This window comes from Paenibacillus sp. J22FR21, from assembly GCF_056269135.1.
In genome coordinates, this window is record NZ_JBWDNJ010000006.1 from 57,672 (window position 1) to 115,342 (window position 57,671).

42 protein-coding genes (2 of these 42 cut by a window edge) are annotated in these 57,671 nt (G+C 50.7%); 1 reads left to right on the top strand and 41 read right to left on the bottom strand.

All coding sequences use genetic code 11. The features are described from left to right. From flgM to AC0YNS_RS21405, 27 genes are all read right to left on the bottom strand, one after another. Window positions 1-52, bottom strand: the beginning of a protein-coding gene (gene flgM, locus AC0YNS_RS21275; protein ID WP_475783316.1) for a flagellar biosynthesis anti-sigma factor FlgM. Its footprint begins 215 nt before the window's first position; the window shows 52 of its 267 coding nt (coding positions 1-52); its start codon is at window positions 50-52; its stop codon lies off the left edge, out of view. 100 nt (window positions 53-152) lie between these two features. After that, the gene (locus AC0YNS_RS21280) at window positions 153-575 is read right to left on the bottom strand and encodes a flagellar protein (RefSeq protein ID WP_475782981.1); all 423 of its coding nucleotides are present in this window, start codon (window positions 573-575) and stop codon (window positions 153-155) included. Between the two features lie 103 nt (window positions 576-678). Further along, window positions 679-1,161 carry a ComF family protein gene (locus AC0YNS_RS21285; protein WP_475782982.1) on the bottom strand — a complete coding sequence of 161 codons (483 nt, stop codon included), beginning with the start codon at window positions 1,159-1,161 and terminating at the stop codon, window positions 679-681. Next, window positions 1,122-1,382: a hypothetical protein gene (locus AC0YNS_RS21290; RefSeq protein ID WP_475782983.1), complete on the bottom strand. Its 261-nt coding sequence runs from the start codon at window positions 1,380-1,382 to the stop codon at window positions 1,122-1,124. The genes AC0YNS_RS21285 and AC0YNS_RS21290 overlap by 40 nt, the downstream gene beginning before the upstream one ends. Window positions 1,383-1,571: 189 nt before the next feature. Continuing rightward, a complete protein-coding gene (locus AC0YNS_RS21295) occupies window positions 1,572-2,816 on the bottom strand; it encodes a helicase-related protein (RefSeq protein WP_475782984.1) in 1,245 nt (414 codons plus the stop codon). Beyond that, entirely contained in the window at window positions 2,750-3,826 is a 1,077-nt protein-coding gene (locus AC0YNS_RS21300) for a hypothetical protein (RefSeq protein ID WP_475782985.1), read from the bottom strand. The genes AC0YNS_RS21295 and AC0YNS_RS21300 overlap by 67 nt, the downstream gene beginning before the upstream one ends. Window positions 3,827-4,057: 231 nt before the next feature. After that, a complete protein-coding gene (locus AC0YNS_RS21305; protein WP_475782986.1) occupies window positions 4,058-4,813 on the bottom strand; it encodes a hypothetical protein in 756 nt (251 codons plus the stop codon). Between the two features lie 543 nt (window positions 4,814-5,356). Beyond that, entirely contained in the window at window positions 5,357-6,064 is a 708-nt protein-coding gene (locus AC0YNS_RS21310; RefSeq protein WP_475782987.1) for a LiaI-LiaF-like domain-containing protein, read from the bottom strand. After that, on the bottom strand, window positions 6,061-7,248 hold the full coding sequence (locus AC0YNS_RS21315) for a hypothetical protein (RefSeq protein ID WP_475782988.1): 1,188 nt from the start codon (window positions 7,246-7,248) through the stop codon (window positions 6,061-6,063). The genes AC0YNS_RS21310 and AC0YNS_RS21315 overlap by 4 nt, the downstream gene beginning before the upstream one ends. Before the next feature lie 26 nt (window positions 7,249-7,274). Next, window positions 7,275-7,760 (bottom strand): hypothetical protein, encoded by a 486-nt coding sequence (locus AC0YNS_RS21320; protein ID WP_475782989.1) that lies wholly within the window; start codon window positions 7,758-7,760, stop codon window positions 7,275-7,277. Next, window positions 7,757-8,371: an RNA polymerase sigma factor gene (locus AC0YNS_RS21325; protein WP_475782990.1), complete on the bottom strand. Its 615-nt coding sequence runs from the start codon at window positions 8,369-8,371 to the stop codon at window positions 7,757-7,759. Before AC0YNS_RS21325 ends, AC0YNS_RS21320 begins: the two co-directional genes overlap by 4 nt. Before the next feature lie 131 nt (window positions 8,372-8,502). Then, on the bottom strand, window positions 8,503-9,231 hold the full coding sequence (locus tag AC0YNS_RS21330) for a response regulator (protein WP_090982456.1): 729 nt from the start codon (window positions 9,229-9,231) through the stop codon (window positions 8,503-8,505). Window positions 9,232-9,233: 2 nt separating this feature from the next. Beyond that, window positions 9,234-10,400 carry a sensor histidine kinase gene (locus AC0YNS_RS21335; protein ID WP_475782991.1) on the bottom strand — a complete coding sequence of 389 codons (1,167 nt, stop codon included), beginning with the start codon at window positions 10,398-10,400 and terminating at the stop codon, window positions 9,234-9,236. A 71-nt stretch (window positions 10,401-10,471) separates the two neighbouring features. Next, window positions 10,472-13,201 (bottom strand): stalk domain-containing protein, encoded by a 2,730-nt coding sequence (locus AC0YNS_RS21340; protein ID WP_475782992.1) that lies wholly within the window; start codon window positions 13,199-13,201, stop codon window positions 10,472-10,474. A 154-nt stretch (window positions 13,202-13,355) separates the two neighbouring features. Continuing rightward, window positions 13,356-17,780 (bottom strand): Ig-like domain-containing protein, encoded by a 4,425-nt coding sequence (locus tag AC0YNS_RS21345; protein ID WP_475782993.1) that lies wholly within the window; start codon window positions 17,778-17,780, stop codon window positions 13,356-13,358. A gap of 133 nt (window positions 17,781-17,913) precedes the next feature. Then, window positions 17,914-19,119 carry a methionine adenosyltransferase gene (gene metK, locus AC0YNS_RS21350; RefSeq protein ID WP_475782994.1) on the bottom strand — a complete coding sequence of 402 codons (1,206 nt, stop codon included), beginning with the start codon at window positions 19,117-19,119 and terminating at the stop codon, window positions 17,914-17,916. A gap of 236 nt (window positions 19,120-19,355) precedes the next feature. Beyond that, on the bottom strand, window positions 19,356-19,628 hold the full coding sequence (locus AC0YNS_RS21355; RefSeq protein WP_091225003.1) for an alpha/beta-type small acid-soluble spore protein: 273 nt from the start codon (window positions 19,626-19,628) through the stop codon (window positions 19,356-19,358). An 89-nt stretch (window positions 19,629-19,717) separates the two neighbouring features. Continuing rightward, the gene (locus AC0YNS_RS21360; RefSeq protein ID WP_475782995.1) at window positions 19,718-20,272 is read right to left on the bottom strand and encodes a hypothetical protein; all 555 of its coding nucleotides are present in this window, start codon (window positions 20,270-20,272) and stop codon (window positions 19,718-19,720) included. A gap of 24 nt (window positions 20,273-20,296) precedes the next feature. Next, on the bottom strand, window positions 20,297-22,792 hold the full coding sequence (locus tag AC0YNS_RS21365; protein WP_475782996.1) for a hypothetical protein: 2,496 nt from the start codon (window positions 22,790-22,792) through the stop codon (window positions 20,297-20,299). Between the two features lie 124 nt (window positions 22,793-22,916). Continuing rightward, entirely contained in the window at window positions 22,917-25,793 is a 2,877-nt protein-coding gene (locus AC0YNS_RS21370) for an S-layer homology domain-containing protein (protein WP_475782997.1), read from the bottom strand. A 517-nt stretch (window positions 25,794-26,310) separates the two neighbouring features. Beyond that, window positions 26,311-30,480 (bottom strand): S-layer homology domain-containing protein, encoded by a 4,170-nt coding sequence (locus AC0YNS_RS21375; RefSeq protein ID WP_475782998.1) that lies wholly within the window; start codon window positions 30,478-30,480, stop codon window positions 26,311-26,313. A gap of 174 nt (window positions 30,481-30,654) precedes the next feature. Beyond that, window positions 30,655-31,788 carry a glycosyltransferase family 4 protein gene (locus AC0YNS_RS21380; protein WP_475782999.1) on the bottom strand — a complete coding sequence of 378 codons (1,134 nt, stop codon included), beginning with the start codon at window positions 31,786-31,788 and terminating at the stop codon, window positions 30,655-30,657. 231 nt (window positions 31,789-32,019) lie between these two features. Continuing rightward, entirely contained in the window at window positions 32,020-33,195 is a 1,176-nt protein-coding gene (gene csaB, locus AC0YNS_RS21385; protein ID WP_475783000.1) for a polysaccharide pyruvyl transferase CsaB, read from the bottom strand. Beyond that, a complete protein-coding gene (locus AC0YNS_RS21390; RefSeq protein ID WP_475783001.1) occupies window positions 33,144-35,267 on the bottom strand; it encodes a DUF5693 family protein in 2,124 nt (707 codons plus the stop codon). The genes csaB and AC0YNS_RS21390 overlap by 52 nt, the downstream gene beginning before the upstream one ends. A 102-nt stretch (window positions 35,268-35,369) precedes the next feature. Beyond that, window positions 35,370-37,076, bottom strand: a complete 1,707-nt coding sequence (locus AC0YNS_RS21395) for a phospho-sugar mutase (RefSeq protein ID WP_475783002.1) — start codon at window positions 37,074-37,076, stop codon at window positions 35,370-35,372. 80 nt (window positions 37,077-37,156) lie between these two features. Beyond that, window positions 37,157-37,588, bottom strand: a complete 432-nt coding sequence (fabZ, locus tag AC0YNS_RS21400; RefSeq protein ID WP_090982305.1) for a 3-hydroxyacyl-ACP dehydratase FabZ — start codon at window positions 37,586-37,588, stop codon at window positions 37,157-37,159. 158 nt (window positions 37,589-37,746) lie between these two features. After that, on the bottom strand, window positions 37,747-38,328 hold the full coding sequence (locus AC0YNS_RS21405) for a CDP-alcohol phosphatidyltransferase family protein (RefSeq protein ID WP_475783003.1): 582 nt from the start codon (window positions 38,326-38,328) through the stop codon (window positions 37,747-37,749). Between the two features lie 267 nt (window positions 38,329-38,595). Between AC0YNS_RS21405 and AC0YNS_RS21410 the strand changes: the two genes are divergently transcribed. Next, window positions 38,596-40,767 (top strand): Ig-like domain-containing protein, encoded by a 2,172-nt coding sequence (locus AC0YNS_RS21410; protein WP_475783004.1) that lies wholly within the window; start codon window positions 38,596-38,598, stop codon window positions 40,765-40,767. 137 nt (window positions 40,768-40,904) lie between these two features. On the opposite strand, the gene AC0YNS_RS21415 is transcribed toward AC0YNS_RS21410, so the two are convergent. From AC0YNS_RS21415 to nuoK, 14 genes are all read right to left on the bottom strand, one after another. Then, window positions 40,905-41,261: a DNA-directed RNA polymerase subunit beta gene (locus AC0YNS_RS21415; protein ID WP_475783005.1), complete on the bottom strand. Its 357-nt coding sequence runs from the start codon at window positions 41,259-41,261 to the stop codon at window positions 40,905-40,907. An 11-nt stretch (window positions 41,262-41,272) separates the two neighbouring features. Next, window positions 41,273-42,094 (bottom strand): flagellar hook-basal body protein, encoded by an 822-nt coding sequence (locus AC0YNS_RS21420; protein ID WP_475783006.1) that lies wholly within the window; start codon window positions 42,092-42,094, stop codon window positions 41,273-41,275. Between the two features lie 47 nt (window positions 42,095-42,141). Continuing rightward, window positions 42,142-43,005, bottom strand: a complete 864-nt coding sequence (locus tag AC0YNS_RS21425; RefSeq protein ID WP_475783007.1) for a flagellar hook-basal body protein — start codon at window positions 43,003-43,005, stop codon at window positions 42,142-42,144. A 250-nt stretch (window positions 43,006-43,255) separates the two neighbouring features. Beyond that, on the bottom strand, window positions 43,256-44,263 hold the full coding sequence (gene mreB / locus AC0YNS_RS21430; RefSeq protein ID WP_090982294.1) for a rod shape-determining protein MreB: 1,008 nt from the start codon (window positions 44,261-44,263) through the stop codon (window positions 43,256-43,258). A gap of 166 nt (window positions 44,264-44,429) precedes the next feature. After that, entirely contained in the window at window positions 44,430-44,717 is a 288-nt protein-coding gene (gene spoIIID / locus AC0YNS_RS21435) for a sporulation transcriptional regulator SpoIIID (RefSeq protein ID WP_090575384.1), read from the bottom strand. A 207-nt stretch (window positions 44,718-44,924) separates the two neighbouring features. Next, a complete protein-coding gene (locus tag AC0YNS_RS21440) occupies window positions 44,925-45,674 on the bottom strand; it encodes a peptidoglycan DD-metalloendopeptidase family protein (protein WP_475783008.1) in 750 nt (249 codons plus the stop codon). Window positions 45,675-45,777: 103 nt separating this feature from the next. Then, window positions 45,778-46,950, bottom strand: coding sequence for a stage II sporulation protein D (gene spoIID / locus AC0YNS_RS21445; RefSeq protein ID WP_475783009.1), 1,173 nt, complete (start codon window positions 46,948-46,950; stop codon window positions 45,778-45,780). A gap of 284 nt (window positions 46,951-47,234) precedes the next feature. Beyond that, a complete protein-coding gene (gene murA / locus AC0YNS_RS21450) occupies window positions 47,235-48,638 on the bottom strand; it encodes a UDP-N-acetylglucosamine 1-carboxyvinyltransferase (protein ID WP_090982285.1) in 1,404 nt (467 codons plus the stop codon). A 223-nt stretch (window positions 48,639-48,861) separates the two neighbouring features. Then, window positions 48,862-49,107, bottom strand: a complete 246-nt coding sequence (locus AC0YNS_RS21455) for a DUF1146 domain-containing protein (protein ID WP_475783010.1) — start codon at window positions 49,105-49,107, stop codon at window positions 48,862-48,864. 24 nt (window positions 49,108-49,131) lie between these two features. Further along, a complete protein-coding gene (locus AC0YNS_RS21460; RefSeq protein ID WP_475783011.1) occupies window positions 49,132-52,164 on the bottom strand; it encodes a S8 family peptidase in 3,033 nt (1,010 codons plus the stop codon). Between the two features lie 385 nt (window positions 52,165-52,549). Continuing rightward, window positions 52,550-54,118 carry an NADH-quinone oxidoreductase subunit N gene (locus AC0YNS_RS21465; protein ID WP_475783012.1) on the bottom strand — a complete coding sequence of 523 codons (1,569 nt, stop codon included), beginning with the start codon at window positions 54,116-54,118 and terminating at the stop codon, window positions 52,550-52,552. 3 nt (window positions 54,119-54,121) lie between these two features. Then, window positions 54,122-55,753: a complex I subunit 4 family protein gene (locus AC0YNS_RS21470; RefSeq protein WP_475783013.1), complete on the bottom strand. Its 1,632-nt coding sequence runs from the start codon at window positions 55,751-55,753 to the stop codon at window positions 54,122-54,124. After that, a complete protein-coding gene (nuoL, locus tag AC0YNS_RS21475) occupies window positions 55,753-57,621 on the bottom strand; it encodes an NADH-quinone oxidoreductase subunit L (protein WP_475783014.1) in 1,869 nt (622 codons plus the stop codon). Before nuoL ends, AC0YNS_RS21470 begins: the two co-directional genes overlap by 1 nt. Window positions 57,622-57,625: 4 nt before the next feature. Continuing rightward, on the bottom strand, window positions 57,626-57,671 hold the 3' end of the coding sequence (nuoK, locus tag AC0YNS_RS21480; RefSeq protein WP_090982274.1) for an NADH-quinone oxidoreductase subunit NuoK. The gene runs 257 nt beyond the window's last position; the window shows 46 of its 303 coding nt (coding positions 258-303); its start codon lies off the right edge, out of view; it ends in the stop codon at window positions 57,626-57,628.

The window sequence follows — 57,671 nt, forward strand, 5'->3', positions numbered from 1 at the left end:
GCTTCTGGTACGGATTTACTGCATTGATCCGGTGCGATTGATTTATCTTCATCATAATCCCTCCAACAATTAAAAAAGCCGATAACTCTGTATAAGAGTATTATCGGCAAATGGGTGTAAATATTTAGAGATTTTAAAACTAGGTAAAATTATCAGTCTCCGCCACGCTCTAAGTTGCGATAGGCTGAGGCTGCTGAGGTTGGCGCCTTCGTGGGCTCTTCTTCGGATCGGCTGGCAATTTCTTGTTTGGCTTTGCTGACTTCTTTCAGCAGCTTCGCCCTACAGCTGTCACATTTGTTATTATCTCGGATGAGTACGCCGCACATTTCACACGGATACATCAAATTCGGAGCACCTACCAGCGAAATTCTACCCTCTCGAATAAATTTCGTGATTTGTTTTATAGATACATTCGTCGCGTCTGAAAGTTCGTTGATGTTCGTGCCCTTATTCTTGCGCAGATAATCTGAGCAAACCGAATATTCGTTATCAATCTGTTTGATGCAATTTGGACACACATCGCGGAAGTTCTTAGCATACAGTTTCCCGCAGCGAGGACAATTCCCAAGATCCATCTTTCACTGCTCCCTTCAAGTCTAGCCACTTGTGACTTCATATTAACTCAAAAACAGACAAAATTCATCAATTATTTGGTAGATCAACATATAGATGAATCAGCTAGGAACGAGCAAGTGTGAGAATAAATATTTGAGTATTCAAATGAGGTGCGAGCTGCTCTATTCCCTTCGTTAGCGCCTGTGCGCAGGAGTTCGCCGTACTTCCGGTGGTGTAGATATCATCTACTAACAGCAGATTAATTCTAGGCTGGTCGGTAGAGTTTAGACTTAGTGTCGCAAGCATCTTAGAAGTGGCATCTAGGTCGGCGGCAAAAAGCTGTTTGGTATCTCGCAGTCTTGCATTTCTTGTTTTGAAGCTTTGCTTGTCACTGTGCCTGGTGCGCCGCAAGATATCACATACCGTTAGCTGCTCATGTTCTGCAAGGTACGAGGCAAGACGTTCAGCTTGATTAAAGCCCCGCTCCTGCAGCCGTTCGCTGCTTACCGGGACCGGGATCATGGCATCGAACCGGAATGGTATTGCGTTGCCGCTGGACTGATGCGTTAGCATGCCGTGATATGCGGGGAGTAACATTTTTCCCAAAAGGGGGGCCAGCCCTTCATGACCGCGATACTTGTAGAGGGCCAGCCATTGCCGAATGACAGAATCGTAATGGACCGCTGAGCGATTGCAAACGAAAGCTGTTTCTTGACGACGGCTGCAATCCGGACATCGTTCCGGCCTGCCGCAAACGGCACAGTAAAGTCGCTTAATCCAAGGAATTTGTCCAAAACAATGCCGGCACAGCTCTGGGAATTCGGCATGTCTCGGCGACCGACCGTCTAGCTTCCCGCAAATGACGCAAGCCGGGGATTTAGGCAAGAGCATGGTTGTGGTTGTTTGGGATGTATGGCTGACAAGCTGTTGAAGCTTACGCCAGACGGATGAAAGAAGAGTTGGGAGTATGAGTTGTCACGCCTTTCCGGGATGGACTGCGTAGGGCAGCTGGCTGGTTATAAAAGATAACCGCTTCGGCGGGCGATTCGATTCATGCCCTTGATCTGTCGAATGGCGGATTGCTGTGCGCGCGTTCGGGACGAGCCGTAGAAATACACCCGTCCGGCAGGATCATCCTTGGATCGGCCGGCTCTGCCCGCCATCTGAATGAGAGACGCATCATCGAAGAGCTTCCCGTCCGCATCGAGGATAAACACATCGCTCTTGGGAACGGTAACTCCCCTCTCGAGAATCGTCGTTGTGACGAGCAGACGGATGCTTCGATTCCGGAATCGGGTTACTTTGTCCGCACGATGCGGATCCTTGGAGGAAGTACCCTCCACGACAATTGCGGGAAAAGCGAGCCGGAGCCGCTCAACCAGAGGTTCTACATCCCGAATTTGCTGGGCAAATACGAAGAGCTGCGCACCTCGGTTGATGGACTGCCCGAGCGTCTTAAGGAGATGGCGTGGCAGGTGGCGCTTGTCTAGGATTTTGCGCACGGTTGGGATTTGACATTGAATCGGCACCGGAAGCGGATGACGGTGGAAGCGAACCGGTACGCGCACATGCTCAAGTCGGCCAAGCTTCGCTGCCCTTCTGAGCTCTGCCGGAGGCGTAGCGGATAGAAGGATATTTACGCCATCAGGCTTACATACATTATCCGCAGCGTAGTGCAGCATAGCGTCATTGTGATAAGGAAAAGCATCGATCTCATCAATGACAACAAGATCAAACCCTTGGCGGAAACGGAACAATTGATGCGTTGTAGCCAGTGTGATCTCACCTTGCTCCCACCGCTGCTCACTGCCTCCGTATAGCGTCACTACCGTTGCCTCCGGAAATGCTTTGCGGATACGCGGGTCCAGCTCCAGCACGACGTCTCTTCGCGGTGTCGCTATGAGTGCACGACCGCTGCGCTGCAGACAAGCCTCGATGAGCGGAAAGATCATCTCCGTTTTACCCGCTCCGGTGACTGCCCACAGCAGGAATCTGCGCGGGGAAGTTTGGTGGGATGGGCGGGATGGGCTAGCCGCCATGAAGCTGAGGGCAGCCTCGGCGGCGGCCGTTTGTGCGGGGCTGAGGCCCCAGGTGGGGGCGATAGCGGTGGTGGTGGCGGCGCTTGGCGCGGGTGGGGCGTAGGACGCGATAGGTGCCGCGTTGGCGCTTGGCGCAAGTGAGGCGTCAGTAGTGATCATGCTCGCTGCCGCGCTGCTCGGTATGCCGTGGATGAGCAGGCCGCATTCGCGGCTGCGGCCCATCGTGAGGCATGCCTCGCAGTACGCGCATGCGCGGCCGCACGCGGCGCATGCGGTTCGGCGCATGCGGTTCGGCGCATGCGCGCCGTGCCGCTGCCGCACCGCTGGCAGCGAAGCCGCGGGCGCGGCTTGGCGCCGAGCGCCTCCCGCCACCGCAGCAGCCGTGGCTGCGGCTGCGGGGCGACTGCGCCGCCTAGGCGCAGCAGGCCGAGCAGCGCGGCCAACTGGAGCGCGGGAGCTGCCGCGCTCCAAGGCACCGCCGCTGCGCCGGCCGGCCCGGCCGCGCCCGCGGCCCCAAGCAGGGCGAGCGCTTCGCTGCTGAGCAGCGCTCGTCCCTGCAAGAGCGCAGCGGCGCGACCAGCCCGCGCCGCCAGCCCCTGATCCGCTTCCCCGCACAGCTCGGAGGCGCGAACCACAGCATGGGCATCCACGCTCCTTCTGGCCGGCAGGCCCATCCGAGCATCATAGGCCCATGCCTCATGAACAAGGCGCGTCAGCACCTCGCGCATCACCTTCTGTCCAGCTCCGCCAGGCCAACGTTCCACTACCCTTGCCGCCAAACCAAGCGGCAATTCTTCAGACCAAACAACAACTGTATACCAGCTCTCGTTCTTGTCTTTTCCATTCGCTTTAGCTCTCGCATTCGTACTAGTATTCGCTTTAGCATTCGCTTTAGCATTCGCATTCGCTTTAGCTTTAGCTTTAGCTTTATCTTTATCTTTAGCTTTATCTTTATCTTTATCTTTAGCTTTATCTTTAGCTTTAGCACTCGCAGTTGCATTTACAATCGCACTAGCACTCGCATTTGCATCCGCATTTCCATTCGCTTTATCTTCAGCACTAGCACTCACACTAGCATTCGCATTCGCATCCCCATCCCCACCACCCAACACCCGCTCCGCCTCCTCCCGATACCCAGCCACAAGCCAATAAGCCATATCCACCTCAGGCGCTATCGACCACATCGCCCTAGTCCTACTCTCGCCCCCAACCACATACAACGTCACTTTCATGATGCCAGCCTCCCTTTATTCGATTAATCCTTTTTGCCGTACCTACCAAGCCCCACAGCACAACAAAAAAGCACACCCCAATCCGCCTCAAGGCAGATCATACGGGTGTGCTTCACTCGTCTATATTCAGTTGAATAGATTATACATTGTGCTTCGCTATCATCGCAATTCACTTTTTCCCGGCACATCAGATTTGGGTAATCATCTGCACCGTATCACTCACTCGTACACTTAGAACGGGAGCTTCGACAGATCCGCGGGATCTCTTAAGTCAATCAGCACCGCATGGTCCTTCACGGAGACAACGCCTTCTGCTTGAAGCATCCAGAGCAGGTTTGTCGGCTCTAGCTTGCTTTGCTTCTTGATCCGGCTATCTGTACGCCGACGTCCTGATATCCGCAGCTTCGTGCGAAAGCGATGCCATTTCGCAAGACTCTCTTCATTTTTCGCACTGCTATTTTTCTCAATCTCCGCACTCAAACTCTTCTCGCTCTTGGCACTCGAAATCTGCTCGCTCTTGGCACTCAAACTTTTCTCGTTCTTCGCACTCGAATGTTTATCACTATGCCCGGTCAATTGCTTCTCGCTCTTCGCACTCGAGTGTTTCCCATCTTTCACGCTCGATACTTCAGGAGCTTTGACCGATGCGGGTCGGCTCAGCGTCTCCGGCAAGCGGCCGTGCTCATCTGGCGAGGCAGAGGAGTGAAAATGGACATTCATACCGTGCTTGGCAAAACACCGAGCAATACTCATCGTTTCATCCTCTGAGCCGCGGTCCACGACAGTCACTTTCACTTCTGTGCCAGTAAAATGAGAAAAACGCCGAAGCGAGCGCATATACCATTCCATCTGCAGTTGTTCATTACCGGCGATCAGTACGTAATGCTTGATATGACGTTCCCGTCTCCAGGTAAGTGCGGATACGGCATGTACGGCAGCCGCAGCCAAGGCGTAACAACCGAAGATCCATAACAAGACTGGAATCAAGGCAGCCACCTCCTTTTTTGTGACATCATATGCCGTAAACCGCCCATGGGTGACGGACATTCACGGACAAGTCGCAAAAAAGGGGCATGCGTCCCTGCAAGGTCACTGAAGAACTTAGGTTTTCTAGCGATCTTAGCGATTCGTTTTTTGCAGTATTGCTCTCTGGTTGCCAAAGCGATAAGCTGCGAGGTATCACCTATTACGCGGTTCGAAGATGACGTGTACGGAGTACAACACGTTCGCCGTTTTCTAGTCTCAAATGACGTATGACGTGTACGGAGTACAACTCATCCGTTTCTTTCTAGAGAATATAGCTGGTTATCCATATTTCAAATGTATTTTATACACGTTAACTACCTATTTTCTCCGAAGGCTCCGGTTTTTCGTGTAGTTTATACAACTCAAAGAGTACGCCCATAAACCTCTGGCTCTGGTCTGTGCCATTCATCAGTTGGACCTTTCAGTGGCATGCGTCCTTGCGCCTGCCCCATCACTCTTCCGCACTTCGCCCTCCCACACTTCCATCCATCCGCCCTCTTACTCCTACTCCATCCCCCAGCCCACCGGCAGCTTCCGATCCCCGCCCATAAACCGCTGCAGTCCATGCTCAATCCGGACTGTCTTATCGCTCGGAAGCACCACCGTCAATTGGCATGACGGCGTCGAAGCCATCAAGGACCTCCGCGCTTCCGGTTGCTTAAGCGTGACGTACAATGTTTCACCAACCGAGTGAGTCTCCAGCAACTCAACGGAGGCAGGAGCCTTGTCCCCGCTTCCCACTTCATACCGGCAGGCGCCAAAAGCTTGCACCTGATTAGATCTGCTAGTATCGGCGTCAATCATGAGCGAGCCGTTCCAATAGTGCTCATCCTGCACGACGATCCTCTTCACGGCAGGCCCGATCTTCTCCGATACCTGCTCCGCTTGCACACGAACTTCTTTAGCGCCGATCGAGCCGCGAATCTCATCCATTAAGCCTGTAGCATTTACCGTCGTGAACAGCAGACAGCTGGCGCCGAGAACGGCAACCACAATGATGCTGAACAAATCATAACGAAGCACAGGCTGTTCAGTCTTGCTGCGCCATAAGTATATGATAATTTCCAGACCTATCAGCACCAGAAGCAACGGCCACCAAATCATCCCCTGATCCAGCCAGCTCATCCCACCGAATTGAACAGCAACCAGCACCACACCCATCGCGATGAGCGCTGTCCCCATCGACCACGTACCGACTCGCCATTGCCTCATTCCGGTTTCACCGCCTTCTGTTTGCTGCCCGATAGCAGCTTAACGCCGGCTCCAATAAGCAGCAGTGCCGTCAATCCGGTTTTGAAATAGTAACGAATGTTCGACGTTAGCTGCCAGTCTCCCCATACGCGCTGTACATATTCAAGCAGCAGTCGATCGGCCGAATAGTATAGACCGAGTGCAACTAAAGCGATTCCGAGCCATTTCTGCCTGTGAATAAGCCAATCCACAATCGGTACATCCTCCAGCTGTCCGTCTCCATTATTTAGGCGTGACTGCTGCTGCAGCGCATCGAAGAAAGAGAAACACCACAATAACGGCACCATGAAGAGGAATAACGACAGCTGAAGCACATCAAGCAGATAGATGGAGAGCAGGAACCCGGCCATAAGCTGCAGCCCACGCTTCTGCAAACCGAGATACATATGCCCTGCCCCCGGCAAAATCGACAATACCGTCGACAACCACCGGCTGCGCTTGCCACCTTGACGGTGATCCTCCCAATCATCCAGAATGGAACGATCCTGCAGCGTCTCGCCGGCTTGCTTCAAGCCTACATGACGAATGGCATCAAACATGCCGAACAGCCAAATAATCGGAAGCACCAACAGGAAGGTTAAGAACCCCGGTTGATCCGCAAGCACCGCCACGAAGATAATCATCGCCAGCAATCCGAAGAAACCAATCATTAGATTCAATCCCCGCTGCATCAACCCCAGCTGTAGATGCCCCAGCCCCGGAATAAACGACAACAGAATCGTTTGAAACCGCTCGCTCGACGGACCGTTCGACTCTTGGTGCGAAGCGCCTGACGCCGTGTATGGCCCTCCACCCGACGAGGTATATGTCATTCCGCTTGTCATCGTCTCCATCGGCATCAACTGCGGACCATACGCTAAGTGTCCCGGTACCGGCGCCGGAAGATGAATCTCCCTTGCTCCGCTGTGCCGAATCAAATAAATAATCAGATCCAGTATGCTGATCGCCCAGATCAAGAAAGCCAGAAACAAAAACAGAACCATAAAGCCTTCCTCATTGACGCTTGACCCCGCGATGGACGCGAACAGGAAACAGAAAATGACCCCCAACAAATAGATGAGCCCGCGCCCGAAACGCCCCACCTTCATATGCCCAATTCCCGGCAGAAAGCCCAAAAACAGCGTCGCTACTGGACTTTTAACCATACCATCATCTCGCCTTCTGCTAAATATTATTTATTCGGCTTCTCGACCATTGCCTCGATAACCGCCGCGGTCCGCTCCATGATAGAGACAGATACCGATTCCTTCTTGCTGATTTGATGCTCTTCCCACTGCTGCGGCTGCTCCGCTATGCGCTGAAACACACCTGTAGACATGAGGACCAGCATAACGCATACCGCGATTAAATAATGAATCATCGTTTGTTTGCGGCTGCTTCGTTTGACCGGACTCCGGCGCACGATGTCCACCTTCGGAGGAGGAGGAGTTGTTTGGACTTGCTCCACCGCGGCAATGGCCGCCATAATGCGCCCCGTAACAGCTTCCGCCGCCTCGTTATCCAGCGACTCGACCTCATCTACGCTGTTCAGCAGCTCCATATATAACTCCAGGCAGCTGCTGCAATCCGCCAGATGCTCCTCGGCTTCCAGCCGTTCCTCTACACGAAGCGTATCCTCTGCATACCTCCGCCAGTAAGCCTCATCCTGATGCATCATTCCAAATCCTCCTCCTTCCAATGCTTGCGCATCCATTGTCTAGCTCTATACAGCTTAGACTCCACGCTTTTCTCCTGCAGCTGCTCGTGTTCGGCGATCTCTTTGTACGGTCTATCTTCCAAGAAGTAAGATCGTACTACACGCCGATACCCTTCCGGGAGCGTGCTTACCATCGCGCGAACACGACGCTTGCGATCGCGCTTCAATGCTTCAAGTTCCGCAGGCGGTGCATGCCCCGCCGCAGCCTCCACCATTACACCCGCTCCATGTTGAGCAGGTGAGGCATTCCCCTTCGGCCTGCTCCCAGCCGCAACTTCCCCTTGTGATATAGCCTCTTGGCCGGCGCGCTGCAGCAGCGCCTCTTTGCGGGTGTTGCGTCTGCGGCAATCTATCGCGAGATTAACGGCTGTTCGTGATGCCCATGCCTTGAACCCGTCACCTCGATAATCCGGGAGGGAGAGATAGATCCGTACGAAGGTCTCCTGCAGCGTATCCTCCGCATCGCGCCGATCACGCACTACACTCCAGATCAGCCTGTACAGTTCATCTCGATACTTGGCAACCAGCTCAGCGTATGCCTCGCGATCCCCGTCTTGAATTTGAACAATCAACGCTTCGTCTCGAATCTCTCTCCCTCCCCTCTCTCTTAGTTAGACGATTTCAACTTCGCCTACCCCTGCACCTTCTCAACAAAAAAAAAGCTCCTGCATCAAGCAGAAGCTTCTTCGTTCTTATGTATGCGTTACAGCGTAACCCAGCCGTATTTAATTGCGCTGATTACTGCTTGGGTCCGATCATCCACTTCCATCTTCTGCAAAATGCTGCTGACATGGTTTTTGACCGTTTTCTCACTAATAAACAGGAACTCGCCAATCATCTTGTTGCTCTTGCCTTCCGCCATCAGACGAAGCACTTCAGCCTCGCGACGCGTCAGCGGGTTGTTCTCGCTTGGAATGAACTTCACGCCGGCTTCATGTGTTGCAGCCGCACCGGAAGTCGCACCGATTTCATCGAGGTAAGTCATGCGGCGAAGCTGGTTAATCAGCTTGCCCGTTACCTTCGGATGTATGTAGGCGTATCCGTTAACGACGGAACGAATCGCGTTCGCAAGTGCTTCCGCTTCCATATCCTTCAGCAGATAACCGCACGCACCTTTGCGGAGTGTTTCAAATACATAGCTTTCATCATCATGAATCGATAGAATAATAACTTTAACCTCCGGGAAAATATCGCGCAGACGCTCTGTCGCAACGACCCCGTTCTCGATCGGCATATTAATATCCATTAGGACGACTTCCGGTTTATTCTGGTTGCAGAATTCCAACACTTGAATGCCGTCATTGCATTCCCCGATTACTTCCAAATCATCTTCCATATTGAGAATCCGTTTAAGACCTTCACGGAATAACTGATGATCGTCAGCGATCAAAACTTTTATTTTACGTTTAACGCTTACATTTCTTGCATCCATCGTCATTTTACTCCTTCCTTCTGTTCCCCGTTAATAGGGATATGAATAGTTACTTTCGTGCCGTGGTCGATCGTGGATTCGATCTCCATCCTTCCGTCCAGCAGCTCCACACGTTCACGCATCCCGATCAGTCCGAAATGGACGCTGTTCTTGGCACGAGATTCGATTTGATCCACATGGAAGCCGACTCCGTTATCTTTGACGACAATTTTAACCATTTGAGCTTGGTAAGTTATCTCTAGGATGACAAAGGTAGGATTGGCATGCTTGAAGGCATTGCTGAACGCTTCTTGAACCATCCGGTAAATCCCGGCTTCCATCGCGGATGGCAGCCGGATTTCTTTACCGATCGTTTCGAACATCGTCCGAATTTTGCTTTTCTCTTCATAATCCTGAATATATTTACGCAGTGTAGGTACAAGTCCCAAATCATCCAAGGCCATAGGTCTTAGGTTGAAAATGATTTTGCGAATTTCCTCGATACCGGAACGCACCTGACTCTTTAAATCTATTAATTCTTCCTGAACGATTTGAAATTCCTGCTTCACAAGCATTCTTTCCGCAATTTCCGTCCTAAGCACTATATTCGCCAAAGATTGAGCCGGTCCGTCATGAATCTCTCTGGCGATCCGTTTACGCTCTTCTTCTTGGGCCAATATAATCTTCAGGCCGATTTGCTGCCTGTTCTTCGCCGACTCGAGAATGCGAGTCACTTGGTTCAAATCCCCCGAGAGATATTCCAGTACGACATTGATTTGCGAAGCAATCGACTCTGCACGCTCAATTGATTTCTCAACATTGCGCACTCGTTTCTGCAAATCATCCCTGCGGGCTTTCAAATACGTCTCTTTCTCACGGAACACCATGAGCTCTAGCTGCAGCTGTGTCGCTTTCTCATAGGCCGACTTGATATCCTCTTCTTTATAGCGGACAAAGTCCCGGCTTACTTCCGTCAAACGGATACGCGCTCTGCGGTAATCCAGCTCCAGCTTATCTACCTTATCGATAATAGCCGCAGCTTCAGCAAGTACTTGGTTCAGTTCCTGACCGAGCGAGAACATTTCCTTGCGCGCTGACTCGCAAATTTCAAAAATCTGATATTTGCTGTCCTCCATCACGGTGACTGCGTTCTTGATCACGCGATCGATGTCGTTTATGCGATAATCCAAGATGTCTCGGCCCACTTTCTGCATGTTATACTAAAACTATCATATCACATAACCGTTAGTAGGCGACCATCTCATTCAACGGTAATCGTACCCAATTTACCGTCCCAATTTACGTGTAGGCCCAATTGCTCAGACACAAGTCGTATCGGGACTAAGGTACGACCACTCCTCGTAATCGGAGCCACTTCAGACTGTTTCCGGACACCCGTTAGCAGGAAATCACTTCTTCCTACCCACATTTCAAGCAGCTTATCGCCGCGAAGTACGGAAACGCGTTTAAGCGCAGCTTCCCAACCGATTTGTGCGCCCATCGCCTCAGTTACGAAGCGAAGCGGCAAATACGTCGTACCGTCTAGCAGAAGAGGTGCTACGTCCATCTTATAAGGCTGACTGTCGACCTTGGCTGATTTAGAACCAACCTTTAACTCGATCTTCACATGTTTGGGTTCCGGAATCACCGCCGGATATTGGAACGCCATGTTATCCCAGGCCAGTGCACCTGTGAGCGCACGCTCATCCTGACCATCCTCAAGGGAAGCTACGTAGAGACGTTTGAGCGTGATCGGATACGCCATTTGGTCAGCAGGCAAATTCACTTTAATCTGCTTCCAGCCGATCCAGTCTACCTGCTTGGCAAGCGTCACCAAGTGGGCTGCGCCTTTGCTATCCACAAATTCAGCTCGCACCCAGTTCAAGCTTCCATCGCCCATGACATCTACCGTCATCGCCGAAGGATTGCCTTCTACTTTGCGTCCGGTGCCATTAAGAACGGCATAGGCCGCCTTAGTTCCGCTGCCCCCGGTAAAATCATACTGCAATTGCAGGACATTCGTTGCATTGTCGCCGGTAAGTCCCGAGACCACCGTAGAGGTCCCCACTACACCATTCGTACCTTGGAACGAAATTGGGTAGGTCTTCCCTTCAAAATCATCGAATTTTTTGTCGGTTCCTGCAACGAGCGCCGTCATCGCGGAGAAACCGTCATAACGGGCGATCAAATAGCCTACCGATGCCGACGGGTTTACCGTTCCGATGGTTAACGTATTCCCGCTCCATGCGCCGGTAAAGCCGCGCAGCTCCCACTTCAGAGAGGATGCCGGTACAGTCAGCTGACGACCATCGTTCAAGGTTACATGTACCGGTACAGTCAGCGATTTACCACTCTCAAGTACGAGTGAGCTTGCATCTACAGTCATGGACGCGATCGATTCGCCGCCGACGACTTCAAGGTCCAGCTTATCGCTAATCTCGCCGGATTTGACGCTAATGGACGTCTTGCCTACTTTAGTCGCTGTAAACGTGCTGCCATTGAAGGTTCCCAGTGCATCGCTGGTCTTCCATACCGGAGTCAGTGAGCCTGGTTCTACCGGATTGTAGTAGTTGTCATAGGCTTTCATGGAGTAGGACGCTTGCTGCCCGAGGAACAGTACGCTGCTGCCGCTCGCTTTAATCCCTTTCAACTGACCTTTCGGAGCCAATGAGAATACGCCAAGGCCATTAGCCACCTGACGCTGCGTATCGCCATACTCCGTCGGGAATGCCAGCTGCGTGCTTGTATCGCCGAGCGGACGCGCGATCATTGTGGTGGAACCGCCGCCGTCGAGGTTAACGCCGCGCCATACCGATAGCTGCACCATCAGCTGCTGCAGCTCAGGCAATGTCACGCCTTGACTGCTGCCGCTGTCTTCGACCGTAATGAGCATGACCTTCGTGCCGTCTTTGGAATAACCGACCGCCGTGCGCGCACGGTCCGTGTTTGGACTGATGCTGCTTGGATTTCTCGTATAGGTAGCCGCTGCGCCATTATCGACCAGAATGGTGTGACCGCCAATAAGCATTTGCAAGGAGTTCGGGTCAATCTTCTGTCCCGTAGACTGGGCAATCAGATTATAGGACGCGTTTACCGGTTGTCCGACTTGAAGATGCTCTCGCGCATACTGAGCTGCTTTGCCATGAGTCCGAAGAATATAGCCGTCTGCAGGAATGGTGTTGCCCGGAATCATACCATTATCAACGAATTGCGTGACGATCCCATTCTGAACAAGCACTTCTGTCGGTGTTGTTGAGCTGTCCGTCACATCCGGACGTGACTGCGTCCATGCACTCGTATAGATGTACATCGCATTGGCATGACTGAATGCATTGTCCGGCTCCGTGCGGTAGGCCGCCTTATTAATGCCGGATAGCGTGAAAGTCGAACCATCGCCTGCGGTTACGCTTCCTTCGAATCCATAGGAATCAATAATAGGTTTCCGATCTGCGGTCACGGCAAAAGCATACATGCCTGTCAGCTTCGACGGACTGACAGTCAGTAATCCTCCGTTCACTTGCGCGCCGATCGGGTTCCCTTTGCCATTAGCCGTGTTGAAATAATCGCCGTTAATACCGGCAACCGCTCCGGTCTTATTCACCATATTGCCGACGGAGCTCACGCTGGATACCGAGCCCGGTTTGCCGTTCATGACATCTAGTTTCACGTAGGGATTGGTCAGATCGATTTCAACGACATGTACGCGGGACAGTACTGCACCTTCCCCTGGCTTGCTTGTCCATGTATAGTCGACGCGCTTGGCGCCGGAAGTAATCATTTCTTCTGACATACGAACCAGCTGTTGCTGTTGCTGCTGTGTCACTTGTGTTGTAGTGGTTTGGGGTACGGCCTCTGTCTCGCTTGCTGCAGCGGCCGTTGATGGCCATGCTATTGTGGAAATCGGCTGAACGAGCAGCGCTGCTCCCAGCGTCAGTGTGATCAGTTGTTTACCGGCCTGCGAGGTCTTCTTCGTCTCTTCTAGTCTGCGCATTACTCTTGCAACTCTCCCATCACATAAATGTCCTATGATGGTTAGACTATAAAACTAGTAGAAAAGTTACGAGTGATAGAAGACTCCTATCAACATCATTCGACCGACAAAAAAAAGCTATCCGTGTCGATTCGACAGGATAGCCCTATTTCTCTTAAATATCGATAAATTCCAAGTAGCTTAGCAGCCGTTTCAGCATGACTGCAGCCTCTGCTCTTGTCGCTTTATTTTTGGCACCAAAGGTACTGGTCGTCAATCCGCTAATGATGTTGGAGTCGACAGCTTTAGCTACGTCGGTTTGCGCCCATGTCCCGATTTTGCCGCGGTCGGTGTACTTCTTAAGCAGGTTCGTCGTCGTTTGCTTCGGTACGATGGAGACGCCTGCCGCGCTTGCTGCACGCACCATCATGGATGCCATCTCTTCGCGCGTAATCGGATTGTTAGGCTTGAATGAGCCATCTGCCATCCCTTTCACGATTCCGGCCGCACTCGCCGCCCCAATGTAGGCAGCAAGCGCCGTAGAAGTATTCACGTCTTTGAATTTGCCGGCAGCTGTACGGTCACCGGCTAGGCCGAGCCCTTTGGCTATGAACATAGCAAATTCTCCGCGCGTGATGGCCTTCTTCGGAGCGAAGGTCGTAAGCGTATTGCCCTCGACAATATATTTCTTCGCTAGCAGTAGAATGTCCGTACGTGCCCAGTGATTAGTCAAATCGGTATACCCAGCAGCACCTTGCACGACCGCATACACACTGTTCCCTTTCCGTTTGAACGAAATGACAGACTGCCCATTCGCGTGCGTCACTCGAGTCGGTACATAGGAAAGCTTGTTTGTTTGCGGTTCCAGCCATGCAACCGATACGGCTTTGCCATCTAATACGGCGTTGCTAGTAATAGACCTTGTCACATAGTTATTCAACGATTCCACGTTCTTCGTCATGCCGTTGCTGGAAACCGACATTTCGAAGCTGATGGGATTGATGAGGATTTGCGCATTAGATCCGTTCAACTGAGAGGTAAGCGTCGATCCCAGCGTTCCGGCATTTGTGTCGATCGACACATTCAACTGCCCGACTGCGCTTGCCGCATTCATCATTTGGCCAAGCTGTGCGTAATTGAACGCGCTGAGCGGGAATTCATAAGTCACATTCTTATACACAATCGCGAAGGTTGCATTGGATGTCGCTTTCTTCGTATCTTCCAATGTTCCAAGCGGAAGCGCGACTATTGCCGCTTTCTCAGAGTCCGGCACCGTGAAGACCACACGTGGCAGCGTGCCCCCGGCTTTCCGAACCGCGTTGTACGCTTGTGCCACCTTCTCGGAAGACAGGATAAACTTGTTCACTGCATTGCCTGCCGGAGAAACGGCCGAAGCCGTCGTCGCGCTGGCCACTTTGATCTCCAAGCCTCCGCCTGCCGCAGACTTGAAGTCGCCGCTCGTCGAATCATCCCATGTTGTCTGATTCGCCACATTCGAATCCGTGAACGATGCAGCTATCGCACCGGTTGTGGATCGAATAGAAGTACCGGCACTGCTGTAGCTCGCCTTGACCACATCTCCGACACTTATCGGCGTGTACAGGGAGAGTACAACAGCCGAACCTTTAATGGCCGCTGAAGAAACCGGACGAGACACATTATTCACCTTTATGCTGAATTGCGACGTTGAAGGCAGGTAGGAGGTATTCAAGGCATTGGAGAAGGTAATGGTTACTTCGCTGCCTTTGGCCACGATCCCATTGAGACCAAGCGTTGTCGTTCCGCCAGCATTCGCCTGCATCCCGCTGAACGCCTGTGCCGGAATTCCTCCAAGGTCCGTAATCGCCGGTGTCCCGCCTAAGTAAGTGATCAATATGACATCACTGGTAATCGTGGAAATGGGTAGACTCAGGATGACTTGTGTCCCATTCACCGTCACATAGGAGACTGCTCTTACTGTTCCGTTCACCGTTACATAGAACGATGAGGTGTAAGGAATCAGCGCACCGTTAAGTCCTTCGTCATAGTTTAACGTGATGGTATAGCCTGATGAAGTTATGGATTGCAACAACGGTGCTTTCGCATCCTGTCCGTTCTGAATATAGAAGCTGCTGAACGACGCAAGCGCATTGTTCGATAAGTCGCGAAGCGGATAGGATCCTGCGGAATAAGACAAGGTGACCGACTGTCCTATAGAAGCGGAATTCCCACTGAAATTCAGGAAGACCGTATTTCCGCTGCCGCTGATTTGCGTCACCGTGCGGTATGCACCATCAATCAGAACCGTAAATTGCGAATACGCATTCTGATTTAAGGCTGCCAATTCTTCACTCATGGTCAATATGATCAAGTTGCCTGCAATTGTCCCACTCACTTGGCGAGGTGCTACGGAGTCCGGCACATTCGAAACCGCCAAATTCGAGAAATTGGCTGCTGCCGTTCCCGTTAAATCTTTAATCGGCTTGGAACCGGCTGAGTAAGATACTCTTATCACTTGGCCATAAGAAGCAGCACTCTGCAGCGTGAGCGTCACGACTTGCCCGCTTACTTGTACAGCCGTCACCGCCCGTCCCGCACCATTCACGGTCACATAGAAATTAGCGGGAACCGGTATCGAATCTGTGGCGGTACTTAAATTCTCGTTGTAGGTGATCGCAATCTTAGTGCTTCCTACCAGATCAGCCCTAGTCACAGATGGAGCGCCTGCCGCTCCTGAAGAGGTTTTGAACGTCCACTGATATTGATTAAGAATCCCGTCGAATGGATTACCGGCCAAATCGGTTACGACGCCTGCTGCCATCTCGACATAATAGTCTGTATTAGGGTTCATCGCGCCGCTAAGCGTAATGAATAGATTCCGATTGTTATTCGGATCAATCGCATACGTTGTTGCGATCGCAGAACTGCCTGAGCCGGCAGTAATAGGTCTGATTACGATTGCAGGCGAATCGGCACCAAGCAGAATCGGTTCGCTGAACAAGGCTTCCAGCTTCATGCCAAGCACCGGAACATCAATTGCCGTATTAGCAGGCGTTTGCGTCACGATTGTAGGCGCCACGCTATCTTGGGTAACCGTGAAGCGCCAAGCACTTGAGCCTGATAAGCCTGAATAATAGTTCCCTTTCGCATCTGAGAACGCTTGTCCGCCAATTTCAACATAGTAGCTTTGATTGTTCACGTAGGTTTTACTCGTATCCGTCACGATGATCTTAGTAGAACCTCCACCGCTAACCTTGGACGAAGTAACCGGTATCGATGCGAACACGGCACCGGAAGGATAGGTGCGCACGGTGATGTTTCCTGTGCCCGGATAGACCGGCTCACTGAAGTTCATCTCCAGATTGATTGATGTTGATGATTGCGCGTTAAGAGGTTTCCGTTCTGCAAGCAAGGCAGGTGGCGTTGTATCGTTGCCCGGATCCGTGTAGAAATTCCATGAAGTCGCATCCTGCATCCCTTGATATTGCTTAGATGAATCTGAAGCATCCACAAATGCTCCTGCATCAATCAGGATATAGAACCCTGTATTCGCCGCAAGGTCAGCAGGTGGATTGATGATGACAGTTGACCCGGCTCCGCTGGCAACGACCGATACCGCTGAAGAAGTAACACTAATCGGTTGTTGTACCGTGCTGTTATCTGAAATCTTGTTGATACTGATCGTGCCGGTATTCACCCTAACCGGGCCTGGGAAGGAAAGCGTAAAATTCGAAGCTACGCTTACGGCAAAAGCATTATCTGCCGGCGATAGAACCGCAGTCCCGATCGGTGGGGCATTGGTTGTAAATCTCCAGCTCGAAGCGGTTATTCCGCTGAAGTTGTTTCCTGCAGCATCTTGAAAAGCCCCACTCGGTACAATGACCTCATAGGTGCTATTCCCCTGCAAGCTGTTCGGCAAACTTACGACAATAGATTTGCCTGCACTGCCGCTCCCTGTTACATTGATCGAATTGACGCTAATGGATTGCGTATCAGCAGGCTGATTAACATTGGTAACAGTAATATTACCGCTAGCTGCATACACTGGCTCACTAAATACCATCGTCAATGAGGTACCTACCCCAGCCGTTGTCCCATTCGCCGGTGTCAGTGGACTAGGAGTTGTCGACAGGGTCGGCGATGTTGTGTCGATTGCCGATACCGTTGTGAAGACCCAGCCTACTGCGCTGGTTAGGCCTGCGAAGTTCGTATTCGCATCGTTCGCGAAAGCCCCTGCATCTATCGTGACGTAGTAGCTCGTATTAAGCGCGAAATTCGTGCTTGGCGATATCGTAACGATGTTCCGGCTCGTTCCGCTGCCGATAGAAACCTTGCTGTCGGACGCAACCGTATAGGACTCGAACAACTGATTATCAAGCTGCCTGCGAATTTGAATCGTCGCGGAGCCGGTTCCTTTCTTCACGTTTTCGTCGAATGCTAATATCAAATTGGTATTCACCGGTACATTTGCGCTTTGGACCGATGGAGAGAAGCTGGAAATAACCGGACCGCTGGCGGCGGCCGATACGTGCGCGGGTTTACTTGCAAATCCGCCGATGATGAAGAATTGCACCACCATCAATACTGTGAAGATTGAAATCCATCTGCGATTTCGGACCACTATTACCCACTCCCTAATTAAGACACATGTACTATATTTTTCGGTTCGGAGAGGTCTGAAATGAAGATAAAGTTAAGCGTTGCACAAAAAAAACCGCTCCTTGTGGGGAGCGGTTCGATTATGGAGTCAAATACTAGCGCAGAGCGTCTGCTTTCAGCAAATCTGCTTTGTCAACGCGTTCCCACGGTGCATCGATGTCTGTACGACCGAAGTGGCCATAAGCTGCTGTTTTACCGTAGATTGGACGACGAAGGTCAAGCATCTTGATGATGCCTGCAGGACGAAGATCGAAGTTGTTCTTGATGACTTCAACAAGAACTTCCTCATCGACTTTACCTGTGCCATACGTGTCAACATTGATCGAAACCGGGTTTGCTACGCCGATTGCGTAAGCAAGCTGAATTTCGCATTTGTCTGCAAGACCTGCTGCAACGATGTTCTTCGCTACATAACGCGCTGCATAAGCTGCGGAACGGTCAACTTTTGTAGGATCCTTACCGGAGAAAGCACCGCCGCCGTGACGAGCGTAACCGCCGTACGTGTCCACGATGATTTTACGACCTGTAAGACCAGCATCACCTTGAGGACCGCCAATTACGAAACGACCTGTTGGGTTGATAAAGTATTTCGTTTCTTCGTCGACCAATTCTGCAGGAACGACAGGAGCGATAACATGCTTACGGATATCAGCTTGGATTTGCTCCAAAGTCACTTCTTCCGCATGTTGTGTCGAAACAACAATCGCATCTACACGTACCGGCTTGCCGTCTACGTATTCGATCGTTACTTGCGTCTTACCATCCGGACGGAGGTAATCCAGCGTACCGTTCTTACGTACTTCCGCCAATTGACGCGAAATGCGGTGAGCAAGCGCGATTGGAAGCGGCATAAGTTCAGGTGTTTCGTTCGATGCAAAACCAAACATCAATCCTTGGTCGCCTGCACCGATATCTGGGTTTTCTTGATGAACGTTCTCTACGCCTTCACGCGTCTCAAGCGCAGCGTTAACGCCTTGCGCGATGTCAGCGGATTGCTCATTAAGCGATGTAAGAACCGCACAAGTGCTGTAATCGAAGCCGAATTTCGCACGCGTGTAGCCGATATCCTTAATAGTACGGCGAACGATTGCAGGAATATCGACATAATCCGCTTTACTGCTGATTTCGCCGATAACAAGCACCAAACCGGTTGCTACCGAAACTTCGCACGCTACGCGCGCGTACGGGTCAACCTCAAGAAAAGCATCCAATACCGCATCTGAAATTTGATCACATATCTTATCGGGATGGCCTTCAGTAACGGATTCCGATGTGAACAAATGACGTCCTTTAAGTGACATCTAATCTCAACCTCCTACAGCTTTCAAAATTCTAAGTATGATGAATAACATGCACAAAATGCTGGGACTCTATAAGAAAATGAATACCCGATAATGGGTTCTATATAATGCCCAACGTTTCGATTTCAAAAAATGAACCTTTTCCGATGTGAAAATCGGAAAAGGTCTCATGAATACTCTCTAAAACAGTATGATACCGAAACTGTCGCTTTGTGTCAATGGCAATAGCCGTCTAACTACGATAGACCTTTGAGGACCTGCTCTGCACGTTGGACGAGCAGCCTTGTCATATTCCCGCCGACAGAACCCGCATCTCTTGTCGCAAGCTGCGACCAATTGACATGACCACCTGAACTGCCTGTTCCGCCAAGCTCTGTTGCGAATTCCGTATCACCGGCGCCGGCAGCAGATCCGCCTGACATAAGTCCAAGCTCGGCTGCAATTTCATACTTCATTTGATTGAGCGCCTGTGCACATTCCGGAACAACTTTGCGATTACTTCTCGACATGATAAGCACCTCCTGATGGGATGCTTATAGCTTGTTCCGGAATGCCCCGTTCAAAGCGGATAACTTCTTGTCAGATCGGGTAAAAATAACTATTGCTGCACTTGCATCTCATAAGCACCACGAACAAGTACGGTTAATCCGGTCTTCTGCCCAACCTGTGCCGTCACGCCACGACCACCACGCGGGAACAGAATAAAGTGATTATTAGGAACAGCTTTACCATTCGTAATATCTTTACCATCCGTCAGATCAGAGATACCGTTGGCGTCTGAGCTGTAGGCCATTGCTTTGCCTGCACGAACGATAAATTCCGTACCATCCTTGGCAACAAGTCGCTTGCCAACAGGAACCGTGACGACTTCTACTTTAGATGAACCACCGCTCTGTGCCATTTCTTCGCGGAATGCATCGAACATCTCCTGAAGCTTCTTGTCGTCCATCCCGCCGTTCTGCTTAGCCAACTCCGCCTTCACAAGCTCAGCTACTTGTTTATCAATGTAGCTTTTCGTTACGACGGGGTCGTTGACGGAACCTGGGGTATCGCTTGTGCTGTCACCATTTACTTGGTTGGTCACCAGACTGAAAATAACTAATCCAACACCAATAATGGAACAAAAAACTGCAAACTTCGCGCTTCTCTTCAAGTCTCACTTCACCTCATAGCTTTATTACCCGTTTGTCATCGCCTGATTCAACACTTTTGTCGCAAGCAGTTTCTTCTGACCTTGGAACTGATCATAGACATTCACGGTAAATTCTCGATAAATAATACCCCACAGCTTCTCATCTTCGAACGAAACAGATTCTTTAACGTCTTCCCCGATTTTCAGTGCCCCGTTGCCTTTTTCCAATTCGAACACATGCTCATACTTGTTATCTCTATCGACAAGTTCGACAACTAATTGATGCGTTCCTGCCATTTTCTCGTAATCAACGGTTTTCGCAAGATCGTATTCAAAGTCGATATTAAGTTTGTGTGCATCTTGCAGGGACGGCGAGAGCTTCGTCAGCGACAATTTATAAGGATTAATGATCATATTCTCGAATGTCGATTGAACCGTTGTTGTCTCAGCCGGCATTTCGTATTGAACGGCATTTACATATCCATCCGCTACTCCATCAGGGACAGTGAGTTGGCCAGCCGTAATACCTTGACCAATGATGAGCTGAACATCGGTTAGATCATAATTCTCAGGGAAGCTTGCGTACGCCATGACAAGATTTAGTTTATTCGGCGTTATCTTATCTTTAATATTTTGGAAGTTAGCCGGAACAAAGTTGCCATCTTTCGTCTTGAAATAGGCTTGTAAATTCGCCAAATTCGCAAAACGCTGCTCTAAACTCGAATAGTCAAACTCGGCGTACAAGAGTTTAGTATCCTCATCTTTATTGAAGTACGTATGCATTTGAGTAACTTGAAGGCTGGCTTTCCTGCCGATTCCCGAAATATTAAGCGGAGCAGTTGATTTGATTACCGGAATCTTCAATTGAGTGTTCTTCAGTTGGAAGGTTCCAATTGGCGTTGAGCCAGCATCGCCTTCACTTTTCACTTCAGACAACGAGACTGTAACATCACTAGCTGCGAAGGTATATGGCACCTTCGTGCTTACTATATATGTGGTATAGGAGTTTCCGCCAATAGCAACGATCTGTTCCGTCTTGATGAGCTGGATATCTTTATCATCGACCTTATAGTCGCCAAGTTGAATAGATGCTTTCAAATTAGGCAACGATTTCACATCAAACTGTGTATTCTTCACAGTAACAAGTGCATTAATCATATCCTGTTCGCCCCAAGGCAATCGTTCAGCACGCAGCAAGGAGAATTCAAACATTCCCTGTTGGGTAACGTATTTTATTGGTGCTGTGCTAATATTCTGACCGCTTGATTTAGGCGGTACTTGGAATAGACCAACCACATAACCTTTCTTATTCTCTTCACTTGTTTTCTTAACGATGAGCTTAAGTGAATCCGTCTTAACTCCAGCAGGCAGTGTGAATTGCATATATTGTTCTTTCTCGATTCCCGGGGAAAGCTCTACAGCAGCTGCAGCTTGTGATTGTTTCGCGGGATACATCGCGCCTGTGCTGGTTAAAATATAATAGCTGTACGTCGGTAAGCTAACGGATGATTTGCCAGCGTTATTGTAGTTTAAGTACAACGATAAAGATTGTGTCTGTGCATCTTGATTGTAGAACGCATCTCTGATCTTCGTATTAACCGCATTGCCTTCAATGGAAAGCTTACCTGATTTGCCGGGCTTTACATAGACCTGTTCAAGCGAAAGCGGCTTAACGGTATATGTAGCGATTGGCGTTTCAGTCTTTGTTTCTTCATCCGAAGAAGTAACGATTAATTGCATGTTAGGATCGATCTTCGTAATGGGCAATGTGCCATATAACTGAATTTCTTTAGTCGCACCTGGTGCCAGCTGCTGATCGCTACCTGCATCGGCACTTAGCTTGCTCAAGGTTCCGCCCGAACGCTTTATGTAATAGTTAAGAGTATTCAATGGAATGGTTTGCGAACTGTAGTTAGTGACTCGGTAGACGAGAGCTCCCTCAAGCTGACCGCTAATGACAGCGAACTGAGATTTAGCAAGAATACTGCTCATCTTCTTGTTGCCAACCTTGACGACTTTACCGGTTGCTGCTGGAACGATGGGATTAAATGTGGATGGAACCGTCACTTGGCCAATCGTCCGTGTATAGTTCGCTTGACTGAAATCCCATTTGATGAGTTTAAACGAGAAGTCGGATAAATTCAGATTCGGGTTCACTTTAGCCGTAAAATGATAATCCGTCGTCGTTTTCGCTACGACCTTAGTCTTTTTTGCATCTTGTTCATTCATTTTAATGGAGTACTTGGTACCCTTCTTGGTCCACAACTCGACCCAGAAGTCGGAGAAATCCAACTCTTTATTAGAATTGTTATATACAGATACGGTGAAATAAGCAGTCTTCTCGTTATCGCCGTACAAGAATTGCAGGTCCGTTACTTGCGCAGTACTTCCACCGCCCAGGCTAAATGCTTTAATTTTATTTACGACAGCTGAAGTAGTTGTTGCAGCAAATGCTTGATGGGGCTGCGTGAGACTCGACACCGGCAGTACAACTGTTGAAGCAAGAAGCAAGGAAAGTCCCGCACGTTGAATTAATCGCATCGTCTATTCATCATCCTTTTTTAGATTCTACAGTTATAGACGAATATTACGTCGAAAAGTTTCTGAATATAAGAAAAAACAGGACCGATTGCTCGGTCCTGTTTCTCAGAGAGTTAAGTCTCTATTAAGCTTTAACGATTACTTTGAAGGAAATCGTTTTGCCGCCAACTACTGTAGTCACTTGGAACGTGTTACCTGCAGTAACAGCTGTGATCAGCTTGCCATCAGTTACGTTTGTGATGTAGTTTTTGTAAGCAGGCTCAGTTGCACCAGTCAGCTCAACGCCGTATTGGTCAACAGATTTAACAACTGCATTAACTAGTGTGTTAACAAGTGCTTCGGAGTTAACCGATGCTACGCTTGCAGAGATTACATTTGTATCTTCTTTCTTGAAAGCGCCGGATTCAACAACTTCAAGAGTAGTTACTTTAGGAGCAGCTGTAGTTACTTTAACAACTTTAGTCAATACAACCGGACCAGTTGCGCCTTCAACAACTGCAGTTACAGTTACGTCTTTAGCGCCGTCTGTGAAGCCAGCTGGAGTTACACCATAAGCTGTCAATTTGTTAGTAGCAGCATCGATCTCAACTTGACCATCTGTGTCTTCTGCTTTGAACCACTTAGCAGGTACAGCTACTTTCGAACCATCAGCCAACACACCATTTACAGTCACGTCTTTTGCATAGTCAGCGTTAGCTGCTGCTGCAGGAACATGATACACAGTAGTGATATCACCAAGCTCGTAGGAAGCAACGTCTGCTTTTTCAACTACTTTGGAAGTGTAAGTGTACTCGCTGTTTGTTACGTCTGCACCAGCAGCAGTAACCAATTTCAAAGTAACAGTGGACGAACCTTTTGCCAAAGCGTCAACAGTTACGTTAGCAGCTGTTAGGTCGAAGAAACCTGTAGCGCCAACTGCAGTACCAGTCAATTTTACTTTAGCAGCATCGGAAGTTGACACGTATACTTTGTAAGCACCCAATGCGATATCACGGCCATATTGATCTTTAGCAACTACATTGTCTTTAGTCAATGTTGCTACAGCGTCTTTAGCGAAGTTTTTGTTGAAGTCTTTGATGCCAGAAACTACAACTGGTTTAGCTGTCGCTTGAACGTTGAGTGTAAGTTGAGTTACTTTGTTAGTACCAGTGATGATCGTTACGATTGCAGTTCCTTCAGCAAGACCAGAAACTTGAAGTTTAGCAGTGTTCTTAACATAGTCTTGAACGAAGCCGATTGAGCCACCGCCAGTAACGGAAAGACTAGTGATACCCGCGCCTACTGCAAGGTCAGAAGCGCTAGTAACTGCTGCGCCGAATTGGTCAACAGCTGTGAATGGAACCTCAACTGTTTCGCCAGCTACAGCAAGTGCAGGTGCAGAAGCAGAGATAGTATCAACTTTCACTGTGTCTTTAACTACTAGATCGAACGATGTGTTTTTACCAGTAGTTTTGGAGATCATAGTGATCTTGGAAGTACCAGCAAGTGCTGTCGATACGCCAGCTGTTTCTGGAAGTTGTACTGGAAGAGATACATAAGTTGTACCGTCGATAGTTGTAGTACCGAAGTCAGCTACAGTTACGCCGCCAACAACTTTAGTCAACACGCCGGATACGGATGGGTTGCTTGCGCTAACCAATACATCATCTTCGAAGTATTCTGGTTTCGAGATCGAGTTACCGTATTGGTCTTTACCAGTTACGATAAGTACCCAGTTTTGGGAGTCATTCTCGTTTTTCGAAAGAGTTTTAGCGTCAGCGTTGTACAGTTTGTCGATAGTCAATTCAGCAACAGATGCTTTGTCAACCACTGTCAATACTGCGGATGCGAAAGTGTTGCTGGAAGCGTCAAGTGCGCTTACTGCTACTTTCTCATCTTTAGCGAATGCTGCAGCAGCTGTAAGAACCAAGCTACCGTTAGTGTTCAATACTGCAGTACCTTTACCAGCAGTTACTGTAACAGAACCTGCTTTAGTAGAAGTTACATCTTCACCGTATTGGTTAAGAACTTTAACAGTTGTGTAAACTGTTTTAGCAGAAGCGTCTGCACGGTCGATAACCGCTTTGTCAGAAGCAAACTCGATTTTAGTTACTTTCTCGTCTTCTGCAGTTACTTTCGCGGAAGCAGTTTCTTCAGCGTTTTTAACGTTTACTGTGTACTCGCCTTTAACAAGGTTAGAAGCGAATGCAAGAGTTGCAGTTTTCTTGTCAGTCGAGAAAGTTACTTCTTTAACGTTTACTACTGTACCGGAAGCGTTCTTAACTTCGAAAGTTGCTTTGTCGGAAACTTTGTTAAGAGCTACGTCGATTTTCTTAGCGCCTGCTACTTTAGCAGTTGCTGCAAGAGCCGCGTCTTCTGGTTGTGCAAGATCGTAAGCTACGTCTACTAGTTGACCGCGAGTTGCGTTCACTTGGTAGGACGGAAGCTCAGGAAGCAAGCCAGCTTCGATAGCTGCTGCTACGAAACCTTTAGCCCAAGCAGATACTTTACCAGTTACTGCTTTGTCAGAAGGCTCAACGCCTGCTACCAAGTCAGCTACTTTAGCGATTTGCTCGATTGTTACTTTACCGGATGGACCGAATTTGCCGCCGCCAAGACCGTTAAGAAGGCCAGCTTCAGATGCAGCGCCGATAAATCCAGCTGCCCAGTGAGTTTTTGCTACGTCGGAGTAAACGTTAGCTGCAGAGTTTTCTGCAAGCTCGCTTAGCTTCGTAAGTACTTTAGCGAACTCAGCGCGAGTCATTTCTTTGTCAAGACCAGCAGTACCGTCTGGGAAACCGCTGAATACTCCCGCTGCTTTAAGTGCGTCAAATTTCGCTTGTGTGGACAATTCAGTTGTAGTTGCGCCGTCAGCAGCAAATGCCACCGATGCTGTAGATAGAGTCATAGCTGCTGCTACGAGTAGAGTTAAACTTTTTTTCATAACCTTTTTGTCTCCTCCTATATAATGCTTAGTTTCTTTAGAGTTTTGTTTAGAATATAGATTGCTCGTTTGTCTCATTGGCCGATTCACCCCCTTTCACGAGTTGAGCAGATTTCGTATAAATAATGTCTGCTGGAAGTATTCCTTGTAGGAACCTGTCGCAGAATCTTGTAAACAAAAGTTGACAAGAAAAATCTGGTAGAGTCTGAACACCACTATAACATTATACAATGGCCTATTTCTAGCGTAAAGAGCAATTTGAGAATTAGTTCCAAGTACTCCGCTACGCTTGATCAGCTTTCCTGTTGCCTTGTTCATGTAATTAAACGCACAGGTTTCGAAAAAGTTGCGATGTGAGGAAAAGTTTTTTGAAATTTCTTTAAAACTTCTTCTCTAACGCTATTTATTCGAGTTTGTCGATATGCCACATGAACTAGAACAACTTGTCTACCACGTTGTTTATTATAAGCCGAATGTCCTATATTCGTCGATAGATAACATTTCCCATGTAAAGATAACTCTAGCAATCGTTTGAAGTACTTGCAACAAAATGAAAGCTGCCCGGAATTCTCCCGGGCAGCACAACCATTCCAGCTTAGTTTAGTTTAGGAAGTTTCTTGAGATCAGCTAGCATCTTGCCGATAATGATAGCCGCATCGGAACGAAGAAGGCTGGATTTCGGTTCGAACGTAAATCCTTTCTTCGGATCAGCCGGGTCAACCGGGGATCCCTTGATGTATCCCTTCTTGGCAATCGCAAGCACGGACGCTTTAGCATAGTAGTCAATTTCTGTGTAATCCTTAAAGGTCTTCTGTAGTGCCTTGTCTATCTTATCAGCATCCGTATCGAGCTTCAAGTTAAGTGCTCTTGCCAAGAATACAGCTGCATCTCCGCGTGATAGGTTCGCCGTTGGTTCAAACGCACGCGGCTGTGTACCCCGAATGATACCTTCACGAGCTGCAGTCTCAATCGTACTATAATCCCAAAGTGCATCTTGATTGATAATTGGAGGCACATCGTCAAAGTGAGGCTTGCTCAGCTCATAGTTGAGCGGAATATTCAGCGCTTTGACAATCATGCTGGTGAACTCACCGCGAGTTGTGTACATATCTGCGCCAAAATCATCGAAGTTAGCTGCATTCATGACACCTTTCGAATAAATCGTTTCAATATAGTTACGCGCATACGGATGGTTTGTAACGTCGGAGAAGGAATACCCCATCTTGGCTACAACATAATAGCCGAACTGATCGAAAGGAACCGTAATCGTATTCTTCTTCGTATCCACGACCCCGCCGAGATTCACCCAGAACTTGTTCTTCACATCATAACGGTAAACCGTAACAATCGTTCCCGCTGTATTCCGGATGCTTGGATCGAAGGAAAGTGTGAGTGTTCCGCGTTTGGAAGCAACCAGCTCGCGGTCATCCGGACGTTCATCATAAGTTGGAATCTTCGTATCGCCAGGTCCGATAGCACCTGGATATTGATAAGGATCCACACCCATCTTAAGCGGATCATAGTTCGGTGTCGTCGTATCGTCTGCTAAACCTGCATCAATCCAATAAACCGGGCTGGATTTCACAAATCGCGTAGGGAACGACACTTTAAATCGTGTACCGAAGTTCTGCATGATCAGATCGAAATCTGCCGGTGGATTATCATACTCGCGACGATCCACAACGCCATCCTCGGGGTTTGCAATGGCAAACAGCAGTTTATGACCGGTAAATACTTGGTTCTTCAGATTAGCCGGTACGTTATAGTCGCGGCGAATCAGGGAAGTGCCTTTCGGGAAAGTCAGTGAAACCGCACCATCGAACACTTTATTGGAGCTCTTCATTTCATCTAGAAATTGAGCACCGGGTATGTTCGTTGGCTGATACGTAATTTCAAAAAAGTTATTTACGCTATCTGAAGCACTTTCGATTGAAAAGTTAATTTTATTGACGCCCGGCTTGAGTCCGGAAACCGTCGCTTTAAAGGCGTGCGGGTATTCAATGCCGTTAGCCGGAGTGTTATCCGCATCATAAGCATATTTATCTGCGACCTGTTTATTAATAGTAACTTTGTCTGCACCTTTGGCATTGATAATGACTTCGACGAAGTTCTTATTCACGATGCCTTCTGCCGGCAAGTATGGACGAAGAATCTTGTACGGCAGCACGCTTGGATCTACTTCTAAGCGGTAAGTTGCCTTAGGTCCGGTAAGACCACTGTTATATACATTGAACAGAAACACGCTTGAGCTTCCATCCGCATTCAGCTCTTGCTTCCTCAGCAGGAACTGGAAGGATTGTGTCTTCAGGTCGTAACGGACAACAAGGTCTCCGTTAATGTTGCCATTTGCCGGGTAAATACCGACCGGAGTATCGCCATTCACGATCTGGAACGGATCACTAAGCTTCCATGTAAGAGGAGCCGCAAGCGATGTACTGGTAATCCTAAGAATGTAATCACTGGCCGGAATGTGTCCTGTTGTTTCCGGAGCCATTAGCGTCGTCATTTTATTGCCGACCGTTACGGCATTCTCGCCCAAATCAATGAAATCGAATGTACCAAATACATTCATGAACGGCTGCGTCGTATTATAGATCGAACCGGTCTTCGTGAAATTCGGATCATTCAGAACCGGTTTCGGATTAGGAATTGCATCCTCGTACGTGAATGGGAAGACGCCTGTCGTCTGAGCAGGAATGACCGGCAAGTTCGTCGGTACCTTATTCACTTTAACAACTTTCTCATAATAACTCTTTGAGCTTTGGAAAACGAACTTAAGTACATTTTCCCCATTAAACATGGCGTCAAGCGCTTTGGTATAAATATCCGGTGTTGCAGGAGTCAATACGGACGGATCAAGTTCAAATTGCGTCACATCGGTGCCGACCGGTTTCAGCGGGAACGATACATTATTAATGTAGAAGTACACCGTTCTCGGTCCCACACTGTTATCGTACCTAATTTCAGACGTATTATTAATATTTTGCAGGGAGCCGCGGAATTTACCTAATTTAGTCTTGATGATATCCGTAACGCGATCCGCCGAAGTGGAATCATCGCTAACCGTCATGCCATCGAATATCATGTTGAAGTTTGCATAAGGTCCGTATAGCAACGTGAATTTCGAGGACTTCGAATCCCCTGTTGCGCCGCCAACCTGTACCGTAATCGTCTGAGTGCCTTCGAATGGCATTCTGTGAAATTCGAGTATTACGCGTTGGAAGACCTGCGGAGAGCCGTTCACTGTCCGCGTGACCAGAGACTCTTCTCGAATCGCATACTCATTGGAATTAAGGGTTTGGCCCGCTGCCGGCGCAGGCTTGAGCACCGGAATCGAATTATGCCCATACAAATCCGATACTCTGGTTACTACTACATTATTAGTCCCGCTTGGATTGCCAATCAGCACTTCGACACCTACCGGCAAACCATAGATGTTCTTCCCCTCGAGAGGTGTTCCTACAATGCCTTGGTAGTTAGTCGGCTTATAGCCGGCCAAATAGTTAATTTGACTGACAAACGGCTTGCTCTTGTCGCGCAAAGAGAAGAACAAGCTGTCTGTACTTTGCTCTGTCGGTGTTATGTTCAAGTGTGCATTCTCTTCATTACGCGCGGTGAGCTTCACATTATAGAGCGTATCGAATGCAAAACCGCCGACCGGCGCAACTAAATCAAGCGTATATTGGAATACAAAAAACTTATCTGTGATTTGGGGAGTTCCAACCGGAACAATATTGGCAGGAGCGATCGGCAAAGCCGTGTATATCGCATCTACTGCTTTCTTGTACTCTGCCTTCAATGAAGCAAGCGGTGCTAATGGATCCGGATGGGGCCGATCGGTCATTACCGGCGGCGTTCCATACAATTCTGGGTACACACTGTTTGGTACAATGACTTTACCCGTTAACTTCAAGCTATTCGTATTCGTAATAACAAAGTTAGGGCTATACTCAAGTGCAGCCGATTGCAGGAAGGTAGTAGGTGCAACAGGATCTACCTCATTGATGTTGACATCATAGAAAGTGACGCTTCCATTGTAGAAGGCAATGTCACGGGTAGTTTCAATAACCTGCGTGCCGTTCTTAATGCGAATGGTAACTTGGTTCTTCCCCTTCTGCAGGGTGATCGGTGCAGCTGCAAAGGAATCATTATTGGCACTGTTGACCGAATAGGTCTTACTGCTTCCGTTCACGATAATTGTCACTTGCTGTGCATTAGGTGCTTTACCTGTAATACTGATATCCGCGCTGTTGCGTCCGCGTGAGGTCGTGGATTGTACCACGGTTGTTGCGTTCTCCAAGACCGGAAAATTATTACCGTCTAAGCTTGCCGTCAGATCATATAGCATCGGACCGTTCCGATATTCAACATAAATGGAGTTCGCTACTTCGCCTCCACCTTGGGTGCCTTTAAACGTAATTTTGTTGAGACCGGGAAACAGTTGGATATTGAACACCTGCAAGCTAAACCCGTTCACCGAAATGTTACTGGTCAGGTTCTCGCGCTTGCTTCCTGTTTTGTTCTCGTCCGTCGGATCAATGATTTGAATAACATCATAAGAGATCGATGTTGGGTCCACATTATTCAGTGTCCCTTGAAGAGTAATGCGCTCTTCCGTCGTGATTCTCGGGGAACCAATTTGGTCGCTTTCACTTGGGAACGTAAAATTGCCTGTCGCGGCATGAGCAGTCTCAATGCGATTCGCAGGCACTAATTGAATTACTAAGGCCAACATAATAAACAACGTAACTAATTTTCTGATCACGGTGAGCCTCCTCCACTTCAATCCCATACACATAGTTTGATGTATCCTTTTTATCGGCGCTAAGCTTCCAAAAGTTTAGACGAGAACCAGAATTCTAATGGGCAAACGCCAAGACAAAACAAAAAACTTCGCTCCCCACGGGGAACGAAGTTTTTATTTAAAAGATTGTAAATATTATTTCGAACGCGATTGCTCCGTACCCATCACTAGCCGCTGCAAGAAATTAATCAGCGGACGGCGGGATTTATCCACGATACCGATAAGCTCCGCACCAATTTGAAGAATGAATACGAGTATGAGAATGACGCCAAAGGTAATCCAGTTCGCGGCATCCGATTGCACGATCGTGGATTGCAGAACTGCGCAGATCCCGAAGACCGATGCGATTCCGTAAATAATCAATACCGTGCGGCGGTGGCTGAAGCCAAGCTCACGTAGACAATGATGCAGATGACCTTTGTCTGGCGCGAAGATCGGTTTCTTGTTGACCCAGCGACGTACGATTGCGAAGAACGTATCCGATAATGGCACACCAATGATGAGAAGCGGAGTGATGAAGGAAACCATCGTAACCTGCTTAAAGCCCATCATCGATAATGTTGCAAGCGCGAAACCCAGGAACAACGAGCCGGTGTCACCCATGAAGATCTTAGCCGGGTGGAAATTGTAGACCAAGAATCCGATAACGCCGCCAAGCAGCAAGGCGCATAGCAGGATAACCGGCGCCGAACCCATGAACGCAGCCATTACGAGAATGCTAGTGATCGCAATACCGGACACGCCTGCTGCCAGGCCATCCAGTCCGTCAATAAGGTTAATCGCATTCGTTACGCCGACAATCCAGATGATCGTAAGCGGGATACTGATCCACGCCCCAATCGGCTGCATCGCTTCGCCGAACGGAATGTTGACCAGGTCAATCTTAACGCCGAAGCCGAGTACGACAACACATGCCGCAATCAATTGGCCCAGCAGTTTTACTTTCGCAGACAGTTCAAAACGGTCGTCCAGTGCGCCGATGATGACAATGATCGTGCCGCCAACAAGCAGCGCATTAATCAGGTTCGTGTCGTAGCTGCGCAGTAAGCCTTCCGGAATGAAAGGTTTAATGGCAAAATAAGCAACGACAAAAGCAGCATATATACCCAGACCGCCAAGCCGCGGCATGATTCGTGTGTGAACTTTACGATGATTTGGCTTGTCAATTGCCCCGATTTTGTTAGCAAATTTAATGACAAACGGGGTAAGTGCAAGTGCAAGACATAATGAAATGATAAATCCGATTGAGTAGAGTACGACCTGACTCATTTCCATCTCCCTTTCATAGCTATCGCCGGATTGAATTATACGCTGTTTGAAAAAGAAACTCCACTCTCATTTTCAAGCAATTTTCACGGAATTCTCCTTTAAATCGCCTGCTTGGTCGAGATATTGCGACATTTTCTTTCTCGCACAGCGTATTCGCTACATTTTTCGGCCATATATCTACATATTAGTAGCTTTCTTGTTTGCTGGGGAGAGGGAGCATCCATATATTGATTAACGTAAAATGGTTACAATTTGTTTCGCTGGCACACGCGCTTCTTCTTTTAATTGCAGAATAGCGTCGTGATGGGCAGCGCGCCATCCTTGCGGATCGTCGAGCAGCTTGCCGATCGCCGTTACGAAAGCTTGCGGATCAAGCGATTCGGTCGTGCCGATTGGGGTCAGATTGATCCGGTTCAGGAACTGATCAATCTTCGGATCATACGATAGGCCGAGCATCGGAACGGACTGATTCGCTGCATAGATCAGCGCATGCAGGCGCATGCCGAGCAGCGCGTCACACCGGCTGACCTCCAGCAGCATAAGCTGGGGGTCGTCGCCGACTTCGGCAAGCTCGGCAATACTCGCGCCGAGATCGCCGAGCTGTTCCATCACCCATCGCGACGCTTCCGCGTCTGATGGGGTGTGGAACGGCAGGAACCGCAGCCGCACCGCCCGGCTGCGGGCCAGCGCGCCAAGCGCGGCGGCGACGCGCGCCAGATCGGCGCCGTCCTTGCGCCAGTGGCGCAAGGACACGCCGACCACCGGCAGCGTCGAAGTCCCCGCCGCTGACTCCGCCGCGTCTGCGCGAGCAGCGCCCGCGCCGCCGGCAATCGGCGGCGCCGCCGGCAGCGGCAGGGCCATGACCGGATCGGGTACAACGTCGATCCGCTCACGCGGTACCCCCATCCGTCCAAGCAAAGCGGCGGATTCGGCGTCCCGCACGGAGACATACGCGCTGCGGCGCATGACACCGCGAATCAGCCGGTCCATCCACCGTCGATTCACGGGGCCAATCCCTTGCGCGTAGGCGAAGGTGGGTTTCCCAAGCAGCTGAGCCAGCTTGAGGATCCCCGTATAATAAGGAATCGTCTTGGCACCTGTTGCATCCTGCAGCAGACTGCCGCCGCCGCTGATCAGACCGTCGCTGCCGCGAATGGCGCGAACGATCTCCCCGAGGCGCATCCGATGCACAGCTTCCACGCCATACATCGAAGTCGTTCCGGCGGGATCGCCGGACAACACGATCGGCACGATGCGAAGCCCCTGCTTCGCACCTTCTTCGTCCAGCGCGAACAAAATCGATTTCAGCACCGCTTCGTCCCCGCTGTTGCGGAAACCATAATAGCCGGAGATGACTATACGCCGGACTTGCTGCCCTGTTTCAGTTGTGCGATTCGTGGTGCCCATCGTTTCCAAACTCCTTCCCCGATCTGCCACACGCCGATCATCACAAGTCCAATCAACGCGCCCAGTACAAGACCAAGCAAATCACGGATAATGGAAATCGGAAGCGGTGTATGAATATGCGCAAATGTGTCCACCATAGACAACTGACCAATCGATCCTACTATAAATAATACCCACGCTGCACGATAGCGAAGCGCAACGAAGATCCCGAAGAAGAAGAGCGGGTGCGAGAGCAGGAATTCCTTCGTCCGCGGACGAACGCCGAACGTCGATTCCAACACATTCCGGAAGGTCAGCTCTAGAGATGAAGCTTCGCCTGCATTACCCGTACGTGACAGATAGTAGAGGGCCATAACACCAAGCACGCCGGCTACGCCGACCCAGAGAACGGTAATTTGCATCTTGAGCAGCTTGCGCAGATTGCCGATCACGGATTCGCCGGTATAAAGAAGCAAGTACAGCGCAACAAGCGCAATTGGAGCCAAATGCAGCAGGCTTACGCCGCGGAATTGCTCCAGTACAAGCTTGTACGTAATATTGTTCAAGAGACCGACGATAAACGGAATTCCGCTCATCGAGATAACCGAAGTCGTCGCGAAGATCGTAATCGCCATCAAGAACCGGCGTCCTGCACTAATGCCCGGGAAGAACCAGCGTACTTGTTGGTCGCTTCCGCCCGCAACACGAGTCGCAGTAGCATCTGCTGCACCGCCAATCGGTCTGCGGTTCCCAACCGTATGCGCCCGCACGCGGCGGATTGCCCAGATCATGGCTAGCGTCGGCGCGCTGATTGCCGCGCCAAGCGCAAGTCCTTGTTCGAGAATGGACTTCGACAGCACATACAAGCCAGCGCTGCCGATTAGGCCAAGCACAAACACCGGAATCGCCACGCCTGGGAGGAATGCGCTGATCAGCAATGTAATGAAGGCAATGGCGCCAAGCACGACTACGCCTTTAAGCGGCTTATGCCAGGATGGCGATTCGTACTCGAACGGCTGCGGGCTGTCTATCGCAAAGCCAAGCTTGTCCATTTTGGCTAATACACCGTTCTTGTCTTGCATCGCATTATACAAATTCTGAAGCGGATCGGTAATCATCGATTTGACCGGATTGCTCGAAGGCGCACCGTTCAGATAGAACATGCGAATGCTGCGGTCTTTGGCGGCAAGCTGGAAGCGATCGGCGATCTCTTCCGGCTTCATGGAAGCCGCATCATTATCCGAAAGCGAATAGAGTCTTACTACATTATAATGAGTCAAATATCCGAGCGTGCTCATGCCCTTCTGAGGCTTAGAATTCTCGATTGTCGCGATGCCAATTCCATGTTTATTCAGCAGCTCTGCGAATTGGTTCAAGCTCTTCAGCTCGGCATTATCCGCGAAGCCTTTGACAGCATCGCCTTCAAACAGAATGCGCGACACACCCATTTGTTCAAAACCGCCAAGCATCGCATCTACCGAAGCGGCATCAAACGGCACACGATCGGACAACCGCGGCACAATCGTAAAGCCTGCCTCATGAATCTCTCCAAGCGCAATCGGATCCGGTACCATCGGCTTCAAGATTGCATTCTCAAGCGGCGTCTCCAGAATCAAGCCGCCGTGGCCTTCATAGCTCCATGAGGAAGTCGTAATGCCCCATTGCTTATAAGTCGATTCCAATACCGGACGAAGTGCATCTTCATCCTTCGCACTCGAGAACAGCACATACGTATAATTCTCATCTGCCGGAGACGTTTTGCCTTGCAGCTCGCTTGCGCTTGATGAATTATAGAGCGACAAACGGCCGGCCCAGCTCAGCTCCTGCAGCGAAGACTCGAATACCGCCATCGCCGTAATGCCTGCCGAATGCATCTTCACAAGCTCATCCTTCACGAACTGCTTCGGATGGGATTGGTAAGCTGCGATTTGGACCAAATCGCGGTAATCGAACACCAACTGAACCTTATCGGAGGTTTCCTCCATCTTCCAGCGCGTAGCGCCGATAGGCAATGCTGCAATCAACCCTAATATCGTTAATACACAAAGGACAAACGTCGCTTTACGATTCCATTGCTGCCAACCAGTTTGCACATCTTCCACTCCTTAACATTTTCCGTAGGAATTATCGCTACGATTATCTGTCTGTGTTTCCGCAGCAAATTCACGTACGGAAGCTCCGATCCCAATTCCGATCTAATTGTCCACGCGCTTCATCACAGCTTGAGTCAGGCGCTGAATCGCTGCCTTCGCTTCGTCTTGCGAGCTGCCGCGTACTGCGAAATACACCTTAATCTTCGGCTCCGTACCTGATGGACGAAGGCAGAACCATGAGCCGTCAGCAAGTAAAAATTTCAGCACGTTCTCAGGAGGCAAGCCGCCCAGTCCCGGCAAATAATCGAGCATTTGATCAACCGCTACGCCGCCGATTTCAGCAGGCGGATTGCTGCGCCAATCTTCCATGATCGCTCCGATTTGGGCAACGCCGTCAACGCCCTTAAGCGTACGGGATTCCAGATGCTCCAAATAGTTGCCGTACTGCGCATACAATTCAATAAGTACATCGTACAGCGTTTTGCCTTTGCTCTTATAATAAGCAGCTGCTTCACAAATTAGCATGGAAGCGATGACCGCATCTTTATCACGCGCATAAGTGCCTGCCAAGTAACCGTAGCTTTCCTCATAACCGAATAGGAAAGTATGCTCTCCGCTTGTCTCATATTGCGTCATTTTCTCGCCGATATATTTGAAGCCGGTCAATGTATTGACGACTTCCGCTCCGTAGGAAGCAGCAATATCAGCACCCATTTCACTCGTCACAATCGTCTTCACTACGACGCCGTTAGCAGGCAGTTCGCCGCGTTCCTTACGTGTGCCAAGCAAATAATTGACCATAATCGCGCCGGACTGGTTACCCGTCAGCACGACAAATTCGCCTTCATTATTACGAACAACCGCGCCCATCCGATCGCAATCCGGATCTGTTCCGATAATAATGTCCGCGCCTACTTCTTGTCCGAGCTTGATCGCGAGATTGAATGCCTCACGCTCTTCCGGATTCGGTGATTTCACCGTGCTGAAGTAGCCGTCAGGCTGTTCTTGCTCGGGAACGATATGAACATTCGTAAGGCCCGCTTGCTTAAGCACCTCGCGTACAGGCATGTTGCCGGCACCATGAAGCGGTGTATATACAACCGTCAGCGCCTCGCCGAGCCCGTCCACCAGCAGCTTGCTGTTCAAGCTCTCTGCAGCGACAGTGTTAATATAATCTTGGTCTTCTGCGTCGCCCAGCCAGTGCAATAAGCCTGCTGCTTCCGCTTCTTCACGGCTCATGCGGCGGACTTGATCGAATCCCGTTACTTGCTGGATCGCGCCGATAACCTCAGCTGCATCTCCCGGAACAAGCTGGCAGCCATCGGAACCATAAGCCTTGTAGCCGTTATATTCAGGTGGATTGTGGCTTGCTGTAATCACAATACCGCTAGTGGCGCCAAGCGCACGAACAGCATAGGAAAGCTGAGGGGTTGGACGAAGTGCTTGGAATACATGAGCCTTCACACCATTGGCAGCCAAGACAAGTGCAGCATCAAGCGCAAACTCAGGAGAGTTGTTGCGGGAATCGAATGCAATGACGACAGAAGGGTTGCTGCTCTTGGAAAGTACCCAGTTCGCCAGCCCTTGTGTAGCTTTACCGACCGTGTAGCTGTTCAATCGGTTTGTTCCTGCACCCATAACGCCGCGCAGTCCGCCTGTTCCGAACTCAAGCTCCCGGTAGAAACGATCTTCAATTTCCTTCTCGTTGCCTCTTAGCGCGGCAAGCTCTTGTTTCGTAGCAGCATCAATCATCGGATCGCTCAGCCAAGCCTCGTATCGTTCTACAGTAGATTGGTTCATCTTCAGCATCCTCTCTCCATCCGCAGTAATTACGGTTTAATATATATGTAGCAAGCTGCAGGTCCTGTCCGTATAAGCCCTATTCGGGTTTATTCAGGATCCTTCAGTGCAAACATAATCTCACCTTCAGCTACGACTTTATCGCCGACTTTGGCAACAGCTTGTCCTTTACCGATCATGCCCTTCATTCTGGTGATTTCCACTTCTAATGTAAGGGTGTCGCCGGGAACCACTTGACCACGGAAACGACAGTTATCGATGCCTGCGAAGAAACCGATTTTGCCGCGGTTTGCCTCTACTTTAAGAATAGCGACACAGCCGACCTGCGCCAGCGCCTCCACAATAAGTACGCCCGGCATAACCGGGTATTGCGGAAAATGTCCCGTAAAGAACGGTTCATTCATCGTCACATTCTTGATGCCGACGGCTCGTTTGCCTTCCTCCAGCTCAATAATGCGGTCAACGAGCAGAAACGGCGGGCGATGCGGAATAATTTCTTGGATTTGTCTAATATCTAACATGATGTAAGCTCCCTTCAAGGTTGTTGTAATAAATTACAGGCTATTGTGCCAAAATAAGGCCATCCATCACGAAACTGCAGTCGTGAGGTTAAGATAAGGGGGATTGAACGCAGCAGCCGTTCATCGCGGCCAAGGCGAGTTCAATCTCCTTTTTACCATTACATGGGCGGAGCTTTAGTATCTGTCTGTTCTCCTGTGCTCTGCGCCGCACTGCCCTGCTCCTCTTCGTCCTTGTTCAATCCAACGAAGAGAAAAATGTAAATAAACGAAGTTATAAATGAAAACGCAATGACGCCCCATAAATAGGTTCTGGCAAAAGGCAATTCAAAGAAGATAAACAAGATGGCCAAGTAATACAGGATGGTGGTCAGTTTCCCCATCCAATTGGCAGGAACCGTCTTCTTCCCCCGAAAATGAAAAAATGCCGATCCGATAATCATCCCCGCATCCCGGATAAATATAGCCGCCCCCGCGCTCCACGGAATATGTTCGGTAATGAGCAGCGACACAATGACGGTAATCATCATCATCTTATCCGCAAGCGGATCAAGCATCGCCCCTACCGAAGTCACCTGCCCGTATTTCCGCGCCAGATAACCGTCCAAGATATCGGTAAGTCCCGCGATGACGACAATCAGAAAAGCCCATTTCATATGATTCGTAGCGTCCGAAGCAAATACGGCAACGTAAACGGGGATTAAAGCAAAACGAAGCATCGTGAGCAAATTAGGAAGATTCAAACGTTTACGCCCCCTTACCTTTATGGCGGAAAAGATGCTTCAAAGTTTCTAACCCATTATACCTCTCCGCTGGAAAAAATAAAACTGTCCGAACTATGCATAAGACCAGCTGCAACCCACCATTCTTGCCGTTTCTTGGAATGGAAAATTCCCATGACCTGCGAACTAAATTTGGCAATACCTATCTGACACCTTCAATTTCCCTCCTCCAAAGCCGTTAACTATAATGGATAGGAAATTTATAGTCTTTGGAGGTTTTAGACAATCATGCGCACGAACAAACACGCAGCACCCCTGTGGCAACGCACCTGGCTTACAATGATGCTTGCCATTGTCCTGAGCTTCTCTTCCTTTGCAGGACTCGCTTACGCCGAAGAAGTCGTAACGGGAATTGCCTTCGAGAACGCTCCGTCACCCGCCGTGCTTTATATCGATGATGACTCCATTTCACTTGAAGTGAATGCCACTATACAAGGTGCAACTTCTGTTAAGAGCGTTACTACAGATGCTACTTGGAGCTCCTCCAATGCAGCCATTCTGAAAGTGTCCGCCGGTGTTGTTACAGGTTTAGCGAAGGGCACTGCAACGGTAAGCGCAACGTATAAAGGCTACAAAATCACGCTGCCTATAACCGTTAATTATCGCTACGATAGCGTAACGATCATGGAGGACGGGACAAATGTAGGTACCACTGAAGATGTACATTTGGGCGATACGATCGCCTATACCCTAACGGCTATCAAGAGCGGCAGCACGAACGAGAACGTTACCGACTCCGCAACATGGACGAGTTCAAACCCGAATGTTGCGACAGTAGACGATGGCGACATCAAGCTGATTAATGCCGGCGAAACAACCATCACAGCCAAATATAAAGGAAGAAGCGATACGGTTAAGCTAATCGTAACCTCTCCTTATGATAAGCTCACCCTTTCACCTGACGATCTGCTTGAATTCTATGTTGGCGACAGCACCCAATCACTAACAGCCGTAGTCACTACGGAAGATGGCGATTCCGCAACCGTTACGGATACCGCGCAATGGACTTCCGGCAATGCAGCCGTTGCCACTGTATCCAAAGGTATCGTTACACCTGTAGGAAGCGGATCGACTACGATCACGGCTACGCATCTAGGCGTATCGAGCAGCATTACTGTCGTAGTCCGTCCTGCTTATGAAGCTATGCGCTTGAACCCCAAGGAAGATCAGCATCTGAGTATGCAGGATAGTCCGGTATCGTTCAGCGTAACGGTGATGAAAGGGACGGGAACACCTGAGGTCGTGACAAGCAAAGCAGCCTGGTCCTCCTCCAACTTGTTTGTAGCAACCGTTAAAGACGGCGTTGTTACCCCTAAAGGCGTTGGTACAACCGTTATTAAAGCGACTTACTTGGGTCTGTCCCAGGTGGTTTCGGTTACGGTTTATCCGACAGTCAGCAGCCTCAAAGCTGCTACTGAAACCGTTGACGCATTCGTAAACGAAAGCATTACACTGCCTAAGGTTTCAGCCGAATCGATAGCCGAAGAAACGATCGACGTAACCAACCTTGTTGCTTGGACGAGCAGCGACAAGGACATCGTGGACAAAGTAGATGGCAAGTGGACGGCGAAGAAGGTCGGTACAGCCGTTCTTACAGGTACCATTCAATCCAAGACGGTTACTGTTACTGTAGTCGTGCACGAGAAGCCGCTTATGCTGACGCCTGATCAATCGAACGCTTCCGTTGTCATAGGCAAAGAAGTGAAGCTGCCGATTATTACGCTCATGTATGAGAACGGCGAAGAAGAAGATGTGACGAGCCTTGTTTCGTGGAAGAGCTCCTCGGCCAACTTGCTCGTGAAGGCTCCGAATATGAGAGGCCTGCAAGCCTCGAGCGTTACCCTTACTGCTTCATATCTTGGCAAATCAACTACAATTCGTGTCACGATTGAAGAGGAAATTACGAAGCTGTTCGTGGATGCAAGCAGCCTTTCCCTGAACATCTCCCGTACCAAGAGCCTTAAAGTAACAGGTATTTATAAGAGCGGTAAATCGGTTTCCCTGAGCTCCAAGATGAACTGGACCATGAACCCAGAAACACTTGCTTCTATTAAAGGAAGCACTGTGAAAGCATTAACAGAGGGTACAGGTAAGCTGACAGGCACGTATCAAGGCAAATCAATCGAGGTGTCCATTACGGTCGTGGCTAAAGTGAAGAAGCTGACCTCGTCGGCCAAATCCCTTACACTTGCTGCAGAAGGCAAAGAAACGGTTAAGGTTACGGCTGAATACGATGTAGGCCGTATCACGGATGTAACGAAGAGTGCGGCATGGACGGTTGGCAACAATAAAGTAGCCACTGTCGAAGCCGGCGTCATTACGGCAGTCGGCAAAGGAAGCACGATGGTGAGAGCCACCTTTGACGGTAAATCCATCAGTATCCGTGTCATCGTCAAATAAGATGTAAACCAATAGCACCTCCTCGATACACATCGCAACTACTACGGTAGTCCGATGATATTCGAGGAGGTGCTTATTTATGCGGCTTGGATTAGAAACGGAAATCAAAAAGCCTGCTCGAATGAGCAGGCTTCCTATTAATCAGCGAACACTAGGTCATACATGTGCTTCCATGTGGCAATATCAAACACTTCGACTCCCGGCCGCTTGCCTATGATCGAATACCCCATGTACATGCCGCCGAGTACGGCTGCGATGCACAGAATGGGAACGATGCTCTTGCGAAGCGTCCATAATAAAGCCCGAAGTGCCGGATTGCGTTTCTTACGCGCTGATGATTTGCCTTTAACGGCTTCCATATCACGCTCAGATTGCATCGCACCGTTCTGACGCTGCCTCTCGCCCGCAGGCGCAGGATTCATCAGACTGGTACGTTCCAATTGAGAAACTCCATCTAAACCCGCCGCTGTTTCTTTCTTTGCATCCATACGCATTCACTCATTTCCTAGGCGCGCAAATTGTTTGCAAGGCCCAGCATCGTATCGCTGGAAGATAAAGCCCTTGAGCTGAGCGAATAAGCTCTTTGCACGCTAATCAATTCGGTCATCTCGTCGGACAAGACGACATTAGATTGCTCCAGAAAACCTTGTTTTATCGCGATCTTAGACTCGGCGCTTGCCGTAACGTCATGCATGACATCACTTACCTGAAATCCATCTGCAATGGCGAATAAGTTATCCGCAACCTGCGACAAGAGGGAAGGCTTGTCCACTTGTACCAGCTTCAACTGCCCCATCTGCACAATCTCACCGGATGGCAGCGTACCGACGATGCTTCCGTTCGGATCCATTCTGACTTCCTTCATCTCTGCAGGTATCTCAATCGGATCGCCGTCTACAGACGATATCGGGTATCCTTCTTTGGTTGTCAGGATATTGACGCCATCTCGCGTAAACGTGGTCTGGAATGAGCCGCCGCGTGTATAACCAAGATCACCTTCGGCGTTAACCGTTACCTCGAACAAAGCATTGCCTTCGATTGCTACATCAAGAGGCTGGTCCGTCTGTTGAATCGGTCCTTGGGAGAAGTCCGGCTGAATCATCGTCAGACGCGAACCCCAGCCTTGGTTGAAACCAAGCGGAGTCAGACGTCCCGGTTGATCAAACACTTCCGGCTGCTTCTTAAGCGTAGTCAGCAAATCTTCGAATGTGCCGGTCTTGCGCTTATAGCCGACTGTATTCACATTGGCAATATTGTCGGCGAGCAAGTCCAGCTTCTGCTGCAGCCCATTCATGGACACCATCGCATTAATCATCGAACCGTTCAATTTAGTAGCCTCCTCTGCCTGCATCGTCAAGCATTGCTTGTGGGCGGTTATACTCTGCCAATCTCATTTACCGCTTTATCTAAGCTTTTATCATAAAATTGAATAACCTTCTGATTCGCTTCATAAGCACGTGCCGCCGACATCAAGTCGACCATCGACTGCGCCGGATCCACATTCGAGCGCTCCACGTAACCCTGCTTCAACTCGATCCGATCGCCCGCAGCCATCGTCCGAACGCCTACATTCTCATCGCCTAGCTTGAATTTGCCGTCACCTTCACGAACAAGGTTATTCGGATTATCGACCACAGAGATGAGCAGTTGACCGGCGCTTTCACCTGTATCTACGTCAACCAGTTGATTATCGCTCGTAAGCGTAAGCTTGTTAAACGTCATCCCCGCAGGCAGCTGAAACGGCTTCTCGTTAGCACCAATTACGCGGGACCCGTCCGGCAATGTCAGAAAGCCTTCGTCATCCAGCTTGAACTGACCATCACGCGTATAGCGCATTTCACCATTCGTATTCTGAACGGTGAAGAATGCCTGCGGTTGGAACACGTAGTTGCCGTCCGCCGACATCGCCTTACCCGATCCATCAAACGCCATGCCCGGCACTACAATGTCCGATACAATGGCAAAATCGCTGAACTGGTTCGTTTGCATCAAATCGCCCTGCAGGTTGATCTGCAAGCTCTCTTCCGCGAACACCCCGGTGTTCAGCTTGCCTACTGCGCGGCCTCCGCCGTCTTGAACGCCGGACAGACGCAGCAGCATATCTGGAAAAGAGTGCGTAACCGCACTTTTCTCTTTATAACCAGGTGTATTTAAATTTGAAATATTATTCGTTACAGTATCATGCCGGTGCTGCTGCGAAATCATGCCTGATGCAGCTGTGTACAGACCTCTTAGCATGAAGCTACCTCCTGAGCGCTCAACGTACGGGATAAGTTAGCGCAGAATGCTGCATTCGAAGCCTCGGCTTCAAACGCAAACCAATCTGCGTATATATTGTATATATCGGTTAACCCATCCTCACGATGAATAGAACGATTGCATGACTTTTGAACTAATCTTCATCCGTACAAAAGCTTGTCCCTTGGCACGCCCCCCTAAAGGCGTCCTACCCGAACATCCTGCACGCATCCATTCATCCCGTGATCGCTTAGCGTCTTCTATTGTCTCTGCGCGACGTACGGTCCAAATGGTCAAGCAGCAGGCCTGTTCCTTTAACAACGCAGTGCATCGGGTCTTCTGCAATCAGTACCGGTACCTTAAGCTCTTCTGCAAGCAATGCATCAAGGCCGCCCAGCAGCGCGCCGCCACCTGTTAAGATTACGCCGCGGTCAATAATGTCGGCCGACAATTCCGGCGGAGTCCGTTCCAGTACAGACTTAGCTGCCGATACAATAGACGATACCGGCTCCCAGAGCGCTTCGCGCACTTCTTCCGAGTAAATCGTCACGGTCAGCGGCAAGCCCGTAACCATATCCCGCCCGCGAATGTCGATCTCTTGTCTGGATCCATTGTCGTAGACGGAACCGATCTTAATCTTAATGTCTTCGCTTGTCCGTTCCCCGATCAAGAGCTTGTACTTGTTCTTGATGTACTTCATGATCGCTTCGTCAAACTTGTCCCCTGCGACTTTAATGGAAGAGGCGGTTACAACGTCGCCCATCGAAAGCACGGCCACGTCCGTTGTACCGCCGCCAATATCAACAACCATGTTGCCGCTCGGCTGGTAGATATCCATGCCTGCGCCAATCGCAGCTGCCTTAGGCTCCTCTTCAAGAAAGACATCCTTGGCGCCGCTGCGCTCTGCAGCCTCGCGGATCGCCTTCTGCTCTACCGAAGTAATGTTGGTCGGTGCGCAAATTAAGATCCGGGGGCGGCTGTGCCAAGAGCGGCCGCCCACGCGATCGATAAATGCCTTCAACATGATTTCCGTAATTTCAAAATCAGCGATAACACCGTCTCTAAGCGGTCTGATGGCGATTATGTTACCAGGGGTCCGTCCTACCATCCGATGCGCTTCTTCACCTACTGCAAGCACGCGCTTCGTCTCGCTCTCAATCGCGACGACAGAAGGCTCATCAAGTACAACGCCCCTCCCTCTTACATGAATGGACACGTTAGCTGTTCCTAAATCAATCCCAATATCCTTGCTAAACATAATGTCTCTAATTCCTCCACGTCGAATGACGAATGTCGCAAATTCAAACTTGCGAATGTGATCGCAAAACAATCGTCTTTAGTAGTAAGTAGTCAGGTGCACTGATCATCCTGTTTAGTATTCGCTGAAATGTACGAAATTCCTCTATTTTTGTAGAAAAAATCGCTTACGATTTTGCCGCGGCAAGAACCTCACGCTTGCGTCCTGAGCTCTTCTTATACTTGATTTTGGTTGCTTCTCCTCCCCTCAGGTGCCGGATCGATTTGTGGTATTCCAGAATGTGCTTGACCTGGTCTGCCAAATCGGGATTTATTTCCGGTAATCGCTCGGTCAAATCCTTGTGCACCGTGCTTTTGGAGACGCCAAATTCTTTAGCAATCGTCCGCACCGTATGCTTCGTCTCGACGATGCAACGGCCGATTTTTATGGTCCGTTCTTTGATATAATCGTGCACGCTCCCGCCTCCCTACTCGAGATAGTTTGGTACAGTATATGAGGGGTACGGGTATATATTCTTTGTGTCCAAGCGTGACAAGCTAAAGAACAGCAATTATTTTCAGATACGGCCGCTTTTCCACTCCAAAAGTCCCATTTCACAAGCAAAAGAACATAAAAAAAAGAAGGCAGGGTATCCTGCCTTCATAAAGCACTCCGCTTGCTTCTAGTTCTCAGTTGCGCTTGCGGAATCAGATGTGATAAACGTATTGGGGTTAATCGCTTTGCCGTCCTTGCGCACTTCAAAGTGCATGTGGACGCCAAGTTCTTTCTCCAGCTCACTTCTGCCGGCTTTCGCAATGACCGTGCCTTGCTTCACTTCATCGCCCACTTTAACTTGCACGTCGCTCAAGCTGTGGTAGACGGTTACGATTCCGTCCGCATGCTTGATCTCGACAATGTTGCCGTTAAGCGGGTGTTTCTCGGATACGATGACGCGGCCGCTCAGCGCTGCCGATACATCAAATGCCGTGTCGTTCTTCGCGAAGTCAATGCCCATGTTCGTTACGAACGTGTTGCCCGATTGAATCAGAGCGGCTTGACGCTCTTCACCGGAAGCTTTCGCATCATAGAACGGCGCTACAACATCCAGCTGGCTGCGGTCAACAGGCCATTTCATCAATTCTGACTCCGATGAGTTAACTGCTTCGTCATCTGCCGGCAATTGGTCTGCTGTCATTCCATCCGTTGTACCTTGAGAGACTTCTACGTCGGTGCTGGCTGGCTTGTTACTAGTTTCCCCAGCTCCCCCATAGAGCCACATTAAGGTTACGATAATTGCTGCCGCGGCTAGGAATGCTGACGGTGCTGCCCACTTCTTCGCAAGCAGCTTTCTCCATGCAGATGGTTTGACGGCAGTGCCTCCCACTACATTTTTGGGAGCTTCTTCATTGAACTTTGATTTGTTATCACTCATTGTTCGATCACCTCACTAGCCATTGTTGCCACAACCTAGCAGTTTATACGTGAGGGTTTAACATTTTTTGAGATTGTTAGAGAAGCTAGGGGCGATGGCTGCGCTAGTCTACCAGCCCTTTCGCTTTCGAAAGCTGCGTTCCCGAATAATAGTGTGCGAGAATCTCTGCAGCCGTTCCCCCTTTTTGCGCCATACCGTTTGCTCCCCATTGACTCATTCCGACACCATGGCCATAGCCGAAAGTGGTGATTTGGATTTCATCATCGAGGATGGTCCAGTTGAACTGCGAGGAGGCCAGTCCCAGCTTCTCTCGAATCTCTCGGCCGCTTAGCATCTCCCTGCCAACCATAACCGTCTTAATGCGTTTGCCCGCTGTCGTATCCAGAATACGCATCTGCCGGACCGCACTTTTCTTAATGCCAAGCTTCTTGCTAAAATCATTGAGCGACATCGTAACCGTTTCTTTATAGCTAGGTGAAATCGCCTTGTCCCACGGGCTGGCAACGCTGCGTAAGTACGGAAGATCCAGATCCCAATAATCCGAAGCATTCTCGGTGTACCCGTTGCTCGTTGAGAAGAAGGCCGCCTGGATCGGCTCCCCTTCATAGGTCACGATCTGCCCCTTGGTTTGCGATACAGCCTCATTCAGCTTCTCGAGGTTCTTTTCCTTGCTTGTCCCGCTCCAGCGTGACAGAAGCGAACTCAGAGGCACATATACTTGGTTCATGACGGTATCGTTCACATCTGCCTTCTTTGCTTCACCGCTCAGCCCGCTGCGGTCGTTCGCCTGCATTCGTTTATAGATATAGGTTCGGGCTGCGATCGCCTGCGCCTTCAGAGCCTCCAATTCAAAATCAATCGGCATCTCGCCGGCCAGTACGCCGCGCACATAAAGCTCAATAGGCATTTTCTCAATCCGTTTCTCCTTGGTGAGATACACGTTAACCCACATTCGGTCGTAGGCGCTGAGTGCGTTGAACCCTTTATTGCCGCTGCCGACCGATTGCGCTTCCTTCATAGGCTGCTTGTCCGTCTCGGTTGGCGCTGCGCTTTCCTCCACTGCGGCACTCTGCTTGGATGCGTCGTTGCCGAGCACCTGCTGCTGATCCGCTGCTTGGCCAATCTCGCCGTTCTTGGCAGCCGCATTCCTATCGTCCAGGAGATAGACAGCCCCTCTCACCAGCACGACAAGCAGCAACCCCCACGTAAACCACAACATCCAGCCTCTCCACCACCGGCTCCTCGGACTGCCTGTCCGCCATCTCACACGTTCCATCTGCTGCTCCTTCCTGTTCTGCTAATCTCATTTCTCTTAATTCCTATTTGCTACAGTCTATGAACCGGAAAAGTAGGATAGTACCGAATAAGTAGGGGTCTTCACCATTGTCACACCTCGAGCGTCGAGAAACCCGACTCTCAAACGTAATGTTTGCTGAGAGCTCATCTTCCCTGCGGGGGGAGGGGAGATTATCGCCAATCTGCACAAAACAAAAGCTGCCTCTTGCGTTCACAGGTGAACGCAAGAGGCAGCTTATTACGATTATGTGTTAGGAATGAATCTTATGCCCAGGTAGGTTGAACCTTCAGGCGCGGAGTTTCTTTTTCACGCTTCACCGGTTCTGCGGACATTGCTGCTACAACGACTGGTTCCTCCAGCACTGCAGCAACGCCTTCGAGCACTTTAGAATACACAGGCTCAGCCGGTATCGGATCAACACGGTGGATATTAGCGCCAAGCGCCGCAAGCTTACCGGTAATGTCGACATAGCCGCGATCTACGTGGTGAAGGCCGGTAATTTCGCTCTCACCGTCCGCACAAAGAGCTGCACAGATAAGTGCTGCACCTGCACGAAGATCGGTAGCGGTTACTTTTGCGCCAGTCAGTGCTGTGTTGCCGCTTACGATTGCCATGCGGCCGTCGATCTTAATTTGAGCGCTCATCTTCTGGAACTCCTCGACATGCATGAAACGGTTCTCGAAGATCGTCTCCGTCACGATGCTGGTGCCTTCGGCAATCAACAGAATCGCCATCATCTGCGACTGCATATCGGTTGGGAATCCGGGGTATGGTAACGTCTTGACGTCTACTGATTTCAATTTCTGCGGACCCACTACGCGCAGACCGTTGTCTGTCTCCGTAATGGCAACGCCCATCTCTTCTAGCTTCGAGATCACCGGTGCCAAATGCTCGCCGATTGCGCCGTCAATATGAACATCGCCGCCGGTCATGGCAGCCGCGATCATAAAAGTACCCGCTTCCACACGGTCCGGAATGACAGTATGGTGAGCGCCCTTCAGCTCCTCCACACCCTCAATACGGATAATGCCCGTGCCTGCTCCGCGAACCTTCGCACCCATAGCATTCAGGTAATTGGCTAGATCCACGATCTCCGGCTCCTTCGCCGCGTTCTCGATGGATGTGGTGCCTTCTGCAAGTACAGCCGCCATCATGATGTTCTCCGTTGCGCCTACGCTGGCTACATCGAGATAGATCTTGGCGCCTTTGAGCTTGCCTTCCTTGCGTGCTTCGATAAAACCTTGACCAAGGACGATCTCGACGCCCATCGCCTCGAAGCCCTTCAAATGCTGGTCAATCGCACGTGTGCCGATTGCACATCCACCCGGGAGAGAAATTCTTGCACGCCCAAGACGAGCCAGAAGCGGTCCCATAACGAGGAAGGATGCACGCATCTTGCGCACCCACTCATAAGGAGCTTCGAACGAAGTCAAATTGGCTGCGGATATCCGCATCGTTTCATTGTCATATGTCAGTTTCCCGCCTAAGGCAGAAAGCACTTGTTGAATCGTAATTACATCGTCTAGATTAGGCACGTCATAAATGACGCTCTCGCCTTCCTTTGCAAGTAACGTGGCAGCGAGAATCGGTAATACGGCATTCTTTGCTCCGCTTACACGAACGTTTCCGGATAGTCGCTGGCCGCCGCGGACGATTATTTTGCTCATCTTTAGGTTTCCCTCCGCGTGCAGTAGATTCTTGTCTTATGCACAATTAATGGTACGGTACTCCGTACCCAACCTACATCTTACCACCCGTCTACAAGAAACGACAAGCGTTATTTTCTGCCTGTCGAACCCGCACCTGAAATGGCTTTTTTTATAGTATTCGCAGCCTATTTTTCGTTTCGTACCGTCATATACTACCCATTGTTTACATATTGCCACCTTGTTATTCGACAATTCCCTTAAGCAAGCCCGACCAGTTCCAGTAATCGAGTACGAAGCCGGCAAAGCCATGCCCGAGCACGATGGCGAGCATAATTTGCAAAATACGTGCCTGTGAGCTGCGCGGGCGCTTCAGGATCGTGTCAAACTTCAGCTCTTGCAAGACAATCCAAGCCATTGCAATGCTAAACAGCTCAACAACAATGGAAATAAGTGCATGTACGCCGGCATTAGCGGCTAATTGATCCATTCGATTGACTCCCTGCTACAAATTCTACATGTTCATGGCTCGAAGCAGCAGTGCCGCGAACTCCGCTCGCGTTGCCGTCTGCTCCGGCCTAAAGCTGCCGTCCGGGTATCCCCCGAGCAGCTCTTGTTGCTTCATCGTCTGAATAGCCGGTGCGGACCAACGCGTCAGCTTCACATCCACGAAAGTCGCTGCATAAGGAAGTGAGCTGTTCAGCTGGAGGGCCCGAAGCAGAATGACCGCCATTTCTTCGCGGGTTATCGGCTTATTAGGACCAAAGGCCCCGCCCGGATAACCACCGACCCATCCGGTTCCTGAAGCTTTTGTAATGGCGGCGTACGCCCAGTGCTTAGAGGTGACATCCGTGAAGCTCGGTCCCGTGCTTGCAATCGGATTCAGTGCCCTCACCAGCATGGAGATCGCTTCTGCTCGCGTAATGCTCCGATTCGGGTAGAAGCGGTAGTTGCCGCTCCCTTCCACGATGCGGTCATTGCTCAGCGCTACAATTGTATCTGCTGCCCAGTGACCGGTAATATCGCGAAACCCTGCCACGACCGGTTCTGCATCCATGCGAAAGCCATAGTACTGTCTGTCAAAGCTGCTGCTCGCCGTCACCTTGACGTAATACAGGCCTGCCTGTACGCGCTGCTCTTTGACCATGCGGGTATCATTCTTTGCGGATTGCAAGGTAAATAACAGCTGCTGCCGTTTATCAAACACCTCCGCCTTCATTCGGATTCCACTCGGAATACCGTTAACCTGCACGGATAACACACTTTCACTTCCAAGGCGCAATTGATACCAATCGGCATCCTCTGCCCCTATGACACCCCAGTAATCAGAACCTTTGGCTATCCCTGTTGCTTCATACGATTTGTTGTTCGGCTCGTTGGGATCCGTATATTTGGAAATAAGCTCTATATTCAGTGTATACGCCGCAGCAGACGGACCGGCCTGTGCCGACATTCCGTTATGAACGCGTATGTAATAGATACCCGGTGTAACATTGATCAGATCCGAGGTTTCCGTCTCGCCTTCACTGTTCTCGTCGATTTCCTGCAGCGTTGCCCCTTGCCGCCCGAAGGCGAGTGCGGGATCAATTCGTGCGGAGTCGGTAGAAAGCGAGAGCTTGAGCGTGCCCCCCGTTTCAAAATGAATAGCGTACCAGTCACGATCCCCCGTCTGATGAAAATTCCCCGTCACCTGCTGGGACTTCGGTTTCAGCGTAAATGCTTGATACTGCTTATCGTTCATTTCGTAGCTATCCGGTGCAATCTCAAAGGAGGAGGTCAGCAAATAAGGCAGCCGCTGCTTCGTCGTTTGGGCGAAGAAGTGGAGCTCAAATTCATTCCTCCCTTTCTTAACGTTCCACTCGACGGTTTGGTTGCCGAGTTTCGTAACTTTCGTGCCTTGCACTACGCCTCCCACAACATGAGTCACTTGGAGAATTGGCGTTGTCTCCCCACCTGAGAGAAGCCCTTGAAATTGAAGGGATATCACGCCATCATAAGGAGCGTCAAGCGTATACCAATCCTTATCTTGGCCGCCTGCAAGCTCAGCTGCGATTCTTTTGCCAAGCGGGAACTTCTGCGCGGTCTGCCTGGTGTCGTTCGGCTCATAGCCATCTGCTCGAAGAACTCCCGTTACAGCACGGTCGATCTGAAGCAGGCCGTAGCCGCTAGCATCATCCACCCCCGGTTTGCCAATATCCCTTGCCGTTTGCCTGAGCAAAGCACGTACCTGGTAGGGTTTGTAGCTGGGATGTACCGCCCATACGAGCGCTGCCGCTGCCGCTGCCTGAGGCGCAGCCATCGAGGTGCCTTCTTCATGCTTGTACCCGCCGCCCAGTGCCGTCGTATAGACATGCCATGGTGCCGCAATATCATTCTCCGGACCGGCATTGGAGCGCGGCTCCGGTTTCCCATCCGCGTCAACACCGGCCACAGCAAGTACCGTAGCGTAAGCGGCCGGATATTTCACTTCGGCCTTCGAACCCAGCGCCAGCCCGTCGTTCCCGCTGGCCGCTACAAGCAGCGCCCCCTTCGACTCCGCATATTGCACGATGTCACGGAGATAAGGCGAATAGCGATAGAGACCAACGGAGAGGACGAGTATGCGAGCACCATGATCGACCGCATAGACAATCGCCTTGCCCAGCCGCTCTTCATCGCCGAAGCCATCGGCATCCAGCGCTTTGATCGGCATAAGCTTGGCACGCCATAGAATGCCTGCAATGCCTTCTTTATTGTTCCCTTCGCCCGCAAGAACCCCGGCTACTGCCGTCCCGTGTCCGTTGTCATCCTCCGGCGGCTTGCCCGGGCTGACCAGATTCGTACCGGCCACCAAGTTGTTCTTGAGATCCGGGTGGTCCAAATCGACGCCGGTGTCAATGAGCGCAATGGTCAGATCCAGCTGATCATGCACTTTCGACCAGGCGGTCTGGGCCCCGATCTGATCCAGATGCTGCAGCTTCGGCAGCTCCGGATCATTGCTCGCCGGCACGGCCAGCAGCTTGACGCTGCCGATCGGCTGGGCGTACGCGATCTCCGGCATCCGCTGCAGCCGGAGGAGCCACTCGGACGTGTCCGCCCCCGGGTCCTCGGGGCGGACAACGTCCACCGCGCCCGCCGCCGGCATCGCCAGGCGGCGGAGCAGGCGCGTCCCCGGCAGCGGCTTCGCCAGCGCCGGGTCGCGCCACTTGATGAGCCAGCCGCCGGTGGGCGCGGGCTCATCTTGGCCGCCGGCGGCGGCGGGTTCGCCCGCGGCCGCGCCATGCGGCGGGCCGGCGGTTGCCGCCGCAGGCGGCGAGGCCGCGGGAGCGGCCCCTGCGGCGGCGGCGGATGCCGCGCCGGCAGGGGCGCTCCACAGCAGCAGCGCTGCGAGCACGGCGTGCAGCGCGGTGCGACGTGCAGCGCGGCGCGGCACAAATGCCGCCGCAAACGCCGCCGCTGTCGCCACGGCCGCAGCTAAACGACTGCCGACTCGGCGCGGCGCCGCGGAATAAGACGTATCCTTATAGCCTAGTGTTGGCATAACAGCCACTGTCCCTTTCGGCTTCATACAAGTGTTAGAATCCCTATTGGAGATGATCATCCTAGTCTGCCTTTAACCCGCAGCCTGTGATCTGAAACGTTTCGCTTCCCGAGTCCCATTCTCCTTTAAGGAATTTGTAGAAACAACAATTAAAAGGTCGATAGTCCCGCTTTTATAGCTGTTTACTCCGATGTTTATGCGCCGATATGCCTGACTTAATCTAAAGATTCGTTGAACTTCGATAATAATGAACTAGGACAAGAGAACCCCCGAAAATCAGCATGGGTTCGACCTTGTACGGCTTGTCCATGCAATCGATGCCACTTCGCTTCATTTCAAACAACAAAAGAGCGGACCCGCAGGCCCGCTCCTCGTCCTTTCGACCCTAACTTAACCCTGCCCTGCTGCTAAGCTATCGGACAAACAAATCATTTACGATTGAGAAATGCGTGTTAATCCAGTTCAATACCGGACTTGGCACGATACCGAGCGCCACGGTAGCGCCCGCACACAGCCAGATGACGATGCCGCTTGTGACCGGAACTTGCACCTCATTATCAATAGTAGCCCGCATGAACATTTGCCTGATGATGCCGAAGTAGAAATAATACGAGATTACGCTGCTCACGACCATAATCGCTGCAATCCAGTAGAGATGCGACTGCGCCGCACCAAGTAAGATAAACAGCTTCCCGAAGAAACCGCCTGTAATCGGCAGGCCCGCTAACGAGAGGACGAAGACGACCATCGCTGCTGCGGTCCAAGGAGCCCTGTAATAGAGTCCCGAGAAGCCGCCTACTTCTTCGCTGCCGGCCGACTTGCTAATGACGGTGAACACGGTAAGCGCACCGATCGTCATCAGCAGGTATGCCGCGAGATAGAAGATAAACTCCCCGAAATTCGAGGCATGCATGCCTTTGAGCGAGAGTCCAAGCGGAACGAGCAGATAACCGGCATTCGCAACACCGGACAAGGCAATCAGACGTTTGACGTTGAATTGTCTGAGCGCCATCGTCGATCCTACCAGCATCGCGGCTGCAGCCATCACATTGAGCGCTAGGAATATATCATCCGCAATCGGCTTCTCAGGCGATGAAGCGTAGAAAGCCACATTGTACACGAGGCGGAAAATAACCGCGAATGCCGCGCCTTTGGAGACGACGGCCAGGAAAGCCGTAATCGGCGTAGGGGCTCCTTGGTAGACATCCGCTGCCCAGTAATGAAACGGAGCTGCGGCGATTTTGATCCCAAGACCCGCTAAGATGAAGAAGAATCCGACGTAGAGCAGTGCCGGGAAGTCGGCTGAATGCTGTTGAACCCCTTGCGCAATCGCGCCAAGATTCGTCGCGCCTGTAATGCCATAGAGATACGACATCCCGAACAGGATCAACGCCGAGGAGATACCGCCCGTCACCACGTACTTAAACGCGGCCTCTGACGATTGCACCGCCTGCTTGCGAATACCGACGAGCACGTAGGTTGTAATGCTTAACAGCTCCAGCCCGATGTAGAGCGTGATCAGATCTCCCGAGGAAGCCATAATCATCGCACCGACGACTGCCGGGAGCAGCAAGTAATAGAATTCACCTTTATCCACGATGTCTGATCGCTTCACCGTACCCAGGCTCATCAGCACGATAAGTGCGGTTGCCACCAGGAACACGATCTTAAGCATGCTGGAGAAATAATCAATCCGGTAGCTGTCAGCCATGATACGAATGACACCGCTCATCGTTTGACCGGCCGCTTCCGCATCTGCCGTCTTCGAAGCCATGTCCAGCATTCGCCAGGCGACGAAACCAAGCGAGGTCAGGATGCCGCCAAGCGTCAACCAGCCAATAACGCTCCTGCTCGAACGGCGCGGCAAGAATAAATCCACTACAGCGAGCACAATTGTAAAAGCGATCAGAATCCATTCCGGGGCGAGATAGCCTGCATCGCTCCAGGTGAGCGATTGCAGCTGTTGTTGTGCAGCTTCCATCGTCTACCTCCCCGCCTTCTCTGTAAGTTGCTGAAGCAGCATGTCAAAACCATGCTTCATCGGCTCCGTCAGAACAGCCGGGTATACCCCGATCAGTACGATGAATGCCAGCAGCGTAATCATCGGCACCGCTTCAATGAGGCGCACATCCCGTGCCGCCGCGAACCGTTCCGGCATCGAGCCGAAGGTAATGCCAAGTATGCTCCGAAGCACATAGATGGCTGTCAGAATAACGCCGAGCACCGCAATGCCCGTAATCACTCTCATGGAATCGAACAGTCCTAAGAATGAGAGGAACTCGCCTACGAATCCGGATAAACCCGGCAAGCCGAGAGAGGCCATACCGGCCGTCAGCAGAATACCGCTCATGAACGGCATGCTTCTGGCCAAACCTCCGAGATCCTTCAGCTCCGTCGAGCCCGTACGTTCGTAGATGCTGCCGACAACCAAGAACAGCAGCGCGGAGATTAAACCGTGCGAGATCAATTGAATGAGGGCGCCATTGAGCCCGATTTCATTAAAGGAAGCGATCCCGAGCAGCACGATCCCCATATGACTGATCGAGGAGTAGGCAAGCACGAGTTTAAATTCTTTCTGCACGAGCGCCAGTATCGCGCCATACAGAATATTCACGACACCGAGTATGGCCAGCGCCACCGCCCAATCCTTCGCTACCCCCGGGAACATGAATACCCCGAAACGGAGTAACCCATACGCTCCCATCTTGAGCAGAACGCCGGAGTGGATCATAACGACAGAAGGCGGCGCTTCGGCATGTACCTGCAGCATCCACGTATGGAACGGGAAGATCGGCAGCTTAATGCCGAATGCGATCAACAGTAATAGGAAAATAACCCAGCGCATCCGTTCCGAGAGATAGAGCGGATTATCCTGCCCCTGCATCTGTTCCGTCGACATATTCACATAGGAGTCCGGACTCGTCAGATTGTTGCTGATCACTTCGTAACTGCCGCTGTAGCTCAGGTTCGTCTGCTGTTTCTCCGGCAGCTGCTCCACGCGGAAGCCTGCCGTTGCAACAAGCATCACGAAAGCCAGCAGCATAATCGCAGAGCCGATTCCGTTATAGAGCAGAAACTTATTCGCCGCTTTCTCGCGGTTCATATAGCCCCAGATCCCGATTAAGAAGAACATCGGAATAAGGGTCATTTCGAAGAAGACGAAGAACAAGAAGACATCTCGCGCCAGGAATACGCCGATCATGCCGACTTCAAGGAGCAAGAACCAGATATAGAACGACTTCCACCGTTTCTTCACATGTACCGAGGCCAGTGCAGCCATAACACCGACAATAGTGGTGAGCAGCAGCAGCGGCAGCGATAGACCATCGATGCCCATGTGATATTGGAAGGTGAACGAATAGGAGCTCACATCGCCAACCGCTTCTTTGTTCAGCGAGGTATCGATCCAGGTTGCCGTCTCTTCATAGCTCTTCCCGCCCTTGGTGCCGTCATAATCGGCATACAGCCATAGTGACAACAACAGGGGAAGAATCGTAGCCGAGATCGCAGCCACCTTCAGCCAGCGGCTCCGATGCTTAGGTAGAAACAGAAGTACCAGAATGCCTAGCAGCGGAGAAAATGTAATAAGGGATAGAATCGGAAGATCAGCCAGCATCACCAGAACCTCCTTCCGACAATTGCCACAATAAGAACGACGAGACCCAGCAGTGTGACCAATCCATAGGTTTGGATTTGTCCGGATTGGAGCCTTGTTCCGCCGCGCCCGAACAGCACTGCCGTTCCGCCTGCTACGCGAACAAGTCCATCCACCACGTAGTCATCCACCATATTCAGCAGTTGGCCCAGCCCGCGCAGCGGACGCACCAGCAGCATGTCATACAGCTCATCCATGTAATATTTGCGCTCAAGCAGCCTTACAAGCCAAGGTGCCCTTGAGGATACCGCATCGCGCGCAATGGTTCCTTTGACGAAGACCAGCCAGCCCAGATACAACCCTAGCAGACCGACAGCTGCGGAAATCACCATCACGAGACCGCCTCCGCCATGCTCCTTCTCGGCACCGTCGGTTAACCAAGTTCCGAGCGTATCGTTCCAAGGCGTTTGAACAAAACCGGCCACAACCGCCAGCACCGCAAGGATGATTAACGGAATCGTCATCGAGGACGGTGACTCATGGGCATGGTCGCCTTTCGGCTTGCCCATAAAGACGAGGAAGAACAGCCTCGACATGTAGAAAGCAGTGAAGAATGCCGCGATCACGCCGACTACGAAGAGCACCGGTTTCTCGTGAAGCGCCTCATTGAGAATCAAATCCTTGGACCAGAAGCCCGAGAACGGCGGAATACCGGAAAGCGCAAGCGCTCCGATGCCGAACGTCCAGGTTGTAATGCGCATTTTGGAGCTTAAGCCGCCCATCTCGTGAATGTTTTGCGTATGTACGGCATGAATGACGCTACCAGCTCCCAGGAAGAGCAGTGCTTTGAAGAAGGCATGCGTGAAGAGATGGAAGATGCCGCCCGTCATCGAACCAAGGCCAAGAGCCATCATCATATAGCCAAGCTGGCTGACCGTAGAGTAAGCGAGAATTCGCTTAATATCATTCTGCGCGACACCGATGGTAGCGGCGAATATGGCGGTAAAGCCGCCTACATAAGCGACGATATCCATAGCTGCCTGTGAAGCTTGGAAAATATCAAACGTCCTTGCAACGAGATAGATCCCTGCAGCAACCATTGTTGCGGCATGGATCAGCGCACTGATCGGCGTCGGGCCTTCCATCGCATCCGGAAGCCAGACATGGAGCGGAAACTGACCGGATTTGCCGACAGCGCCGATGAAGATCAGCACCGCAATCCAAGTCGTTACCCCTGCAGCGATGACAGCCGTTCCGCCGTCAAAGGCATTGCCGATACTTACAAAATCCAGCGCATGGTCCGGCATGTACCAATAGAGCACCAAGATACCGAGCAGCAAGCCCGCATCGCCAATCCGCGTCACGATGAACGCTTTCTTGGCCGCAGCTTTGGCCTCCGGTTTGCTATACCAGAACCCTACGAGCAGGAACGAACAAACCCCTACCAGCTCCCAGAAAATATAGAGCGTCAGCATATTATCAGCCAGCACGAGGCCGAGCATCGAGAACGTGAAGAGTGCAACGTAGCTGTAGAAGACGGAAATCCGTTCATCGGTCTTCATGTAGCCTGCCGAGTACACGTTCACCAGGAAGCTGACGGAAGTGACGACGACCAGCATGATTGCCGTTAAATTCGTGACCTCGAAGCCGGCATTCATTACGAGACTGCCAAGCTCAATCCATTTGAACGCATATTGATAATAAGCAGAGCCATCTGCCATATGCTCGATCAATACGAGAATGGACAGCACCAGAGCTGCAAAAGAGCCTACTACACCGAGCGTTACGCCAAGCATCCGCTGGCCGCGCCCAAAGGCAAGCAGCAGCAAGAAGGCCGCGAACGGGAAGAGCGGAATCAGCCAGGCTGATTGCGAGAAACTTGTATCCATGCCGTTACCTCCTCATTTCGTCATACTCATCCGCATTGACAGTCCCGCGT

Excerpts from the sequence above, each read along its gene's own strand:
- AC0YNS_RS21280 (WP_475782981.1), bottom strand. The coding sequence starts at position 575 with ATGGATCTTGGGAATTGTCCTCGCTGCGGGAAACTGTATGCTAAGAAC.
- AC0YNS_RS21290 (WP_475782983.1), bottom strand. The coding sequence starts at position 1,382 with ATGCCGAATTCCCAGAGCTGTGCCGGCATTGTTTTGGACAAATTCCTT.
- AC0YNS_RS21295 (WP_475782984.1), bottom strand. The coding sequence starts at position 2,816 with ATGGGCCGCAGCCGCGAATGCGGCCTGCTCATCCACGGCATACCGAGC.
- AC0YNS_RS21300 (WP_475782985.1), bottom strand. The coding sequence starts at position 3,826 with ATGAAAGTGACGTTGTATGTGGTTGGGGGCGAGAGTAGGACTAGGGCG.
- AC0YNS_RS21310 (WP_475782987.1), bottom strand. The coding sequence starts at position 6,064 with ATGAGGCAATGGCGAGTCGGTACGTGGTCGATGGGGACAGCGCTCATC.
- AC0YNS_RS21315 (WP_475782988.1), bottom strand. The coding sequence starts at position 7,248 with ATGGTTAAAAGTCCAGTAGCGACGCTGTTTTTGGGCTTTCTGCCGGGA.
- AC0YNS_RS21320 (WP_475782989.1), bottom strand. The coding sequence starts at position 7,760 with ATGATGCATCAGGATGAGGCTTACTGGCGGAGGTATGCAGAGGATACG.
- AC0YNS_RS21330 (WP_090982456.1), bottom strand. The coding sequence starts at position 9,231 with ATGGATGCAAGAAATGTAAGCGTTAAACGTAAAATAAAAGTTTTGATC.
- AC0YNS_RS21340 (WP_475782992.1), bottom strand. The coding sequence starts at position 13,201 with ATGCGCAGACTAGAAGAGACGAAGAAGACCTCGCAGGCCGGTAAACAA.
- metK (WP_475782994.1), bottom strand. The coding sequence starts at position 19,119 with ATGTCACTTAAAGGACGTCATTTGTTCACATCGGAATCCGTTACTGAA.
- AC0YNS_RS21355 (WP_091225003.1), bottom strand. The coding sequence starts at position 19,628 with ATGTCGAGAAGTAATCGCAAAGTTGTTCCGGAATGTGCACAGGCGCTC.
- AC0YNS_RS21365 (WP_475782996.1), bottom strand. The coding sequence starts at position 22,792 with ATGCGATTAATTCAACGTGCGGGACTTTCCTTGCTTCTTGCTTCAACA.
- AC0YNS_RS21370 (WP_475782997.1), bottom strand. The coding sequence starts at position 25,793 with ATGAGACAAACGAGCAATCTATATTCTAAACAAAACTCTAAAGAAACT.
- AC0YNS_RS21380 (WP_475782999.1), bottom strand. The coding sequence starts at position 31,788 with ATGAGTCAGGTCGTACTCTACTCAATCGGATTTATCATTTCATTATGT.
- csaB (WP_475783000.1), bottom strand. The coding sequence starts at position 33,195 with ATGGGCACCACGAATCGCACAACTGAAACAGGGCAGCAAGTCCGGCGT.
- AC0YNS_RS21395 (WP_475783002.1), bottom strand. The coding sequence starts at position 37,076 with ATGCTGAAGATGAACCAATCTACTGTAGAACGATACGAGGCTTGGCTG.
- fabZ (WP_090982305.1), bottom strand. The coding sequence starts at position 37,588 with ATGTTAGATATTAGACAAATCCAAGAAATTATTCCGCATCGCCCGCCG.
- AC0YNS_RS21410 (WP_475783004.1), top strand. The coding sequence starts at position 38,596 with ATGCGCACGAACAAACACGCAGCACCCCTGTGGCAACGCACCTGGCTT.
- AC0YNS_RS21415 (WP_475783005.1), bottom strand. The coding sequence starts at position 41,261 with ATGCGTATGGATGCAAAGAAAGAAACAGCGGCGGGTTTAGATGGAGTT.
- AC0YNS_RS21425 (WP_475783007.1), bottom strand. The coding sequence starts at position 43,005 with ATGCTAAGAGGTCTGTACACAGCTGCATCAGGCATGATTTCGCAGCAG.
- mreB (WP_090982294.1), bottom strand. The coding sequence starts at position 44,263 with ATGTTTAGCAAGGATATTGGGATTGATTTAGGAACAGCTAACGTGTCC.
- AC0YNS_RS21440 (WP_475783008.1), bottom strand. The coding sequence starts at position 45,674 with ATGAGTGATAACAAATCAAAGTTCAATGAAGAAGCTCCCAAAAATGTA.
- spoIID (WP_475783009.1), bottom strand. The coding sequence starts at position 46,950 with ATGGAACGTGTGAGATGGCGGACAGGCAGTCCGAGGAGCCGGTGGTGG.
- murA (WP_090982285.1), bottom strand. The coding sequence starts at position 48,638 with ATGAGCAAAATAATCGTCCGCGGCGGCCAGCGACTATCCGGAAACGTT.
- AC0YNS_RS21455 (WP_475783010.1), bottom strand. The coding sequence starts at position 49,107 with ATGGATCAATTAGCCGCTAATGCCGGCGTACATGCACTTATTTCCATT.
- AC0YNS_RS21460 (WP_475783011.1), bottom strand. The coding sequence starts at position 52,164 with ATGAAGCCGAAAGGGACAGTGGCTGTTATGCCAACACTAGGCTATAAG.
- AC0YNS_RS21465 (WP_475783012.1), bottom strand. The coding sequence starts at position 54,118 with ATGGAAGCTGCACAACAACAGCTGCAATCGCTCACCTGGAGCGATGCA.
- AC0YNS_RS21470 (WP_475783013.1), bottom strand. The coding sequence starts at position 55,753 with ATGCTGGCTGATCTTCCGATTCTATCCCTTATTACATTTTCTCCGCTG.
- nuoL (WP_475783014.1), bottom strand. The coding sequence starts at position 57,621 with ATGGATACAAGTTTCTCGCAATCAGCCTGGCTGATTCCGCTCTTCCCG.